Annotated in this window: 42 protein-coding genes (1 of these 42 cut by a window edge); 18 read left to right on the top strand and 24 right to left on the bottom strand. The window is 38.3% G+C overall.

What is annotated here, in order from left to right; all coding sequences use genetic code 11:
• The 5 genes from QOX35_RS02710 to QOX35_RS02690 form a co-directional block, all read right to left on the bottom strand.
• A complete protein-coding gene (locus tag QOX35_RS02710; RefSeq protein ID WP_283685688.1) occupies positions 1-864 on the bottom strand; it encodes a beta-1,6-N-acetylglucosaminyltransferase in 864 nt (287 codons plus the stop codon).
• Positions 865-954: 90 nt separating this feature from the next.
• The gene (locus tag QOX35_RS02705) at positions 955-2,097 is read right to left on the bottom strand and encodes a porin (RefSeq protein ID WP_283685687.1); all 1,143 of its coding nucleotides are present in this window, start codon (positions 2,095-2,097) and stop codon (positions 955-957) included.
• A gap of 98 nt (positions 2,098-2,195) precedes the next feature.
• Positions 2,196-2,849 (bottom strand): SanA/YdcF family protein, encoded by a 654-nt coding sequence (locus QOX35_RS02700; protein WP_283685686.1) that lies wholly within the window; start codon positions 2,847-2,849, stop codon positions 2,196-2,198.
• Entirely contained in the window at positions 2,849-3,715 is an 867-nt protein-coding gene (locus QOX35_RS02695) for a nucleoside phosphorylase (RefSeq protein WP_283685685.1), read from the bottom strand. The genes QOX35_RS02700 and QOX35_RS02695 overlap by 1 nt, the downstream gene beginning before the upstream one ends.
• 253 nt (positions 3,716-3,968) lie before the next feature.
• The gene (locus QOX35_RS02690; protein WP_135106696.1) at positions 3,969-4,316 is read right to left on the bottom strand and encodes an MGMT family protein; all 348 of its coding nucleotides are present in this window, start codon (positions 4,314-4,316) and stop codon (positions 3,969-3,971) included.
• A gap of 141 nt (positions 4,317-4,457) precedes the next feature.
• On the opposite strand from QOX35_RS02690, the gene QOX35_RS02685 reads away from it, so the two are divergent.
• Together QOX35_RS02685 and rlmH are read left to right on the top strand one after the other, a co-directional pair.
• On the top strand, positions 4,458-5,285 hold the full coding sequence (locus QOX35_RS02685) for a sugar phosphate isomerase/epimerase family protein (RefSeq protein WP_283685683.1): 828 nt from the start codon (positions 4,458-4,460) through the stop codon (positions 5,283-5,285).
• Positions 5,286-5,363: 78 nt separating this feature from the next.
• Positions 5,364-5,837: a 23S rRNA (pseudouridine(1915)-N(3))-methyltransferase RlmH gene (rlmH, locus tag QOX35_RS02680; protein ID WP_283685682.1), complete on the top strand. Its 474-nt coding sequence runs from the start codon at positions 5,364-5,366 to the stop codon at positions 5,835-5,837.
• A 4-nt stretch (positions 5,838-5,841) separates the two neighbouring features.
• Here rlmH and QOX35_RS02675 read toward each other — a convergent pair whose 3' ends face one another.
• Both QOX35_RS02675 and ruvB read right to left on the bottom strand, forming a co-directional pair.
• Positions 5,842-7,086, bottom strand: coding sequence for an ABC transporter permease (locus QOX35_RS02675; RefSeq protein WP_283685681.1), 1,245 nt, complete (start codon positions 7,084-7,086; stop codon positions 5,842-5,844).
• 12 nt (positions 7,087-7,098) lie between these two features.
• Complete coding sequence (gene ruvB / locus QOX35_RS02670) at positions 7,099-8,121, bottom strand: Holliday junction branch migration DNA helicase RuvB (protein WP_135106689.1); 1,023 nt, start codon at positions 8,119-8,121, stop codon at positions 7,099-7,101.
• Between the two features lie 150 nt (positions 8,122-8,271).
• On the opposite strand from ruvB, the gene QOX35_RS02665 reads away from it, so the two are divergent.
• Complete coding sequence (locus QOX35_RS02665; RefSeq protein ID WP_283685680.1) at positions 8,272-8,847, top strand: phosphatase PAP2 family protein; 576 nt, start codon at positions 8,272-8,274, stop codon at positions 8,845-8,847.
• Between the two features lie 7 nt (positions 8,848-8,854).
• Here QOX35_RS02665 and QOX35_RS02660 read toward each other — a convergent pair whose 3' ends face one another.
• The 5 genes from QOX35_RS02660 to QOX35_RS02640 form a co-directional block, all read right to left on the bottom strand.
• Positions 8,855-9,598, bottom strand: a complete 744-nt coding sequence (locus QOX35_RS02660; RefSeq protein WP_283685678.1) for a DUF3667 domain-containing protein — start codon at positions 9,596-9,598, stop codon at positions 8,855-8,857.
• Between the two features lie 35 nt (positions 9,599-9,633).
• On the bottom strand, positions 9,634-10,404 hold the full coding sequence (locus tag QOX35_RS02655) for an SDR family NAD(P)-dependent oxidoreductase (protein ID WP_283685677.1): 771 nt from the start codon (positions 10,402-10,404) through the stop codon (positions 9,634-9,636).
• 4 nt (positions 10,405-10,408) lie between these two features.
• The gene (locus QOX35_RS02650; RefSeq protein WP_135106681.1) at positions 10,409-11,281 is read right to left on the bottom strand and encodes a YitT family protein; all 873 of its coding nucleotides are present in this window, start codon (positions 11,279-11,281) and stop codon (positions 10,409-10,411) included.
• A 13-nt stretch (positions 11,282-11,294) separates the two neighbouring features.
• Positions 11,295-14,096, bottom strand: coding sequence for a leucine--tRNA ligase (gene leuS, locus QOX35_RS02645; RefSeq protein WP_283685676.1), 2,802 nt, complete (start codon positions 14,094-14,096; stop codon positions 11,295-11,297).
• Between the two features lie 189 nt (positions 14,097-14,285).
• Positions 14,286-15,413 carry an acyltransferase family protein gene (locus QOX35_RS02640; protein WP_283685675.1) on the bottom strand — a complete coding sequence of 376 codons (1,128 nt, stop codon included), beginning with the start codon at positions 15,411-15,413 and terminating at the stop codon, positions 14,286-14,288.
• A gap of 124 nt (positions 15,414-15,537) precedes the next feature.
• Between QOX35_RS02640 and QOX35_RS02635 the strand changes: the two genes are divergently transcribed.
• Positions 15,538-16,389: an AraC family transcriptional regulator gene (locus QOX35_RS02635; protein ID WP_283685674.1), complete on the top strand. Its 852-nt coding sequence runs from the start codon at positions 15,538-15,540 to the stop codon at positions 16,387-16,389.
• An 86-nt stretch (positions 16,390-16,475) separates the two neighbouring features.
• Here the strand turns inward: QOX35_RS02635 and QOX35_RS02630 are convergent, their stop codons facing one another.
• The gene (locus QOX35_RS02630) at positions 16,476-18,323 is read right to left on the bottom strand and encodes a 4-hydroxy-3-methylbut-2-en-1-yl diphosphate synthase (RefSeq protein WP_283685673.1); all 1,848 of its coding nucleotides are present in this window, start codon (positions 18,321-18,323) and stop codon (positions 16,476-16,478) included.
• Between the two features lie 177 nt (positions 18,324-18,500).
• Between QOX35_RS02630 and QOX35_RS02625 the strand changes: the two genes are divergently transcribed.
• Positions 18,501-20,453 carry a sialate O-acetylesterase gene (locus QOX35_RS02625; RefSeq protein ID WP_283685672.1) on the top strand — a complete coding sequence of 651 codons (1,953 nt, stop codon included), beginning with the start codon at positions 18,501-18,503 and terminating at the stop codon, positions 20,451-20,453.
• 73 nt (positions 20,454-20,526) lie between these two features.
• Here the strand turns inward: QOX35_RS02625 and xerD are convergent, their stop codons facing one another.
• Complete coding sequence (gene xerD, locus QOX35_RS02620) at positions 20,527-21,426, bottom strand: site-specific tyrosine recombinase XerD (RefSeq protein ID WP_283685671.1); 900 nt, start codon at positions 21,424-21,426, stop codon at positions 20,527-20,529.
• 132 nt (positions 21,427-21,558) lie between these two features.
• On the opposite strand from xerD, the gene QOX35_RS02615 reads away from it, so the two are divergent.
• Together QOX35_RS02615 and QOX35_RS02610 are read left to right on the top strand one after the other, a co-directional pair.
• Positions 21,559-21,861, top strand: coding sequence for an FtsB family cell division protein (locus QOX35_RS02615; protein ID WP_135106667.1), 303 nt, complete (start codon positions 21,559-21,561; stop codon positions 21,859-21,861).
• A gap of 16 nt (positions 21,862-21,877) precedes the next feature.
• Positions 21,878-22,234 (top strand): hypothetical protein, encoded by a 357-nt coding sequence (locus tag QOX35_RS02610; RefSeq protein ID WP_135106665.1) that lies wholly within the window; start codon positions 21,878-21,880, stop codon positions 22,232-22,234.
• 107 nt (positions 22,235-22,341) lie between these two features.
• On the opposite strand, the gene QOX35_RS02605 is transcribed toward QOX35_RS02610, so the two are convergent.
• From QOX35_RS02605 to QOX35_RS02580, 6 genes are all read right to left on the bottom strand, one after another.
• Positions 22,342-23,586, bottom strand: a complete 1,245-nt coding sequence (locus QOX35_RS02605; protein ID WP_283685670.1) for a glycoside hydrolase family 5 protein — start codon at positions 23,584-23,586, stop codon at positions 22,342-22,344.
• Positions 23,587-23,676: 90 nt separating this feature from the next.
• Positions 23,677-26,067 (bottom strand): beta-glucosidase BglX, encoded by a 2,391-nt coding sequence (gene bglX / locus QOX35_RS02600; RefSeq protein WP_283685669.1) that lies wholly within the window; start codon positions 26,065-26,067, stop codon positions 23,677-23,679.
• A 5-nt stretch (positions 26,068-26,072) separates the two neighbouring features.
• The gene (locus QOX35_RS02595; RefSeq protein WP_283685667.1) at positions 26,073-27,188 is read right to left on the bottom strand and encodes a family 16 glycosylhydrolase; all 1,116 of its coding nucleotides are present in this window, start codon (positions 27,186-27,188) and stop codon (positions 26,073-26,075) included.
• Between the two features lie 141 nt (positions 27,189-27,329).
• On the bottom strand, positions 27,330-28,175 hold the full coding sequence (locus tag QOX35_RS02590; protein ID WP_283685666.1) for a hypothetical protein: 846 nt from the start codon (positions 28,173-28,175) through the stop codon (positions 27,330-27,332).
• Positions 28,176-28,204: 29 nt separating this feature from the next.
• Positions 28,205-29,950 carry a RagB/SusD family nutrient uptake outer membrane protein gene (locus QOX35_RS02585; protein ID WP_283685665.1) on the bottom strand — a complete coding sequence of 582 codons (1,746 nt, stop codon included), beginning with the start codon at positions 29,948-29,950 and terminating at the stop codon, positions 28,205-28,207.
• Positions 29,951-29,959: 9 nt separating this feature from the next.
• A complete protein-coding gene (locus tag QOX35_RS02580; protein ID WP_283685664.1) occupies positions 29,960-33,220 on the bottom strand; it encodes a SusC/RagA family TonB-linked outer membrane protein in 3,261 nt (1,086 codons plus the stop codon).
• A 1,260-nt stretch (positions 33,221-34,480) separates the two neighbouring features.
• Between QOX35_RS02580 and QOX35_RS02575 the strand changes: the two genes are divergently transcribed.
• From QOX35_RS02575 to QOX35_RS02535, 9 genes are all read left to right on the top strand, one after another.
• Positions 34,481-37,339, top strand: coding sequence for a triple tyrosine motif-containing protein (locus tag QOX35_RS02575; protein ID WP_283685663.1), 2,859 nt, complete (start codon positions 34,481-34,483; stop codon positions 37,337-37,339).
• A 181-nt stretch (positions 37,340-37,520) separates the two neighbouring features.
• A complete protein-coding gene (hutU, locus tag QOX35_RS02570; protein ID WP_283685662.1) occupies positions 37,521-39,509 on the top strand; it encodes a urocanate hydratase in 1,989 nt (662 codons plus the stop codon).
• Positions 39,509-40,321, top strand: a complete 813-nt coding sequence (locus QOX35_RS02565) for a hypothetical protein (protein WP_283685661.1) — start codon at positions 39,509-39,511, stop codon at positions 40,319-40,321. The genes hutU and QOX35_RS02565 overlap by 1 nt, the downstream gene beginning before the upstream one ends.
• A gap of 112 nt (positions 40,322-40,433) precedes the next feature.
• Positions 40,434-41,336, top strand: a complete 903-nt coding sequence (gene ftcD / locus QOX35_RS02560; protein ID WP_283685660.1) for a glutamate formimidoyltransferase — start codon at positions 40,434-40,436, stop codon at positions 41,334-41,336.
• A 94-nt stretch (positions 41,337-41,430) separates the two neighbouring features.
• Complete coding sequence (gene hutI, locus QOX35_RS02555; protein WP_283685659.1) at positions 41,431-42,678, top strand: imidazolonepropionase; 1,248 nt, start codon at positions 41,431-41,433, stop codon at positions 42,676-42,678.
• Positions 42,679-42,914: 236 nt separating this feature from the next.
• A complete protein-coding gene (locus tag QOX35_RS02550) occupies positions 42,915-43,511 on the top strand; it encodes a transglycosylase domain-containing protein (RefSeq protein ID WP_228093942.1) in 597 nt (198 codons plus the stop codon).
• Positions 43,512-43,530: 19 nt separating this feature from the next.
• Positions 43,531-44,154: a cyclodeaminase/cyclohydrolase family protein gene (locus QOX35_RS02545; RefSeq protein ID WP_283685658.1), complete on the top strand. Its 624-nt coding sequence runs from the start codon at positions 43,531-43,533 to the stop codon at positions 44,152-44,154.
• 4 nt (positions 44,155-44,158) lie between these two features.
• The gene (hutH, locus tag QOX35_RS02540; RefSeq protein ID WP_283685657.1) at positions 44,159-45,661 is read left to right on the top strand and encodes a histidine ammonia-lyase; all 1,503 of its coding nucleotides are present in this window, start codon (positions 44,159-44,161) and stop codon (positions 45,659-45,661) included.
• Between the two features lie 191 nt (positions 45,662-45,852).
• Positions 45,853-46,986, top strand: a complete 1,134-nt coding sequence (locus QOX35_RS02535; RefSeq protein WP_283685656.1) for an acyltransferase family protein — start codon at positions 45,853-45,855, stop codon at positions 46,984-46,986.
• A gap of 58 nt (positions 46,987-47,044) precedes the next feature.
• Here QOX35_RS02535 and QOX35_RS02530 read toward each other — a convergent pair whose 3' ends face one another.
• From QOX35_RS02530 to QOX35_RS02515, 4 genes are all read right to left on the bottom strand, one after another.
• Positions 47,045-48,271, bottom strand: coding sequence for a TlpA disulfide reductase family protein (locus QOX35_RS02530; RefSeq protein WP_283685655.1), 1,227 nt, complete (start codon positions 48,269-48,271; stop codon positions 47,045-47,047).
• A gap of 37 nt (positions 48,272-48,308) precedes the next feature.
• Positions 48,309-49,847 (bottom strand): SusD/RagB family nutrient-binding outer membrane lipoprotein, encoded by a 1,539-nt coding sequence (locus QOX35_RS02525; RefSeq protein ID WP_283685654.1) that lies wholly within the window; start codon positions 49,845-49,847, stop codon positions 48,309-48,311.
• Between the two features lie 14 nt (positions 49,848-49,861).
• Entirely contained in the window at positions 49,862-53,059 is a 3,198-nt protein-coding gene (locus QOX35_RS02520; protein WP_283685653.1) for a SusC/RagA family TonB-linked outer membrane protein, read from the bottom strand.
• A 257-nt stretch (positions 53,060-53,316) separates the two neighbouring features.
• A complete protein-coding gene (locus QOX35_RS02515) occupies positions 53,317-53,535 on the bottom strand; it encodes a helix-turn-helix domain-containing protein (protein ID WP_006841523.1) in 219 nt (72 codons plus the stop codon).
• A 254-nt stretch (positions 53,536-53,789) separates the two neighbouring features.
• On the opposite strand from QOX35_RS02515, the gene QOX35_RS02510 reads away from it, so the two are divergent.
• Positions 53,790-56,825: a SusC/RagA family TonB-linked outer membrane protein gene (locus QOX35_RS02510; protein ID WP_283685652.1), complete on the top strand. Its 3,036-nt coding sequence runs from the start codon at positions 53,790-53,792 to the stop codon at positions 56,823-56,825.
• Positions 56,826-56,838: 13 nt separating this feature from the next.
• Positions 56,839-57,671, top strand: partial view of a RagB/SusD family nutrient uptake outer membrane protein gene (locus tag QOX35_RS02505; RefSeq protein WP_283685651.1) — the beginning only. 880 nt of this gene lie beyond the right edge of the window; only the first 833 of its 1,713 coding nucleotides appear in the window; its start codon is at positions 56,839-56,841; the stop codon falls past the right edge of the window.

Here is a 57,671-nt window from a genome sequence, read left to right as displayed (position 1 = left end):
CTAATCTTGTTTCCAAAGTACGGTACGAATCCTCTCTATAATGCTTTCACTATCATCATTAAACTTACGAGCAAAATAAGGGAATCGCCGCCCAAACTCATCATTGAATTCCATGCGAGTTTCTAACAGATCAATATGACGCTGCTCTATTATAGCAGGAGGATTAGGTACATCCCAATCGGTATATGTAAGGTTTGCATGTGTTCTATCTCTATAGCGAGAGTTACCTATAATTGTCTGGAAGAAAGCTTCATCCGGCACTAATGTATGACGGAAAAAGTCAAGATACCTTCTATCATCCTTTACGGTATTCAGAATATATCCCACACATTCACGGGTAAGAGCAAACCACTGTGAACCGGCATATATCTTAAAAGGAGCTTTTCTTTTTATTCTCAACTTTTTAAGCAATACTTCAATTAAGAACTTAGGGTTGTAATGTTTCAGATTGCGCCGATTATAATCGAAGTAATAATACTCGTAACGTTCAGCAGGCTTGTAAGGCACAGGGAGAGGTGCAATATCTATATACTCTTTTCTTTTTTCTAATAGCTTATGCAAGAAAACTTTCGAACGAATAGGATAATCTACACCACTAAGCAATATATAATAGTCGGCATCAGAGGAATGTTGCACTCCAAACTCCAGCAGTGCCAATGTGGCCTCTACCATAGAAACCCCTCCCCAGTTTATATCAATGGAGGTGGGAATAATTGTAGCATTACTCTTTTTAGGAATATAGTCCTGCCCTGTCTTCTTATCTAAATGAATATAGAAAGTACTATCTGCATCATCCAAAGCATCAATCAAGCGATCTAAATGCCTGAAATTATTATGAGCTAATATAAGGTAGCAGATCTTCATCAGACTATATTTTTTTAAGATATCAATACAAATGTACTGAAAAAGGTTATTCCTTTCGAAATAACCTTTTCATATTTCGTGAATGTCTGATCAAAATACAATCTGCATTTGCCCTAATACAGCATTCGAATTTTTCTCACCCCAACTCTTTGAATAATCCGAGTAAGTATAATTTATCTGGAAACGGCATGCTCCGTAAAAATAATAGTTCAAGCCCAGTGTATAATCAATCACCTCCTTGCTTGTGTCTCTATTCTGATTCAGATAATCTACCTTTGCAAAAGCATTGAACTTTTTAGGAACAAAATAATAGAGCCCCATTCCGTGAAGACCTTCTTTGCTGATACCTCCATCATTGCCTCTTATCCATTCGGCACGAGCATACACTCTCTCTGAACGATAATCGGAGCTTGCAATCCAACGATTACGAACATGATCATTTTTTTCTGTTTCTCCAGGTTTTATATACTTAGCTTCTCCAAGATATACTCCTCCACCAATTCTAAAATTCTTTATGGGTTGAAGCATCAAGTTTGCAGCGAAGTCTTTTGAGTTATTATTTTCTGTAGTATTAATACCTGTCCCCTGAAACAAACCAACCTTATATTCGAGTAGGTCGTGCGTCTGCGTTTTTAACAAGTTACCGTATGCCATCACACCTGCATCACGTCCTGTATTATTCTTATTATTTTGTTGTCTCTGTACATCATCGCCCATTCCGATAAGAGCAGAAATAGAACGAGTGTTGAAAACCCCTTCAATATCGGTTAATGATATTTGATTTTCGAGAGAAAGAGGCGTCTTCATCTGTCCTAGCCTGATATTAAACTCTTTAGCCGGAGTCCATTCTCCCCAAAATTCGTACGGCATTGGGTTAACAAACTCTGCCAAAATAAAATATTTCAGATTTTTGGTCAGTTCGCCACGCATCGATAAGAATATTACTCTCGGTTCAAAATCATGCTTAACATTCGCTACGTCGCTATATCTGTACATGAATAATCCATATCCTCCGAAACGCATGTATGGAGTATTAAAAGCCTGCCTGATTTTTTCGGTAGTACCGTTTCCCAATGCACTTTTAGCTGGTGCATTTCCTCGTATCGAGTCGGCTTCACTTTGAGTCAATATATTTTTCTCCACTAATTTTTTTAACAGTTCACTATTTGAGTCCTGAGCATACACAAGGGTACATGCTACACATAAAGAGAGCACGAATAAGAGCTTTTTCATTAATATAATTTATTATTGTTTAAATTAACCTTATTTAAAGAAGCGACAAAATTAGTGTTTCCATCTAATATCAGCAAGACCCTAATTCTTAAAAGATTTCAGATTTTAATCTTTTCTCCCAGATACTTTGGCTCTTTACCTGTAGCGATATCCACAAAGACTTTTACCCTTGCAAACAACTCCCTTATTTTTGTTCTGTATGACGATCGGTTAAGCGATAAATCTTTTGCATTATATCCATAGGCTGTCATCCCGCAATTCTGAGCCAAAAACACAGCCCGTTCGTTATGAAACTCTTGCGACACGACAATAAACGAATCTTGACCAAATATTTCATTCATCCTCACCACCGAATCGAGTGTGCGCAAGCCCGCATAATCGCAATGTATAATACTGTCGGGCACGCCGGCTTCGACAAGAGCGGCACGCATATCGTCTGCCTCATTATAATCTTTGCGGCTATTGTCTCCGCTTACAACAAAGACCTGCACCTTACCGGCATCATATAATTCTTTCGCAGCCTGAATGCGGTAGGTGAAGTATAAATTGGGACGATTGCCTATATTCTTAGCAGCACCCAAAACCAACGCCGCTTTCTGAGGGGGTATGCTATCTACTTCATTATATACAAAACCTTTGGAATCGTGGGGAATCTTCCAGTTAGCAAAAAGGATTGCTAAAACCGCTAAAATCAGTCCGATTGATAATACCCAAAACATCCGCTTGAGCCTCTTTTTTGTTTGTGCCTTCATTAAATACGCTCTAATACCTTCTTTATTAAGTCTTCTATCGAACCCTTGTAATTTGAATTTGATTCTCCTGCCAAACGATTGGCTATTATTGTGCATACAGTCATGGCCTTATGCCCCATCAACCGGCTCATTCCTGCCAACGGTGCGCTTTCCATCTCGTAGTTGGTAATCGAATCTTCACCAAACCTGAACGACTCTATTTTACTATTCAGATCGGGATTAGCCAACGGCATGCGTACATATCGCCCCTGTGGCCCATAGAAACCAATGGCAGATATGGTAACTCCTTTTATCATGTCATGTCCTATACGTTCTACCAATTCCTCATCGGCCTTTACAACATACGGAGCGCAGTGCTGGGGATTCCAGCCAACATATTTCTTAAAGGTATCCTCAAAATCAGCCAATGTCACTTTATCACGATTTGCATAATAGTTGAGTACTCCGTCGAAACCGATCGACTTTGCTGCAACCACATACGAACCGATTGGGCAATGAGGCTGCAACCCTCCTGATGTTCCTACACGCACCATTGTGAGCTGTTTGAAGTCTTTCTTTACTTCACGTGTCTTGAAATCGATATTAGCCAACGCATCCAATTCTGTAATTACAATATCTATATTGTCGGGGCCGATACCATGCGAAAGAGCAGTAATGCGTTTCCCTTTATACGTTCCGGTAATCGTATGAAACTCCCGGCTTTGGATATCACATTCTACACTATCAAAAAAAGATGCGGTAAGGCTCACTCTGTCGGGGTCGCCCATCATTATTATTTTGTCCGATAATTGTTCCGGCTTTAGATGTAAGTGAAAAACACTGCCATCACTGTTTATAATCAGTTCTGAATCGGGAATTATTCTCATATCGTTTATTTGTGTTTATTTACAAAGATATAAATTGTTTTACTTGGTTCTATTCTTTAGTTACTATTCATATAAAAAGTGACAAAACCCGAAAAACACGCAACACTCTATATCAGCACCTTACAGCCAAAAGGTGACAAAAGTGACACTTTTTGAAATGTTTTTTGTTGTTACCTTTTTCTTTGATTTTGTATATCAAAGTCTACTCTATTAGATAATTTTATTCTTAGAAAGCGAATTGCTATAAAGGAAATCATTCGATAGTCAATTCTTGGGTAGGATCCCAGAATACTTTCTTCCAATTGATGATTCTATCATTTACAACACCAACTCCTTCCTCTTCTAAGAGCTTCTGCATTTCGTTCGAGTTTCCGAACGCTTCTTTGGCTGAGAGTACTCCTTGACTATTTACTACCCTATGCGCCGGAATACCGGAAATAACAGAATTGCACTCTCCCATCACCCTACCTACCAAACGTGACATATTGGGATAGCCGATAGCCTTAGCTATTGCGCCATAACTTGTAGCCCGACCATACGGAATACTCCTCACAACATCATACACTCCTCGTCTGAAATCTTCTTTATCCAAATGTGCCATTCTTCTTTTATTACAAGCTCTATTTTATAAAATATAAAGATATAAGCTTTAACTATAAGAATATATTATTCTATGAGAATTGTTATATTTGTACACCGTGATGATCTTAAATAAAAATCTAAATATCTAAAAAAGTAACCCATGAGTAAAACACTAAGATTATTCCTACTTTTAGTGTGCGCGCACACAACAATTCTTTTTGCCAATGAACCCGAGAAAACGCAACGAGATGATGGCGAATTATTTAAGGTAGCCATAGCCGGATATACATTTGTAAATTTCAATCTGGATGAGACCCTCAAAATGATGCAAGAGGTAGATGTACACTATCTTTGTATCAAAGATTTCCATCTTCCGCTGAATAGCACCGACGAAGAAATTGCCGCATTCCATGCTAAACTGGTAAAGTATGATGTTACAGGTTATGCTGTAGGCCCTATCTACATGAAGACCAAAGAAGAAGTGGACAAAGCGTTTGATTATGCCAAACGTGTTGGCGTAAAACTTATCGTAGGTGTTCCCAATCATGAACTACTGCCTTATGTAGACAAGAAAGTAAAAGAATATGATTTCAAATATGCCATTCACCTTCATGGACCTGACATCGAATTATATCCGCATGCAGCTGATATCTATGAACATGTAAAAGACCTAGACCCTCGTATCGGAATGTGTCTCGACATTGGTCATGATGCACGTGCAGGACATGATCCGATTGCCGACCTAAAAAAGTACAGCGACAGAGTGTTCGACATCCATATGAAGAATACAACCGCAGCAACTAAAGCCGGAAAGACAGGTGAAATCGGTCGGGGCATAATAGACATTCCTGCTTTTGTGAGAATGCTTCGCGAAGTGAAATACTCAGGAGCTTGCAGCCTCGAATACGAGCGAAATATGAAAGCCCCTTTAGCGGGAATAGCCGAATCTATAGGTTATTTCAGAGGTGTGATTGATGCAACGAAATAAGGAAAAAACTTATTTTTTATATAACAGGATAGGCAGCAAGAAATTGTTGCCTATTTTTGTAATGAAAAACTAGAAAATATGAAAATCATTCTTCTCGCTATAGGCAAAACCGATGCAGGCTATTTTGTAGAGGCTATCAACGAATACCAGAAAAGGTTAGAGCATTATATCCCTTTCGAAATACAAATTATACCTGATATAAAAAACACCAAAAGCCTTACGATGGAACAGCAAAAAGAGAAGGAAGGTGAGTTGATATTAAAAAACATACAGGCGGGAGATTATCTCGTTCTGCTCGATGATAAGGGAAAAGAATATACCTCGATGCAGTTTGCCTCCTATATAGAAAAGAAAACACATACGGTAAGCAAGCGGCTCATATTTGCCATCGGAGGCCCTTATGGTTTCTCGGAAGCAGTATATCAAAAGGCGAATGAAAGACTAACACTATCACGTATGACTTTTTCGCACCAGATGGTACGTCTTATATTTGTGGAACAGTTGTATAGAGCAATGACAATCTTAAACAACGAACCTTACCATCACGAATAATCTCTTATTCGAAACGAAGTGATTTTGCAGGAGATATTTTTGCTATCAGATAAGAAGGCCCAACCATAGCCAATACCGACAAGGTTAACGTAGCAATGTTGATAAGAATAATGTGTAATATATTTATATCCACCGGCATTTCGGATACATAGTAAGTATTGGGATCTAGCTTTATCAAGCCAAAATACCGTTGAAGCAACAGCACAGTTAGGGCTATAATATTTCCCCACAACATCCCTTTCAGTATCAGGAATGAAGACACATAGAGAAATGTTTTACGAATATTAAAATTTCGTGCACCAAGGGTTTTAAGTATACCAATCATATTGGTGCGCTCCAAGATTATAATAAGCAATCCCGATATCATCGTAAATACGGAAATAGCAAACATCAAGATCATGATTACCCATACATTCATATCCAACAGATCGAGCCAACTGAATATCATCGGATTCATTTCTTTAATAGAGCGGGTCAGAAAGGTATTCCCATCCACATCCCGATAAGTCATCATATCTAAATAGATATTTTGTGTAAGCTGGTCAAGTTGCTCAAAATCGTTTACAAGCAGCTCTATACCGCTTACCTGATCGGGTTGCCACTTATTAAGTCTTTGTATAAGTCGGATATCTGTTATAACAAATAGTTTGTCGTAATCTTCAAAATTGGTACTGTATATCCCCGTGATATTAAACTTACGGGCACTGCGTTCCTGAACAAAATACGAAATAAAACTATCGCCAGTCTTCAGATTAAGTTTATCGGCTATATTCTTCGAGATAATAACCTGATTGGTGATTGTGGTATCATCAGGGTTGATGATCTTACCATCAATCATATTCTTCTTGAAGAAGTCCCAATCGTAGTCTTCCCCTACCCCTTTTAGAATTATCCCCTGAAATGCACTATCTGTTTTTATGATACCCGGTTTTGTGGCATATATCTGTGCATGTGCTATACCTGTCTCATGGCTCAATGTATCTAAAAGACCGGGAGTAACAGCTACCGGCAATGTTTCGTAAGACGTGGTGTTATTCAGATTGGTAATCTGAATATGAGAGCCGAAGCCAACAACCTTGTTCCGCACCTCTTTCTTAAAACCGATAACAATAGACAATGCCAAAATCATAGCTGCCAATCCTATTGCAACACCTGCAATAGCTATTTTAATAGCAGGTGAAGACGCTTTTTTCTCTCCTTCGCCTTTACTAAAATGGATCCGCTTAGCTATAAATAATTCTAAGTTCAATGTTTTATTCTTTTAAAATAGAAATCCTTGCTCGCTTTCTCTTTTCCTTCCCAGATGCTTATAGGCAAGGTCTGTCACTTCACGTCCACGAGGAGTACGTTTCATAAAACCTTCCTTGATAAGGAACGGCTCATATACCTCTTCAATAGTTCCTCCGTCTTCTCCCAGTGCGGTTGCTATTGTGGAGATTCCTACCGGCCCCCCCTTGAATTTATCGATCAGGATAAGCAATATCTTATTATCTATCTCATCCAATCCATACTTATCTATATTCAATGCTTCGAGAGCATAAGAAGCTATATCTTTGTCTATCTTACCCGATCCTTTTACCTGAGCAAAGTCACGCACACGGCGCAGCAAGGCATTCGCAATACGGGGCGTACCACGACTACGTGAAGCAATTTCTATAGCAGAATCTTTCGAAGCAGGTACATTCAAGATATCTGCCGATCGTAAGATGATATGCACAAGGGTATCTATATCGTAATATTCGAGATGCATGTTTATCCCAAAACGGGCACGCAAAGGGCTCGTAAGCAAACCACTACGAGTAGTTGCACCAACAAGGGTAAACGGATTGAGTTCTATCTGTACAGAACGTGCGCTAGGCCCTTTATCTATCATTATATCGATGCGATAGTCTTCCATCGCACTATACAGGTATTCTTCCACAACAGGCGAAAGGCGGTGTATTTCATCTATGAAAAGAACATCGTTCGGTTCCAGCGAAGTAAGCAGTCCGGCTAAGTCTCCGGGCTTATCTAATACAGGGCCTGATGTGATCTTAAACCCTACACCAAGCTCATTGGCTATAATATTCGACAGGGTTGTTTTTCCAAGTCCGGGAGGGCCATGCAACAGAGTATGGTCGAGCGATTCGCCACGCATTTTTGCAGCTGTCACAAAGACTTGTAAATTTTCTACAACTTTACTCTGTCCACGAAAACTCTGGAAGGTGAGAGGGCGCAACGCATTCTCAAACTCCTTCTCATTTTCATTTATATTCTCCCTGTGTATATTAAATGTTCCTTCCATAATGTATGGTTGCAAATTTACATCAATATATTCAATTTACAGACAGATACCGATTGATTTGCAATTACTAAAAATATAAAAGATTTAAATATTCTTCATTTTAATCGTAAAATAATATTTCTTTGTGGTTCATTTTCAAGATATACGCTAATGCTTCGCAAAATTATAGAATGGGATAAAGAACTCTTTTTGTATCTGAACAGTAAACATATGGGTTGGCTCGACCCTGTTATGTTATTTTTCAGTTCGTACCATTTTTGGATAATTATGTGTATCCTGATGGCTGTGTTTATCTATTACAGATTAGAGGTTTGGAAAAAAACGAGTGTTATATTTTTCTTGCTTTCTATCGGTGCAAGTGCATTATTAACCAATATTATTAAGATGATGGTAGAACGTCCACGTCCGATACATAATCAAGATTGGACAGGTGCTATACATGCAATAGAAAGGTACAGTTCGAGTACAAGCTTCTTCTCATCGCATTCTGCAACAACGTTTACGATGGCTACTTTTTTCCTTTTATTATTCCGTAAGACCGGCTCTAAGTATTACGGTTATCTGGCAATAATTTGGGCTACAATTGTCGCATATAGCCGCATCTATCTTGCCAAGCATTATCCTATCGATGTTGCTTGCGGTATATTATTTGGAATCACAATAGGGATTATGGGATACAAGCTCCTTGAATATTATAAAAACAAGAAGAAGGGATTAAACCCTTAAAATATCTCTACCGATGGTTGATAAAAATGAATACAAATGTAACTAAAGAAGAAGCTATCACAACAAACAAAAATGATAAAACCATACTTACCAACGTCTTACATACAGTCTTGATAGGTGAATTCTTTCCAAACAATTGTATATATACCCAAAATTGATATAAATAGCAAAATAAGAAAGTCAGCAATACGCCCCATATGGAAAGGGTGAAATAATAAATAGGATAAGTCAAAATAAGAATTAGTATCTGCATTCCTACTATATATGAGTTTATAACCAAAAACTCCACGAAATTGTAACCTGACTTCTTAAATACTATATAGGATGCTAATGCATAAAATGGAATAAAAGCTAGCATAACAAAAGAATAATGCCCATACATCCAATCGAAAACCAATTGACTGTAATTATTGGCTGCAGCATCTGTCTGGAGATAGGCAAATGAGTTTTCAGGATATACTTTTAGGAAAAAACATATAAATCCGTATATAGTCCCTAAAATAAGAATAAATGAAAACGGTTTGAAATGGGTGATTCTTTTACCCGATAAGTATTCGCGAATAGAGTCACCGGGTCTCGTAATGAGTTCTTTTATTGTGTGTAAAATTCCTCTATCTACATGAAAAATACTATGTTGTATTTCGTGTATAATATAATGGAAATTAATACGTGCAGTAGCTGTTGATTGTCCACAGTTTGAACAATATTTTCCAGAGACAGGAGTACTACAATTTTTACATATATCTGACATATTATTATTTACTCTATTAGATTTAAATTCTGTAATTACAACCATTTCCCAACTTTCCGCTTTTCCAATCCGGAATATATTTTCAGGAAAATAGGGAAAGCTCTTCCAATAGGAAAAAAGAAACGAAACAACAAGGATGGGTAAACATTCTCCTTCCCTTTTTCGATCCCTCTGATAATTTTTTTTGCTACAGTTTGCGAGTTTTGTGTAGGAAATGGCAAAGACGTACTATTTTCTCCGGTTGCCTTATCAAAAAATTCAGTGCGGGTGGCAACTGGATAAACTGCTGTTATCTGTATGTTTTCAGACTGCTCGTACCTATAGGTTTGCACAAAATGGTGCAGTGCGGCTTTTGTAGAACAATACAATGAGTAAGCAGGCAAAGAAACCAAGCCTGCGCCCGATATAGTACAAGCAAATGCAACTCTTTTATTATTGCTGCCAGCGAGGAGTTTCTCCAGTGAATAGATAGGGGAAAATACGTTCAGATTGAAAATATTCTCTATATGCTGCCAATCGGGATTATTTATTTTTTCGAGGTAAGCAAAACCGGCATTAGCGATAAAGACATCAACTCCCCCGTCAAATATTTCCTGAGCATAATTGAACACATTATCAACTCCATCTTTACTGCTTACATCAGCAGCATAAGGGTATACAATTCCTTCTTTTTGAGGGATACGGTCAGCATGACGGGCAACAGCTACAATTTTGACATTCGGATATAAGGCTAAAATATCGAGCATATCTCTCCCTATTCCTGAAGAGGCGCCTGTGAGAATGATATTTTTACCTTTTAAATCCATGATTTTACGTCCTTATTTTATCAAAACCCTCGCCGTAAACTCCCCGAACAGTACTTTGTGAGATAAAAGCTTTCTCGTCAATACTTTTAATCAGGCGGAATATTTCCAGTGCTTCGTTGCGTTTAGCTAAGACAATCAGAACCTTTGTAGGCTTCTTCGTATACCACCCCATACCATCCAAAACGGTACAGCCCCGGTGCAATTCATGATTTATGGCAGTGGCTATAATCTCATATTTCTCGGAGAAAACAAGTATCTGAACCGACTGACGAAATCCGTTGATAACCATATCTATACTATATGTCATCACCCCCATCACAATAAGCCCGTATATAATAGTCTGATAATTCTGGAATACAAAATACGAACAACTGATTATCACAAAGTCGCACAGAAGCATTCCTCGCCCAAAAGCTATATTTTTATACTTATTGATAAGTGCTACAACGATATCTGTGCCTCCCGTACTACCATTCGAACTGAATACCAAACCTATCCCGACTCCGCACATCATCCCTCCGATAACACCTGAAAGAAGCGGCTCATTTTTTACAATGGGTTCGGTTATCATGGATTGACAAATAGTAAGTAGAAAAGTGAGCACAACAACTCCATAGATGGTCTTTATCATAAACTTAAGACCAAGAACCTTAAGAGCCACAAACAACAATCCACAGTTTACAAGAAAATAGGTATACTGCAAAGGAATCTTCGCATTTGTAGCGTATTCCACAAGCAGGGCTATCCCTGTTAACCCTCCGGTAACGATACCTCCGGGTTTTATAAATCCAATAAGCCCTACGGCATACAGAGCCAGTCCAACAAATATAGTTGCGTAATCCTTCCAGTAAAACTCCTTTAAATATCTTTTAGGCATGGATTGTTATTGATTACAATACGACATTTATCATTTTCTTGGGAACAAAGACGACCTTCTTCGGAGTTTTTCCGTCAAGCCATTTCTGAGCCAGCTCATGACTTAACACCGCTTTCTCAACATCAGCTTGTACAGCATCTGCCGAAAACTCAAGTTCGAAACGTACCTTACCGTTAAAAGCGACTCCATATTTGAATGAATCTTCTGCAAGATATTCTTCATTAAAAGCAGGCCATTTTGCATCACAAACAGATGTTGTATTACCCAATGCAGACCAAAGCTCTTCGGAAACGAAAGGGGCAAAAGGAGCAAGCAAGGTAACCAACTCTTGTAAAATCGCTTTTTTACTGCATTTTAAAGAAGTCAATTCATTCACACAAATCATAAATGCTGAAACAGATGTATTGAATGAGAATGATTCGATATCAGCAGACACCTTCTTTATGAGCTTATGCAATGATTTTAGCTCTTCTTTTGTCGGTTCTTCATCGGTAACAACAAACTCTTCACCTTTATAGAAGAGACTCCATACTTTACGTAAGAAGCGGTGAACACCATCTATACCATTCATATCCCAAGGTTTGGACTGCTCCAATGGCCCAAGGAACATTTCGTACATGCGCAGTGTGTCTGCTCCATACTTTTCAGCAACATCGTCAGGATTTACGACATTGTGATATCGTTTACCCATTTTCTCGATATTCCATCCGCAAACATACTTACCATCTTCAAGTATAAATTCGGCAGTCTCGTATTCAGGTCTCCAAGCTTTGAATCTATCTATATCAAGCACATCATTATGCACAATATTTACATCCACATGGATTTCTGAAGTTTCATATTTGTCTTTCAGGTTATAAGATACAAATGTATTTGTTCCATTGATACGATATACTAAGCTGCTACGCCCTTGTATCATACCCTGATTAATCAGTTTTTTGAATGGCTCATCTTCACATGAAACGCCTATGTCGAATAAAAATTTATCCCAGAAACGGCTATATATCAAGTGACCTGTAGCATGCTCTGTACCACCGATATACAAATCAACATTGCGCCAGTATTCATCTTTCTCTTTCGAAACTAGTTCCTGATCATTATACGGATCCATATAATGCAGATAGTACGCCGATGAACCGGCAAATCCCGGCATTGTATTCAGTTCGAGAGGGAATATTGTTTTGTGATCTATTTTAGATGTATCTACAACCTTTTCATTGGCTTCATCCCATGCCCATTTAGTTGCACGACCTAATGGCGGTTCTCCCGATTCGGTAGGCAAATACTTATCTACTTCGGGCAATTCAAGGGGAAGTTTATCCAATGGCAACATGTAAGGAAGCCCCTCTTTATAATATACAGGGAATGGCTCTCCCCAGTAACGTTGGCGGGAGAAGATAGCATCACGAAGACGGTAATTTACTTTTACACGTCCTAGTTTGTTTTCTCTTACATATTCTTTTGTTTTCTCAATCGCTTCCTTAACAGTCATCCCATCCAAGAATCCTGAATTCATCATGATTCCTTCTTTTGCATCAAAACTTTCTTCCGAAACATCACATCCTTCAATCAAAGGTATAATCGGCAAGTTGAAATGTTTAGCAAAAGCATAGTCACGGCTATCGTGTGCAGGAACAGCCATAATTGCACCTGTACCGTAACCGGCAAGTACATAGTCAGAAACCCAGATCGGTATTTCTTTGCCATTAAGAGGATTTATAGCATACGAGCCGGTGAATACACCGGATATTTTTTTATCCATCAGGCGGTCACGCTCAGTCCGACGTTTTGTAGCATCCAAATATTTTTCTATTTCGGCTTTTTGCTCGGCAGTTGTCACCTGAGGAACATATTCGCTTTCGGGAGCAAGTACCATAAATGTAACTCCAAAGATGGTATCGGCACGGGTAGTAAAGATTTCGAATTCAACATCCGAATCTTTTACTTTGAATTTCATTTCTGCACCTTCGCTACGTCCAATCCAGTTGCGTTGTGTTTCTTTGATAGAATCACTCCAATCTATTTTATCCAGACCTTCGAGCAAACGCTGTGCATACGCCGACACACGCAAGCTCCACTGGCGCATCAAGCGTTGTTCTACAGGGTATCCCCCACGCTCCGACAAGCCATTTATAACCTCATCGTTAGCCAATACAGTCCCTAAAGCCTGACACCAGTTTACAGTTGTTTCGCCGCGGTAGGCTATACGGTAGTTAAGCAATATTTCTTGTTTTTGTTTTTCGGAATATGACTTCCACTCGGCAGCGCTAAATTGCAATTCTTCGCTGCAAGCTATATTTAAACCTTCTGTACCAACTTGTTCGAAAGCTGCGATCAGTTCGGCGATCGGGCGTGCCTGGTTCTCATCATAGCAATAGTAGCTATTGAACATTTGGATAAATGCCCATTGCGTCCATTTATAATATCTGGGGTCGCAGGTCTGTATCTCACGGCTCCAATCGTATGAGAAGCCAATCTTATCCAACTGCTCACGATAACGGTTTATATTCTGCGCAGTAGTAATGGCAGGATGCTGTCCTGTCTGTATAGCATATTGTTCGGCAGGAAGCCCGTAAGCATCATAACCCATTGGATGGAGAACATTGAAACCTTTCAGCCTCTTGTAGCGGGAATATATGTCGGATGCGATATATCCGAGCGGATGTCCTACATGCAGCCCTGCTCCTGATGGATAAGGGAACATATCAAGGACATAATATTTAGGTTTGCTTTTATCCTCTTTTACTTTGTAAGTTTTATTATCAATCCAATATTGATGCCAACGTTTTTCTATTTCTTTAAAGTTGTATTCCATAGCCGAATATCTTGCAATTTTTTATTGGCGCAAATATAGTTATTTCTTCAGATTTAAACGAATTAATAACGATGCTTTCAGAGCATAATTTGTTCGAACTGCAAGTCTTAGATAAAGATAAAGCAATTAAACATGCCTATTGGCTATTGTTTAATTGCTTTACGAAGCATGATACTTATTTTGAAATTATTATAAAAACTTCTTGCGCAACCACTCCCGAATAGGCAGATCATAAAACCTCATAGCAAGATACGCTGTAGCAACAGCAGCTATTACAACAAGTAAGCCATAATGCCATGACTGTTCTAAAGTTAGATTGTTATTTGTTACCCATGCCATGTATACATATGCAATAGGGAAATGAGTAATATAAATCGGATATGAGATATCACCGAGGAATTTGCATACTTTAGAAGCCTTATATCCTTGCACTTTGCCTCCTGCTCCTAGCCAAATTATAAAAGGAAACATTATGATAAGACAGAAACATTCGTATAGCCCGTTTAGCCATAGACTATCCGCATCGCCCAGACGTGGCACGGAAAGCAAAACAACCAACAATAGAGCCGCAGATAGAAAAGCATTTTTCGTATAACGAAGTTTACCCATTCTGGCCAACAGAAGCCCTGCTAAGAAAGGGAATGCCAAACGAATAAACCCGATTTTCAATTGAGTAGAATCATCGATAGACCATCCTCCTATAATATCTCCATTGGGATTGGTTAAGGCGTAGTGAATGGTAAATCCGGCAGCAACCACGACTAAAATAGCGAGTACAATTTTTGATATCCGACGCAAAACAAGCGCATAAACAATATTAGCGATATATTCGAAGAAGAGAGACCATGCCGGTCCATTGAGCGGATGCATTTCATTCCAACCTCTTATATCCAAACCTTTTCCTACTGGTATTAGGGTGAAACCAATGAGCATCACTAACAACATCTTCCAAACCGGAACTTCGTTTATTCCACCCCACCCTAATGCCGGCGAACCCTGAAAATAAAACAATAATGCTCCAATAATAGACCCTATAATAATCATAGGTTGCAGACGAATAATACGACGCTTAAAGAAATCTTTCAATGTCATTTTCCCCCAGCGATCGTCATATGCATACCCAAGCACAAAACCCGAAAGTAGGAAAAAGAAATCGACCGCTAAATAACCATGATTGATAATCTGTTTACTATGGTCGCCATGTGAATGAATCTCAAAGACATGAAAAAAAACCACTAACGACGCAGCAACGCCTCTTAAGCCATCAAGTATTTCATAATGGGGCTTGGAGCTTTTAATATCTATTGCTTCTTTCATTTACCTTTACAAATTAAAATTCTATTATAGGCAACAAAAATATACCAAAAACAACATACTCAATTGTTTTATATTTTATTATACTTGTCTTATATTTGCCTTTTATAAACCGAATACATTAAAAATGCTCGAAAAAGTAAAATATGCTCATATACCTGCACAACGTGAATATTCATTTCATTTCGACCATGTAAAAATCAAATGGAATGAACAAATAACACTTCATCAACAAAAAACATGGGAACTCTCTTATGTTATAGTCGGAAGTGGAACGCGCATTATAGGGGATACTATAGAGCCATTTTCAAGAAATGAAATCATACTGATACCACCGAATATCCCTCATTGCTGGTCATTCGACGAATTAGATGCTGATAAAAACGGAGAAATAGAAAACATAACCGTCACTTTCTCCGAACAGTTATTGGAGAAATGTTCTTCTGCTTTTCCAGAACTGGAGACCTATATAAAAAAAAATCAAAAAAATACTGAAGCCCTTTCTTTCAAGGGGGAGACATTAGTTCGATTGCAGAGCATTTTAGTACAAATGGCAAAAGAGACAACAATAGACCGACTGTCTTCTTTCATCAAACTGTTATCAATAATCTCATCTGTAGAAAATACGAGTGCAGTAGGCAGACCCATAGTTGAAGACAAGAAAACAAAGAGGATGCAAAAAATATTGCTTTATGTAATGAATAATTATCAGAATACCATAACATTGGAAGAAATGGCTCAATTGGTGCAGCTTGATAAATCTTCTTTTTGTATTTTCTTTAAAAAAATGACAGGGAAAACATTTTTTTCATACCTGGCAGAATACCGCATCGAGTCTTCGTGCCAAATGCTAACAAAAACAAATATGGCAATTGCCGAAATATGTTTCGCTTCGGGATTCAAAGATATCCCCTATTATAACCGGGTCTTTAAGAAAATCAAAGCAGTTACCCCAACTGAATATAGGGAAAGAATTTAGGTATATGGAATGTGATTTTTATTAATATATTATTCTGTTCAACCAGACAAAACAATAGGCATCACATTCCATATATTCAATATTTTTTAGTTTTCGGGCTCTACCCAATCACCATTCTCTTTTATAAGCTGAACAAGACGTTCTACAGCTTCCGCCGAAGAAATATTTTTCTCTATAAGGTTCTTCTTTTTGTAAAGAGAAATTTTTCCTTTCTCTGCGCCTACATAGCCATAGTCAGCATCAGCCATTTCTCCGGGACCATTGACAATACATCCCATTACGCCAATTTTAAGATGTTTCAGGTGCGAAGTTGCGCCTTTCACCAACGCAACAGTTGTCTGTAGATCAAACAAGGTACGTCCACAGCTCGGACACGAAATATATTCGGTTTTGCTTGTACGCACACGTGAAGCCTGCAAGATACCAAACATATAAGCATCGATATTTTTTAGAGGAATTGCACCTTCGTTCTGCAACATAATACCGTTCCCAAATCCATCGAGATACAATGTCCCGAAGTCTGCTGCGGCCTTTATCTGAATATCTTCCGACTCATTTTCTGTATAGTGGCGATTAAGGACAACAGGCGTATCACAATCGTTATTCATCAATGTATGAATAAAAGCTCGCTGTTCGCCTACTCCGTTAATATGATCGGTAGAAACAATAATAACGATAGACTTATCATTCTTCAGCAAAGCTAAAATATCTTTATCCAACTCAGGATAAGACAAGCGGAGGAATTTGATAGCCGAATTTATTTCGTTAATTTTATTCCAATTCGACTTATCAAACAACGGATAAGTATTTTTCTCACCTTTCCAGCCCTCAACGTCTATAATAGAAGGAATTGCCCGAGGTGCAGCAGCAGGAAGTTCTTTGCCTACATATAAATAGTCGGGCAAGAAGTGACTATTTAGCTCAAAATTACCTTGCGAGCGATCTGAAATGACAACAGGAAGGTTATCACCTCCTATATTTCCTACTACATACGTCTCACGTCTGTCTGTAGAAAAAGGGGAGAACTTATCACTTGCTGTGGCTACTATTTCAGGATGATTTTCTTTTTGCTTAATATATGCTATCAGCTTACGGGCAACCGGCACTTCATACTCAGGGTCTTCACTCAACGACACACGAATCGTGTCTCCGATTCCATCCGACAGGAGTGAACCTATACCAACCGCTGACTTGATGCGCCCGTCTTCACCGTCTCCGGCTTCGGTTACACCCAAATGTAGAGGAAAATTAAGCCCCTCTTTTTCCATACGGGCAATCAGTAGGCGTACTGCCTTTGACATGACCACCGTATTTGATGTCTTCATCGAAATGGCAATATCCTTAAATCCTTCTTCGAGGCAGATATGTAAAAATTCCATACAGGATTCTACCATCCCTTCAGGTGTATCACCATAGCGGCTCATAATACGATCGGAGAGAGAACCATGATTTACCCCGATACGGATAGCCGTCTTGTGTTCTTTACAGATATCGAGTAGGGGAACGAGTTTAGCTCGTATTTTTTCTATTTCCTGAGCATATTCTTCGTCAGTATATTCAAAGGTTTCGAACGTTTTTACCCTGTCTACAAAGTTTCCCGGATTGATACGTACTTTTTCTACAACCTTAGCTGCGGCCTCGGCTGCACGAGGGTTGAAGTGTATATCGGCAATGAGTGGAGTATTATATCCTCGCCCACGAACCACTTCTTTTATATTTTTCAGATTATCGGCTTCACGAACCCCCTGTGCGGTCAGGCGCACATAGTCGGCTCCGGCTTCTACTATTCTTATTACCTGTTCGGCACTTGCTTCTGTATCGTTCGTATTGGTGTTTGTCATCGACTGCACCCTGATAGGGTTATTTCCGCCCAGTGGAGTATTCCCTATTCTGGTTTCGGATGACAGACGTCTTTTATAATTAAAGTAATTCATATGAATTTTATGTTGTTTTTTAGTTGGGATCCGAATATTATAACAAAGATAAACTTTTTTTGTTTCACTGATAATGAATCCCTGTGAGCCTTAATTGGACACGAGAAAAATACTTGTTTCTCATTTGCTTTAAAAATAAATTTTTAATGTTTATTTTTACAGAAAAGATTTAATACCATGACAAAAAGAACATTACTCTTACCCTTTTTCTGCCTTTTGTGCTTTGCTTCAGCACTTCACGCAGAAGTAAAACTAGCTAACATCTTCTCCAACAACATGGTTCTTCAGCGTGACAAACCTATCAAAATATGGGGTTGGGCAGACAAGAATGAAGCTATTGAAGTACACTTTCTGAACCAAACAAAAAAAGTAAAGGCCGACAAAACAGGCGCTTGGGTTGCAACACTCAATCCTGTATCGTATGGCGGTCCTTACACAATGGAAATAAAAGGAAAAAAGAATAGTATTACATTGAATGATATCCTTATCGGTGAAGTATGGCTATGTTCGGGACAATCGAACATGGAAATGGCTGTACACGGATGGGGATCAGTATATAACTATGAGCAGGAAATAAAGGATGCCAATTATCCTCAGATACGTGCATTCAACGTAGTGAAAGATATCAGCATGAAACCCAAAGACAATTTAAGCGGAACATGGCAGGTATGTTCTCCACAAACCGTATCGGAGTTCTCTGCCGTTGCATACTTTTTTGCTCGCAAATTGAATAAAGAATTAAATATCCCTGTAGGCATTATCAACTCCTCATGGGGAGGGACAGATATAGAAACATGGACAAGCAGCGATGCATTTAACAGCCTTCCCGAGAAATTCAGAGAAAGATACAAAGATTTTAAGGTTGACAACTTTGATGAGTTTGCCAAAACCAATGAAGAACACAAAGCCAAATATCTGAATGCACTGAATAACGATCCGGGCATCAGTGAGAAATGGTACGAACCTTCATTCAACACCTCATCATGGAACAAGATGCAATTGCCACAGATGTGGGAAAATGTGATCGGCAATGTTGATGGTATTATATGGTTCAAATATAACATTTCGCTACCAAAAGAAAGTGAAGGAAAAGCTGCAACAATAGATTTAAGCGTGATAGACGATAATGACATTGTATGGATAAATGGTATAAAAATTGGAGAAACAGAAGGTTATGCAGTGAAGAGGAGCTACAAGATACCGGAAAATGTACTGAAAAGTGGAAACAATACCATTGTTGTAAAAATCACCGATAACGGCGGCGGCGGCGGTATATATGGAAAAGCTGAACAAATGTATCTGCAAGTGCAAGGGAAGCAATACCCTTTGGCCGGAGAATGGCAATACAAAGAAGCCGTAACCAACAAAATGTATAAGTTTATCGATATTTCTCCGAATATGTATTATTCGCTGCTATACAACGGCATGATAAACCCTATAACCGGATTGGCGATCAAAGGAGCTATTTGGTATCAGGGAGAAAATAATGCATCGCAAGCTTACAATTACCGTACCCTATTTCCCACAATGATAAACAACTGGCGTACAAAATGGGGCTACGAATTCCCATTCTACTGGGTACAGCTAGCTAGTTATACAGCAAAGGACGACAAGCCGGTGAATAGCGAATGGGCAGAATTGCGCGAAGCCCAGACAATGACACTCTCTCTTCCTCAAACAGGTGAAGCTGTGATTACAGATATAGGCGATGCAGACGATATTCACCCTCGCAACAAACAGGATGTTGGCCTTCGCCTTGCTCTTATCGCACTCAATAAAGATTATGGCAAGAAGGATATCGTATATTCAGGCCCTACCTTTAAGGAAATGAATATTGAAGGTAATAAAGCAGTCATTTCGTACAACAACACAGGCAAAGGGCTATGCGTAAAGAATAAGTACGGATACGTTGAAGGTTTTGCCATTGCAGGAGCAGATCAAAAATTTGAATGGGCAAAGGCTTATATCGACGGAGATAAAGTAGTGGTTTACTCAGAGAAAATAGCTAATCCTGCGGCTGTACGTTATTCTTGGGCGAATAATCCGGATGTGAATCTGTTTAATCAAGAGGGATTGCCTGCCGCACCTTTCAGAACCGATAATTGGAAAGGAATTACACAGCACGATTAAAAAACAGAAAAAATAGAATAGGCTGTCCTAAAAGTAGAAATTACGTTTAGGACAGCCTATTTTATATAAGTCACTATCGTCTATTACGTGGGTGATGCTCTATGATCTCCTGACGCAGATACTCTCTGTCCATATGCGTGTAAATCTCGGTAGTGGTGATCTTTTCGTGTCCGAGCATCAATTGAATGGCTCTGATATTTGCACCACCTTCAAGCAAATGTGTTGCAAACGAATGGCGGAATGTATGCGGACTGATCGTTTTCTTTATACCGGCCTGTATAGCGTATTCTTTAATGAAATGAAAGACCATAATACGGGATATCGCAGTGCCCCTGTTGCTTAGAAAGAGGGCATCCTCCGAACCTTTCTTTACATTTATTTCCTTACGGTATATCAAATATTTTTCTATTTCGTTGATCGCCGTATGCGATATAGGAACAAGACGCTGCCTACTCCCCTTGCCTTGCACCTTAATGAATCCTTCATCAAAAAACAGATCGGAGAATTTGAGTGTAGTAAGTTCAGATATACGCAAGCCACAACTATAAAGGGTTTCTAAGATTGCACGATTGCGTTGTCCTTCTTTTGTTGACAGATCGATTACCGACATTAATTTTTCTATTTCGTCGAGAGCAAGTACGGTTGGCAACTTCAATCCGATCTTCGGACTATCGAGTAATTCGGTCGGATCGTTTTGCATATAGCCATCCAATACTAAGAAATCATAAAAGGACTTTATTCCTGAGATTATCCTTGCTACAGAACGTGCATTTATCCCTATATCATACAATTGGGCTACAAACTGTTGCAGATTATCGAGCGTAACATCTTCTACTTTCAAATTCTCATTTTGCAGAAACCCCGATAGTTTAGCCAAATCAGTCATATATGCATCAATGGAGTTGGGCGATAATGATTTCTCCAACAATAGATAATTCTTGTATTTTCTGACTATATTATCTTCTTTTGCCATCCTGCTATATTGATAAGCCGATATCCATAAAGAATATCTTTTAACCTTATTTCATTTATTTATAACTACAAATATATATCTTTGTAGACGGAGTATAGTACATCCGGATTATCTTAATTGTTTTTAGTTTTTATGAAGATTTTCAAATCTATATTCAACTATCTTATTACCAGATATACAAAAGTACAATTACTTATTATGCTGGTAATCATATTTTTTGCATTCTTCATCAGCGACAGTAATATATTTGCTCGCTTTGGATACGATGCAAAAATAATGGAGTTGAATAGCCAGATAGATTATTACCGTGAAAAAACGGAACAAGATAAGGAAAAATTGAAGTTGCTGGAATCAGATAAAGACCAGATCGAAAAATTTGCACGCGAAAACTACCTGCTTAAAAAAGACGATGAAGATGTCTTTGTGGTAGAATAACATATCTAACTTTGTAATGAAGCAAAATCCTAAGCTTAAAAACATCCTGTTTCAAGTATCAGCTATACTAATTCTCTTAGCTGCAATTATTTATTATTTTCAGCCCGAAATAGCCAAATATATACTGATAGCCGGAGCTGTGGGGTATACAGCTATTACCTTCACAACGCCTTATCCGGGAAAGAGCATTCGCGGAAAGCGACTCTTCAATATAATGGTGTTTGCGGCACTGCTTATGTGTGTATCTGCCTATCTGATGTTTGTAAATATTACAGGATGGGTAGTCACCATACTTATTGCCGCTATACTTACTTTGTATAGTACCATTGCCATGTCGATGGAGTATAGAAAAGAACAAAAAGACGAGAAATAAAAATGAAAGGGATTACTAACACTACTATAACGTAATCCCTTTCCCAATCTCTATTTACAATAAATGCTTAATCACTAAGCGAGGAGATTATATTTTCAAATCCAACATCAGGGCTTCATACCCAATGCGGAAATGTATCCTGCGTTCTTGGTGCAATGTTTAAATTTCATATTTTCCAGTAAATCAGTCATCGCTTTTTTCACTACCTCTTGGTTGGGTCTTGCTGCTCGTATTTTTGCAAAATTACCTCTGTCTTGCTTGGTATACTCAACTATCAAATCCCAATTTTCGGGTTTAGGTATCGTTACCATACAGCTATTAGGAACCATTTTCTTATACGGCCAGTAATGCCATCCTATATTGTTGCGTTCCATCAGGCGAGTCCATCCGGCAATCCATTGATCTGTATTTTCGCCCGTTTCACCCATATATATCGGTAAATTTACGCTATCTCTAAACTGTACAAAATCCTGAATATTAGACTGCAATGTGTCGCACCAATAGCGATGGCAGGTATACATCAGTTTATCATCAAATTTAGAGTCTTTAAACACCTTGAAGTTTCCATTCCACTGTGCTCCGCCAAGCAACACAATATGATTCTTATCTACCATGCGGATAGTATCTACACATCTTTTGTATAGCGGCTCTAACGAATCATTCAGATGAGCATATTCTTCTAGAAAATAATGTGCTATGGGCTCATTCAGCAGATCATAACCCAGTATAATCGTGTCATTCGCATAATGCTCTGCTACTTTTTTCCATATATTACAAAACAATTCTTTGCTCGGCTCACTTTCCATCAGCCAAGGATACCCGTAGCTATCATCAATATTATCACCTGTTTGCCCCCCCGGAGCATCATGCATATCCAGTATAACATACAAACCTTCTTGACGGCACCACTCTACTACCTGATCTATCATTCCAAAACCGTCATGATCAGAAGCCTGTCCCATATAATCCTCATTCGTAAAGAGTTTATAATGAAACGGCATCCTCACTGAATTCATACCGGTTTGTTTGATATATTTTATATCTTCTTCGGTTATATAATTCTTTTTAAACTCATTCCAAAACCAATTTGTAAAATCAGGCCCTACCATTTCACAAAAAGCCTCATTGATCAGGCGATACGAGCTTGCATCCTGAAAGAAAAACATATATCCTTCGGGATTGAGCCAGTTACCCAAATTGATCCCTTGAATAAGAAATTTTTTACCATCGGGCTTTATCAAATTAGGTCCCTCTACACGGATGAAACGATCGGAAGATTGTTTCTCTTCCATCTTCGATTGACAGGATAGAAAGATTATAAGCAAGGGCAATAAGTAAAATAATTTTCTCATAGTTTTTATATTATAATTGCGTTTTGACATAAGAAGAGGCTGTCTTAAAATCAGTAACTATTCTTATATAAGACAGCCTCTTGTTGTACTTTATTCTGTCACAGAGAAAGTACCCTTTAGGGTAGCGTTGCTATGACCGCCTACCCAAACATTAAAATCACCTTTTTCAGCCTTCTTCACTAAATCTCGACCGTAGAATGCTAAATCATCTGTTGTAAGTTTAAATTCAATTGTCTTTGCTTCTCCTGCTTTCAGAGCTACTCGTTGAAAGCCTTTCAATTCTTTCACAGGGCGCACAACCGAGCCTACAATATCCTGTACATACAGTTGGGCAACTTCTGTTCCATCTACACTTCCTGTATTTTTAAGAGTTGCTTTTACTGTCAGTGTACCATTCATAGGAACAGTTGAAGCGGAGAGCGTTATATTTGAATATTCGAATGTCGTATAAGAAAGTCCATATCCGAAAGGAAATAGCGGATCTTTACCCGAATCTAAGTAAAAGGATGTATTACCAAGAGAGGTCTGCCCTGCTTCGAGTGCAATATCATCAAGTGTCATCACCTTCTCAGGAGCCGGACGCCCCGTATTATTATGGTTGTAATACATCGGTATCTGCCCCACCTCACGTACAAACGTAGCTGGAAGCTTTCCACTTGGATTGGCTTTTCCGAATAATAGATCGAGAATAGCAGGCCCCCCCATGGTTCCGGGATGGAAGTTAAATAACACCGCATCGGCATACGGAAGATCCCGCCCTATTGTTAGCGGACGACCTGCCATAATAACTAATACTACAGGTTTACCTGCACTTTTTACCGCCTTCAGCAAATCTGATTGTAATCCTATCAGATTGATATTGGACAAAGAGTGAGCTTCTCCTGAAAGGATGGCTTCTTCTCCCAAGAAAACTACAGCCACATCAGCCGCAGCAGCAGCTTGTTTTGCCTTATCAAAATTAGCAGTACTCTTATCACGGGAATATGCTAATCCTTCCTCGTATACGTAATTAACATCTTTATATTCTCCTTTGAGCGCAGCAACAGGAGTTACCGTGTAATTCTTATCACCATCAAAAACCCATGTTCCCATCTGATCGTGTGGCGCATCTGCCATCGGTCCTATAATAGCCACCTTTTTGCCTCGTGACAATGGTAATATATTATTATCATTCTTCAACAAAATAGCAGACTCTATAGCAGCCTGCCTTGCAGCTTTTAGATGTGCATCAGCATATAAGACAGATTCCTTTTTGGTATCTACATAAGGATTTTCGAATAGCCCCATCCGGAATTTGATACGGAGTATATTACGCACCGCATTATCTATCGTTTCTACCGAAACTTTTCCTTCTTTTACCAATTGCGGCAGATACTGAACATATGAACCACTAACCATTTCCATATCCAAACCCGCATTGGCTGATATTTCAGCTACCTGCTTGCCATCCTTAGCAAATCCGTGAGCGATCATCTCCGTCATGGAGGCCCAATCGGAAACCACAAACCCATCAAACTTCCATTCGTCACGCAAAATCTTTTTCAGTATATAGCTATTCCCCGAAGCAGGAATACCATCATTATCGTTGAATGAAGTCATAAGTGTTGCAGCACCTGCCTTAATTGCCTGTTGGAATGGAGACAGATATACATTATGCAACAAAATCGGAGGTATATTTGTACTGTTATAGTCACGTCCGCCTTCGGCTGCGCCATATCCCACAAAATGTTTTACACATGCAGCTACAGAATTAGGACCATTGAGATTTCCATTTCCCTGAAACCCCTTTACCATAGCAGCACCAAGCACACCTGCCAGATATGGGTCTTCACCCAAACTTTCGGCTATACGCCCCCAACGTGCATCACGAGATATATCAAGCATCGGAGCAAATGTCCATGTCACTCCTGTAGAACGAGCTTCTACGGCAGCAATACGTGCCCCCTCTTCCACTATTTGCGGACTGAAAGAAGCTGCCTGCCCCAATGGAATTGGAAATATTGTTTTAAATCCGTGAATTACATCACGTCCTATAATCAGAGGAATACCCAATCGGCTGTTTTCCATCGCTTCTTTCTGAAGCTTGTTAACCATTTCCGGATCGGTAACATTCAGCAAGGAACCTATTCCACCCGCCTTAACCGGCTGAATGATGCTATTATCTAACATCTGTGCCGCAGCTTGGCGGATTAGAGCAACCTTTTCAGCCTTGGTCATTTGCGAAGGCTTTTTCTGCCCCTGACCACCGGCAATGCCCATCCTTTCGAGGAAGGTATTCATATCATCTTCGCTATATTGAGCGATAGCCTTATCTTCTACAGCGAAGAAGCTAACCTGATTCATTTGCCCTATTTTTTCTTCAAGGGTCATTTTTGAAATAAGGTTTTCAATACGCTTCTCTACATCGTCTTGAGCCAAACATGTTGAATACAAACCAAACAATACGGATATACCTAACAATCCTAATTTTTTAATTATCATATATTTTATTCTTTTTGATATACTCTTACATAATCAATCTCATAAGTAGCCGGCAAAGCAGATTCGTCAACACCCTGAGCTCCTCCCCAGTTGCCTCCCCATGCAAGGTTTAGCTTGAGGTAAAACGGAGCATTAAACGGCCAGGTATCTTTGTTTCCTTTTTTATCATTTTCAAAAGTAAAAACAACTTTACCATCTATATATGTCGTTATTTTATCTGCCGTCCATTCAAGGGCATATACGTGAAACTCAGTCTCAAGATCCGCAACCGCTTTTTCTGCCTCTTTTTGGGTATTTATACTATGGTTATAAGATTTAGTATGAATCGCAGAGTGTGTCACATCTTTTTGATAACCTACATATTCCATAATATCAATTTCGCCATCATCGGGCCAAGCCGTGAAATTTTTTGGCATCATCCAGAAAGCAGGCCAAGTGCCTTTTCCTCCGGGAAGCTTCAGCCGTGCTTCAAAATAGCCATACTGCCAGCTTTTATTTGTATTCACACGAGCAGATAATATCTCTTTTCCAATCTTTTTAGCGATTATTTTCAGTGAACCATCGTATATCATGGCACATGTATCTGTTCCTCTATGGCCTGCAATATAAGTTTGCAACTCATTGTTTACCCAACCCGGAGCAGCCGTTTCATAGAACCATTCGGTTGAATTGGGTAATACTGCTTTTCCTTCATTTGTTCTTGGGTCATTAAATTCATCTTGCCAAACAAGGGTGTATCCCGAAGGAACATAGTTGACCTCTTTTCCTGCCTCTTGCTTGATGATGTATTCTTTTTTGTCAGTACCTCTACTAAAGGTTAAGGTAGCTGTACGTTCTGATGTTGTGTTATTGGTCCTTACATTTACTTTTATAGTTGTAGTTTCATCGGCATAGCCTATCGTAGGTGTGATTGTACACCACGATTGGTTCGACGAAATTGTATAGTACCTGTTTGATTTTATTATTATTTCTTTCTCTCCAACATCACTTGTAAAAGTTAATTGAGTCGGCTCAAATGTTATATCAAACACAGTAACCGGTGTGGGATCTTTCTCTGAATCTCCACAAGCAAAAAGAAATATGGGTATTATTGCTAGTAGTGTAATATAATATCTTATCATTATTATTCGCTTTTTCTAAAAAAATAGGAAGATCTCAGAGTTAGAATATATAAAGAATAAGAAGCCTGCTTTCAAGCTATACCCGAAAACAGGCTTCTATCAACTTATTCTCATTCCACTCTTATCTTAAAAGTCTGAGACTTATTTGTTCTCTTGTGGTTTAAAGACCCATATCCAACCGAACTCATCTTTACCTGGTACATTTTTATAAACTACAGGCACATACAAGATCAATTCATTATCTGTAAGTTTAATAATTTGATATTCTCTGTGAGATCCGGCATCCGGGTCATTTGATCCTAATAAATTAGCATCTCCTGAGATAGAGAATTTTTTAAAGTCTTTACTGAAAGAGAATTCTCCTTTTTTAGGGTTTTTATCATCTTTAGAAGAATATGTTCTAAAATTCAATGCAGCATTCTCAACATCGAATGCCATATAAGCATCCTCTCCAAAAGCAGGACAGCAACGACCTTTATCCCACCACATAGAACCTGACGACTCGGGGGCTGTCATAGCATACCATACACTTGCATCTCTGTTAAACACCCAGTTTTTCCCCTCCATATTTTTTCCCACTAAAGCATAAAAATAATCATGAAGCTTTGTATCAAGCTGCGTTATTTTAACCTTTATTGTTTTCTTGACATACTCTACTTGACCAACGTTACTGCCATCAGATAAATAAGGAGTAGTCACATAAAAAGTTAATGGCACTTCACCTCTAAATGGATATACAATATCATCAACCTGATCTGTAAACACCTTCTTCTCAAGAACATAATCCCAATACCCGGTAACTCCTTTCGTTGCCATTTTTATAGATACTTTGTTGCCTCCAGGAGTAGATTGAGTTGCCTCCAAAACAATATTGTCCGCAGAGAAACTATTCTTTAACTCATCTCTATCTTCAATTGGAGAGCAAGCATATATGAAAATCAACAAAAAAAGTATAGAAGTTGATTTAATTATTTTTGAAATATTCATATTCATCTCTTTTTAAATTGTATTAAAAATCACCATCCTGGATTTTGTGTATAAACCCCGTTAGATAAACGGATTTCAGACTCAGGTAAAGCAACCAGACCTTTAGTTTCAGGACGGTACGACACCTTATATTTTCCTGTACTTCCTGAATTATTTACGTCAATTTGTATACCGAAATAATTCTTATTTTCATTATTTACATCTCCCCAACGAACAAGGTCAAACCAGCGAAGTCCTTCGAATGCAAATTCATATTTACGCTCATTTTTAAGAGCATCTAGAGAATAAGCAACAGGAGGTAAACTCACGCGAGCACGCACCTTGTTTATACCATCAGCTGTTTCAGTAAGTTCAGAGTGCATTAAATAAATGTCTGAAAATCTAAGGTAATAAAAGTCCTGAGCCGCCCATAACTGCATAGGATCACCATTAACCATTTTATAGAGATAGAAGAACAGTCCTTTGACTCCATCTTTTCCATTATGTTGAAGTGTCGTATATTTTCTGTTTACAAGACCTGTTTCCTGATCACCCTTACTGCTCTGCCAATTAGAAGTTCCTTCATCTGCACTTTTCTTTGTCAAATCAATAACAGAAGCTTCTTTTCGCAAATCATCTTTTGTCCATGAATCATAGAAGGCGGTATGTACAGTTCCCCATCCCCATCCTTCTCCGAATGGTACCATAGAATTTCCACGAATACCGAAGAATAAAGGATAGCGATTATTATATTTTTGACCAATAGACCAATTTGCCAAACCAAAACGTAAAGCAAACATTACCTCTTTGTTTCCTGTTCCTATTGTTGATTTTGGGCCATCTTGTCCAACCCATTTCAGCCCAAGTTTATCAGCCCAAGGCAATGGAGGTTTTGCCGGATCATAATTTGCATCAAAATTCTTTGCATTTTCATTTACGTAAGCATACGGCCACAAGTTTCTATAATTTGGAGTTAGTTCATAACCACTATTATCTCTTACATCTTCAAGTTCTTTTACCACTTGAGCTTTTGTCAAACTTCCTTCAGTAAGAGGGATCTCTGTAGTAGCAGTACCTTCAAGATTGGTCATATAACCTGTATAGAAGAGATAGGTTCGAGCTAGATAGGCTTTGGCTACCCAAAGGTTAGCGTGCCCATACTCATCTAACTGAAGATCAGTTCCTTTGATGCGAGGCAAATGCTCGATAGCTTTAAGGAAATTTTCAGCAATAAAAGAAAATGTTTCGGTAAAAGATGCTCGCGGTACTTTACGATCAGCATTTGCAGCAGGAATTATAGGCATACCTCCAAAAAAGCGAGCAGCTCTATACATTAAAAATCCTCTCATAAAGTAAGCTTCTCCTAAAGTATTATTTAGGAATTCATCTGTTTGTTCTTTTGTCTCGAAGTAGGAAGAAAAATCTTTAGTCTGAACAGCTTCAATAATAGCATTCGCTCTATAAACACCATTATATGTTTCAATCCATAAAGAACGATAAGTATCCTCTGCCGGGTCTAAAAATTGATCTACATTTTTTGCACCTACATCATCAGGACCACCACCGCCTAACATACAATCGTCCATTAAGCCGGCAGAACAAAACTCTTCACTAAAAATTCCATCCACATAAAGTGCACTATAAACACCATTCATCGCTTCATCAATATCCTTGGGCGAACTATAAAAACTATCCAAATCTTTTTCATAAAGATTTTTTGTGTCGAGCTCATTTTCGCAACCACTAATCAGAAAAGGTAATAAAGCGTATATGATTGTATATACTATTTTTTTCATATTCAATAATTATAAAGTTATACTAACACCAAACATTACTGTACGAGGAAGCGGGTAAAGACCTAAATCTACACCTCCGGCCCAGCCATAATCATAATATATACCGTTACTTTTTGCATCATTACCGGCCCAACCCCTTTCAGGATCCATCCCGTCATAATTAGTAAATGTATATAAGTTGTTAATAGAGATATAAGCTGAAGCTCTTTTTATAAAATTAGATTTCTTTAACAACTTGTCAAAATTATATCCGATAGTCAAATTACTTACTCTCAAATAATCTGCATCATGCATATATATATCTGATATTAAAGTATAATTTGCATTTGTAGTATACGTCAAACGTGGAAGTCTGTTGGATGTTCCTTCTCCATGCCAACGGTCAAAAATTTGAGTTGTATAGTTTTGCCATGGACTATCAGCAAACGAGCGATAAGATTGCATAACCTGCATACCAAATTTTCCAACCAGGGTTGAGTTTACATAAAAACCTTTATATTCGGCATTTAATTGTATACCCATTTCAAAATCAGGTTGGTACTTACCTATCATCACTTTATCATCTTCATTTATTACCCCATCTCCATTTTGATCAACAAAACGTACATCTCCGGGTTTGCGAGCTATACCATCTTCAATTCCTATTTTTATAGGATTCCCATTTTTATCTACATACGCATCCACTTCTTGTTGATTTTGTAAGATACCGTCAGTTTTATAACCATAATAATATCCCATAGGATACCCAACCTCTATGCGTGAAATATAAGAAGTTCCTTGTGATAATACATCAGTAGGACCCGTCATTATACCTTCTGCATTAGCTATACGAATAATCTTATTCTTGTTATGAGCACCACTTAGCGTAACTCCATATTTAAAATCATTGTAAGAGTCATTCCAGTTTAATGCAATCTCATATCCCGAGTTACGCACATCTCCCCCATTTACAAAAGGAGCACCAGCTCCATATGTACCTAAAATTGGAGGTTTAACGAGCCAATCCTTAGTAGTCTTAACATAGTAATCAAATGTCAACCCTAGTCGAGAGGCCAAAAATCTAGCGTCAAGTCCAACATTGACCTGTTCTGAAGTTTCCCATTTTACATCAGGATTAGGAACATTAGCAGGAAGAGCACCAGCAGATGGAACCTCTTTGTTGGAACCAAAATAATATCCTTGATTCACATACCTGATATTCGAAGAATAAACAAAATTTGGTATACTTTCATTTCCATTTTGCCCCCAGCTAGCTCTTAACTTACCATAATTAAGCCACGTAGATGTTGGTTGCATGAAACTTTCTTCAGTAAAATTCCATCCGGCAGAAATCGATGGAAAATATCCCCAACGGTTACCTTTTGCAAAGTTAGAAGACCCATCGGCACGGAATGTGAAATCTACCATATATCGTTCTTTGAAATTATAATTCAAACGACCAATGTAAGAGAGTAATCCCCCTCCTTGAGCTGCCCAATCAGCTCCTGTTGTAGATATTTGTGACACAGACAAAGGGTTTTCTGCATTATTTAAATATGCATGATCAAATGAGCCCGGATATTTTGAATCAGACTTATGTCCGCTAAGTTCAGAGTTGGTCATTTGATTTTCCCATTCTGTTCCCAATAATCCACTAATTTTGTGATCATTTATTTTTCTTTCATAGGACACGGTATTTGTCCATGTTGTTGTAGCCCCCATATTCATTGATTGGTCAATTCCGTCTGTGGTATTCTCTTGGAACTTACCTAATTTATAAATAGGTGCATATGATCTACTTTTACCGAACCATGAGTTAACACCATAAGAAGATCTCAACTTTAATCCTTCTATTGGCTCAAATAAAGCATAAACATTTCCCACTATTGTATTACCGCTTCCCGAATTGTATTGGTGGCGGAAATACATTCTTGCCAAAGGATTTATAAGGTTAGAAGAAACTCCCTCAAGAGCAGGTCCATAGCCCCATGTTTTCGGCAATATATTCTCATTATCTCTCCAGTATGCAGGTATCAATGGAGTAGAAACTAATGCATCGTGCAAATCATTCCAGTAGATATTACCATTAGCTACAGCTCTGTTTATAGTATTTGTATAAGTTACATTTTCTCCTATCGTTAACATAGGCTTGCTACCTCTTTTCAATACTGTAAACTCAGTATTCATCCTACCTGTAATACGTCTGTAACCTGCATCTGTTACATTTCCGCCAATAATACTTTTTTGATCAAAATATGAAAATCCAAGAGCATACACTACATCTGTACCTGAGCCGGTGATATTGATCGTATGACTCTGAACAGGCGCATCTTTTTGGGATATTTCGTCCACCCAATCAGTACCCTTCCATCCTGACTGTAATTTATCCCAAATATATTGGCCATATTGCTGACCTACTTTTCCCACAAAAGATTCATCCAAATAAAGATTGTCATTAATTATTTTATTTTTCCAATCGAAAAGAGGAAGACCTTCGTTAGAACGAGCCTCATCAATAATATACATATATTCCTGAGCATTCAAAGTTGGCAACTTTTTATATATATTTTGAACTCCGAAATATCCATCATAATTTATTGTAGGAGATGCACCCTTCTCTCCTTTTTTTGTAGTGACTAGGATCACACCATTAGCAGCTCGCGAACCGTAAATAGCAGTAGAGGCCCCATCCTTCAAAACATCAATAGATTGTATATCTGCAGGGTTCAAATAATCTATACCTCCAACAGCAATACCATCCACGATGTAGAGAGGATCAGATTTACCAATGGTACCCATCCCACGAATAGTAACTTTTGTACCCGATCCTGGTGCCCCACTATTACGTGTAATGCTAACACCTGGTGCAACACCCTGAAGAGCCTCCATCGCTGTAGTAGGTTTGACTTCAGCTATTTTATCTCCTTTTATGTTTGTATTTGCTCCCGTTAAAAGAGCTTTCTTCTGTACACCATATCCAACAACAACAACTTCATCAAGTTCTTTTGCGGATTCGATCAGAACAACATTTATTTGTTTCTGATTTCCTACTTTTATTTCCTGACGGATATACCCTACATAGGAAAATACAAGCACATCGTTGCTATTGTCAACTTTGATTGAATATTTTCCGTCAATATCGGTCAATGACCCAACCGCTTTACCCTTAAGGGCAACAGTGGCTCCGATGATCGGTTCTCCTGTATTGTCAGAAACTACTCCTGTAATCTCTTGTGAAAACAATTGAATGTAACAGGATAATGTTAATAATAATAACAAAATTTTTCTCATGCTTAATTAATTTTGCTGAATTCAATTTGCTGATTAATGCTACTAAATTCTGTTTTGTTTATAAATTCTTTGACTGAAGTGAGATGATTCGTATTTTTCTAGAGTCTTGTATATAGACTTATGCTATCGGTAAATAAGTTCTCTAGTAAAATGAGGTAAATTGTATTTATCTTATGATATAATGAAATAAGTTTGTTTGTTTTTCTCACTCTTATGCAATCGGTTAATGTTTTTCATACTAGATTTTCGTTAGCCATGTCTATAAGGTTTTTTGTTTAGTTACAATGAGTTAAATATATAAGAATCATAACCTCTTTATTCTTTCAGTAACAGGGCGGCTTCTTTTCCCTTGAAAACCAAAAGGCTTAAATATTTACGATTCTGTATCATTTGATTATGAAAATTTTAAACTGTTTGAGAACAATTCAGGAAAAAACATCCTTCATATTTGCTAGGTCTCTATAAAGTTTTATATATAAAAATATGTATTCTGGGAATTGGTATTTATAAATAAGGTAATTAGATTAATTGGAAAACGGTATAAAGGATAATCTTCTTCTCTCCTTTTACCACATAGATATTCTTAAATTATTCTACCATGATCAGATTTAGGATTAAGTTAACATGTAAGAGAAATAGGTAACTCTTGTTTTTATTCGTTAACACAAAAATAGGGTTGATGTTTTTGTTTTTACATATTTTCACTACAACAAAAACTCAAAAAAGAACTAAATTAAACACTACATCAGTACTACACATAAAATATAATTATCTATATATAAGATATATATAAAATTTAATAAGATTTGTATAATTTCCACATAGATCAAAAAAGTATATCCAAGTCGTCCGAAAATAATATAAATAATAACTCCTTGCCCAATTTTAAAATCTAAAATAGTAGTAGTATTAGAAATATATTGGTTATTTTTTCTAATCGATTTAAGCTAAATACATAGCACTTTCACTACTACAAATAATATATATAGCACCTGTATATCAAACTATTAAAACAAAAACAAACTTTACACCCATTTTTTATAATTATATTTGTATATTTGATACCAATAGGAATATAAATGTAGAGATCCAGAAGAAAACATTAACTTCATATGATATCAACTGCCCATTTGAAATTTCGATAGTTAACCATATTTTATAAAAAAATATAACAATAAAAATTAAATTCAAATATATAAGAGGATTTATCTAGTAGTAGCGCAACTCGATTGATCATATGATAAACACATCGTTGGGAAGATGAATAAACACATACTATCTTTTATATCTTCAGTAATAATTGGAATATCACTAGTTGTTCCTGCACATTCCACGTCTATCTGGCAGCGTAAAATCACGAATTATGAACGAAGCCAGTACAAAGCCGGATTTCAGAACTGGATGATAACACAATCAGACAAAGGATGGATATATTCGGCAAACTCAAATGGCTTGTTAGAGTTCGATGGAGTAAACTGGACATCATATCCAATAAGAAATAATGTGATACGGATTATTAAAATTATTGATAACAATATATATATTGGTGGGAGTTCCGAATTTGGCCTTTTTAAACCAAATGCAATCGGTCAGCTAACATACCGCTCGCTATCAGACAAAACAAAAAATTGGGGAGGAGAAGTTTGGAATATAGAGGATGGGGGAGATGTGATCTACTTTATAAGTGAACGTTATATCCATATATACCATAAAAAGGCAGGAAATGTCAGCATGATAGATTCCGATACGAAAATAGACTGTTCTCTTTTACATGAAGGAACATTGTATCTGGCAACACCTAATGGAATCTTTTATCTAAACTCGAATAACAAACTAACATTACTGGAAGCATCCGAACTATTGAGTGGGCATAAAATTGTAAGCCTATTATCATACAATAAAGATATATTAGTAACATCGGCGAAGAAAGGTTTATATCTGTTAAATAAAAACAACATACAACAAATTAACTCCATAGCTGATAGCTTCATACAGAAGAATCAATTATTTAGCACAGCCATATCAGGATCAAAAATTGCTATTGGATCAGTCCAAAACGGCGTCATCATATTCGACCTAAAAGATCCGTTCTACAAAGAAGAGTTTAATATTAATAATGGCTTAAAGAATAATACAGTTTTAGGATGTTTTTTTGATAGTAATCAAAACTTATGGCTCGGACTTGATAAAGGGATAAGCTATATAAGCCTCAATTCTCCCATCAGGCCATTATTTGCAACAGTATCACCGATCGGCACAGGATACAGTAGCGCCATGTACAATAATGAACTATATTTTGGGACTAATCAGGCTCTTTATAAGCTGGATAAAGATAATCGGTATCAATTAATAAAAGGCTCGGAAGGGCAAATCTGGTCTACCAACATAATAGATAATACACTCTTTAGTTCGGGGGATAATGGTATAATGGTAATAACCCCCACAGAGACGTACAAAATAGACCTTCTAGGAGCTTGGGAAACTCATGCCCTAAGCGAAGACAAGAATAAGCTTATGGTTGCTACCTATTCGGGATTCTGTATTCTGAAGAGGGAAAATGGACGTTGGATGTTTTCACATAAAATCCCCGAATTTAGAGACTCATTCCGAGGATTTATAGAAGATGACGAGCCCTATAATTTTTGGGTGGCAAATGCGAATGGTACCATGCGCCGACTAACCTTCGATAAAAATTTTGAGAAAATAATCCGATACAAGACCTATACGCTAAATAATAATGCTTTCGATTCCAATATTATTATCAGGAAGATAGAGAACAATCTGGTTATATGTACCCGCAACGGAATACTCCAATATAGCCGGATAACAGACTCGTTCGATCATTATACACAACTCGAGTTGATGCTGGAAGGACCAAAGTATTATGAATTTCTCTATGTAGATAAATACAAAAACATTTGGTTTGTTGCCGATCGCAATCTAAAAGTTTTAGCATATAGCGAAGGTAAATACCAAGAATATATACACAATTGGGGGCTTTCGAACGAACTGATAGACAGCTATGAAAACATAAACATGATCGATCCCGAAACGGCTATTGTAGCCGTTGATAATGCCTTTGCAAGAATAGACATGTCAAGAAAAAATGGGAAATTCTCAACTATAAATACTTACATCCGAGAAATAACTTGTAGTAAAAACGACAGTATCTTAAGCTATGGCAGCAGCGAAAAAAGACTTTCATTGCCATACTCATTAAATTCTATAAAAATAAATTTTGCAGCAACCTTCTACGATCATTCCTCAGATATATTATATAGCTTCAGGCTGAAAGGAATAGATGACGATTGGAGCATCCCCTCGACCAATACTGTTAAAGAATACACAGGTCTCCACGAGGGTAAATATGTTTTCGAGGTAAAAGCATTTATTGATGGCAACCCCGATTCTTCGAGCATTACGTCATTTAGTTTTACAGTCCACCCCCCTTGGTACAGGTCGGTACTAGCTTATTTGCTTTATTCATTAGCTATAGTGATTTTAATACTTATCATCTATAAAAAAACAATCAGTAAGCAAAAGAAAATTATACATCAGAAGGGTGAGGAGCTAATTGCTCAAACCAGACGCTATGAAGAAGAAACAAAGCTGAAAGATGAAGCGATATATGAGCTACAAAACGAGAATCTGAAAAATGAATTGAAATATAAGACGCAAGAGCTGAATGGTTATATGCTGAATGTGATCCGTAAAAATGAGATGCTCGAAAATGTGAAACGAAATGCATTAAATATATCCAAAGCCATTGATGAAGAAAAACAAATAAGCACAATCAAACAAAAGGTGATGAGCCTAATCAGTCAGATCAATACCAATATTGAGCATGACACTGACTTCGAAATATTCCAATCAAACTTTGACCTGATACATCAGGATTTCTTCAAGCTACTTGACGAACGGTTCCCTAATTTGACACGCAATGATAAAATACTGTGTGCATACCTCAATATGAACCTTTCCTCGAAGGAAATAGCACCATTGCTCAACATATCGATACGGGGTGTAGAAGTAAACAGATACAGATTACGAAAGAAAATGGATCTGGATAGAGATGTAAATTTATCAGACTTCCTGCAAAGCTTGAAACAATATGTCTGACATTTTGACAACAACAGGTAGACTAACCGACGCTGAGAATATTCAGTCCCCTTCGATTTTCACTATTTAACTTACAGATATTGATATTTTGTCGTAAAACATATTGAGAAATATACTCAATATATTTTAGGATAAAAATATAAATCTTATCTTCGAGAGATGTAACCAAGAATCAAACATCATGGACATCAGACTTGATAATAGATTACCCGAATATCCGTCTTTTGTTGAAGGGATACGCCGTGCACCCGATAGAGGCTTTAGGCTCAGTGCTGCTCAGACAATAACTGCACTTAAAAATGCTTTGCGATATATTCCCGTCGAATTACATGAAACCTTAGCTCCTGAGTTTCTCAAAGAGCTTAAAACGCGGGGACGCATCTATGGATACCGTTTCCGTCCACAGGGAGACATCTTCCCGAAGTCTATCGACCAATATAAAGGAAACTGTATCGAAGGAAAAGCCTTTCAAGTAATGATAGATAATAACCTTTGCTTCGATATCGCATTATATCCGTACGAGTTGGTTACGTATGGCGAGACAGGGCAAGTTTGTCAAAACTGGATGCAATATCAATTGATAAAAAAGTACCTTGAAGTACTTACGAGAGATCAGACCTTAGTTATTGAGTCCGGACATCCTCTTGGTCTGTTCAAATCGAAGCCTGATGCTCCGCGAGTCATTATCACAAATTCTATGATGGTGGGTATGTTCGACAATCAGGTTGATTGGGAAATTGCGGCACAGATGGGTGTTGCCAACTATGGGCAAATGACAGCCGGAGGATGGATGTATATAGGACCACAAGGTATAGTACATGGTACATTCAATACATTACTAAATGCCGGACGGAAAAAACTAGGCATTCCTCAAGATAAGAACCTGGCAGGCTATCTGTTTGTTTCGTCAGGCCTGGGAGGCATGAGTGGAGCACAACCCAAGGCTGCCGATATAGCGGGTGCTGTTTCTATTGTAGCCGAAGTAGATCTCTCTCGTATCGAAACACGTTTCAGACAGGGATGGGTACATCATATAATATCCGAAGCAAAAGAGGCTTTTGATATGGCTAAACAGGCCCAAAAAGATAAAAAGCCTTGTTCCATAGCTTATCATGGCAATATTATTGATCTGCTGGAGTATGCAGAAATAAATCAAATTCACATAGACCTACTTTCAGACCAGACCTCCTGTCATGCAGTATACGAAGGCGGCTATTGCCCTGTTGGGATATCATTTGAAGAGAGGACAAGATTATTAAAAGAAGATAGGCAAACATTTCACAAGCTAGTAAACGATTCTCTTAAACGTCATTTTGAAGTTATCCGCAAACTAGTTGCTAAAGGCATATATTTCTTTGATTATGGCAATTCTTTCATGAAAGCCATATACGACTCGGGTATAAAAGAAATATCTAAAAATGGTATCGACGAAAAAGATGGCTTTATCTGGCCTTCGTATGTGGAAGATATTATGGGACCCGAATTGTTCGATTATGGATATGGGCCTTTCCGTTGGGTTTGCCTCAGCGGAAAACACGAAGACCTCATCAAAACAGACCATGCGGCAATGGAATGCATCGACCCTACACGAAGGGGACAAGATAAAGACAATTACGAATGGATCCGCGAAGCTGAAAAAAATCAACTTGTAGTTGGTACACAGGCACGTATCTTATATCAAGATGCGCTGGGGAGAATGAATATTGCCTTACGTTTCAACAAACTGGTTAGAGATGGAGAAGTCGGCCCGATAATGTTGGGGCGCGATCATCATGATGTAAGCGGAACAGATTCTCCATTTCGGGAAACAGCAAATATAAAAGATGGCAGCAATGTAATGGCAGACATGGCTGTACAATGTTTTGCCGGAAATGCGGCAAGGGGAATGAGCCTCGTTGCGCTTCACAATGGTGGAGGCGTTGGCATTAGCAAAGCTATTAACGGAGGATTTGGATTAGTTTGCGATGGTAGTGAACGAATTGACGAAATTATACGTTCATCTATGTTATGGGACGTGATGGGAGGAGTAGCACGCCGTTCGTGGGCACGAAACGAACATGCAATCCAAACTTGCGAGTCTTTTAATGAGACTCACAACGATGGTTATCATATCACTATACCCTATATTGCAGACGATGAATTAGTAAAGAATATTATAGAAAATAATTAATGAAGAAACTTATCACAATTATACTTCTGCTTTTATCAGCTAATGTTTTTAGTCAGAATATAGACCTAAAAAAGATAGCCGATCAAATTACCGAAGAAGGAAAATACCTTTACCGTCTCGAAATTACAGCATGGCATGGGACAGATATTTTTACAAAAAGCTTCAAAGAGAAAGAGCGCATCGGTGGATATTTCTCCTATATTGATAATGGAACTGCAAAGTGTTTGTTCTTTTCAAGAAGCGCAAACCCAAAAGTAATTGGAGTCGTTTCGTTCGGAGATATCAAAATAGTAGAAACAGCAACTATAGACTTCAAGGAACGAGACTTCAGGGAAGATGAAAAGCAGCTGTTTACTATACGGCAAAAAGCTTTAGCCGAAATACAGGAAGACAGCGTCTTATTCAAGACATATAGCAATACAAGCTTCAATCTTATCCCCTATATCCGCAACGGAGAAAAGAGAGTATATGTATTAACCGCACCAAAGGTTACAGGAGTAATGCTCTTCGGAAACGATTATCTGCTAACGTTTGACGAACAAAACAATGTGAAAGAGAAAAAAGAAATTCACAGAAATCTAATTCCTATCGACTTTGACGGAGGAAAAGATGCCGTAGTCTCTGTTCACTCTCATGCTCCTGAGACAGGTGACTTTATTACGCCTACTGATATTTGTACGTTGATGCTTTATGCACAGTATGCCGGATGGGACACACATATCGTACTTTCCGACAATTATGTAAGTATCTGGGATTGTGATACCGAAACACTTACCTTGGAGACAAGAGCAGATTATGATAAAACGAAATAAGCAGGATAATAAGTAAAATTAAATCCTGCCTGTCATCCTGAGTTACGAAGGTTCTCCAAAAATATCTGCACGCTATAAAAAAGGTAGTAACAAGTCTTAATAAAATAATATCATGAGTTCAAACAAAATCGTTGAATGCGTACCAAATTTTAGCGAAGGACGCGATCTTGAGAAAGTAGAAAAGATTGTAAATGCTTTCCGTGCCAAGGAAGGAGTTAAGCTGTTAGACTATAGCACAGACAAAGACCACAACCGTATGGTAGTAACCGTTGTGGGCGAACCCGATGCTCTAAAAAAAGCAGTGATAGAAGCTATAGGCATAGCAGTACAAGTAATAGACCTTAACCACCACAAAGGACAACATCCCCGTATGGGCGCTGTTGATGTAGTTCCTTTCATTCCTATCCGCAATGTAAGTATGGAAGAAGCCGTCAATCTCTCGAAAGAAGTAGGACAGGAAGTCGCAGAACGCTATGGATTGCCGGTATTCCTTTACGAAAAAGCAGCATCTGCTCCTCATCGCGAAAATCTGGCTACAATCCGGAAAGGAGAGTTTGAAGGACTGAAAGAAAAGATGACTCTACCCGAATGGAAGCCCGATTTTGGACCCGATCAGCCACACCCAACAGCCGGAGGTGTTGTTATAGGGGCACGCATGCCGTTGGTAGCATACAATGTAAACCTGAATACCAACAAGCTCGAGATAGCGGACGCGATAGCAAAGAAGGTACGATTCTTAGGTGGTGGATTACGCTTCTGTAAGGCTATGGGAGTGGAACTGACAGAAAGAGGAATCGTACAAGTCTCGATGAACCTGACAGATTTTACTAAAACAGCTATCTACCGTGCTCACGAATTGGTAAGAATAGAAGCAAATCGCTACGGAGTATCTGTTGTAGGAGCAGAAATCATCGGTCTTGTTCCGATGGATGCCCTGATAGATACGGCAGCTTACTATCTGGGGCTTGAAGATTTTTCGACAAAGCAGGTATTGGAAACACATTTGATGGAGTAGACTTTCCTTGTCATTCTGACCAAAGGGAAGAATCTTTTGTCTCAATAGAGTCGAGATGTTTCGTTACACTCAATATGACAATAATGGATAACACATGAAAAAAGGAAACATCATTATAAAAAACGCAGCACAATTAGTTACTTGTTCCGGCTTTTCGGCAAAGAAAGGAAGAGAAATGTCTAACCTATCGATCATCGAAAACGGATCAGTCATTATCACAGGAGGTATAATCACATTTGTTGGCAAAAGTGCAAATTGCCCTCCGCTGTCAGATTTTCCCGAACATATAATCATTGATGCTACAGGTAAAGCTGTACTCCCCGGATTTGCGGACTCTCATACACATTTTGTTTTTGGAGGCTATCGCGAGGAGGAATTCTCATGGCGCATGCGGGGCGACAGCTATATGTCTATCATGGAGCGGGGCGGGGGAATACACAATACAATGACAGCGACCCGCAATGCTTCTTTTGAAGAACTGAAAGAGGCCGGACGCAAAAGGCTCGACAAAATGTTCGCTATGGGTGTAACCACTGTAGAAAGTAAGAGCGGTTATGGAATGGACAAAGAGACAGAGCTTAAACAATTGGAAGTGATGAAAGCCCTGAACGAAGAGCATCCTATAGATATCGTAAGCACTTTTATGGGAGCACACGCCACACCACAGGAATATAAAGGCAGAGAAGATGCCTTCTTAGACTACCTGATAAAGGAAGTGATACCTTTAGTAAAGGACAAGAATCTGGCGGAGTGCTGCGACATATTTTGCGAAAAGAATGTATTTGACATACAACAATCACGAAGATACTTAACAGCAGCTAAAAATCTAGGCTTTAAACTAAAAATACATGCAGACGAGATCGTGACACTCGGTGGAGCTGAACTGGCTGTAGAATTAGGTGCATTATCGGCAGACCATCTGCTACAGGCATCAGACAAAGGAATTGCAGATTTAGCAAATAGCAATACTGTTGCGACCTTATTGCCATGCACCGCATTTTCTCTGAAAGAAGATTATGCACGAGGCCGATATATGATAGACTCGGGCTGTGCTGTCGCTTTAGCCACAGACCTCAATCCAGGAAGCAGTTTTACAAATTCCATACCTCTGTTATTTGCTTTGGCATGCATTTATATGCAGCTTTCGCCCGAAGAGGCTGTTACTGCGCTCACTATAAACGGAGCGGCAGCTTTAGGAATAGCAGACAAGATTGGTAGTATTGATGTGGGCAAGCAGGGCGATTTAGTGATATTGGAATATCCTTCTTACAAGTTTCTGCCTTACCATATAGGAATGAATATTGTAGAAAAAACAATTAAAAATGGAGTTATTTTTAATTAACAATTAATTTTCGGGCTTAAATTTATCTATTATAGAGTATTTTATATTAAGTTAGAGGGATAAAAAAGTAACAACCGAAAACATCAAAAAACTGTTACTTTTGTTACTTTTTAACAATTAAGCGTTTTACTATGCAGAAACAATAAAATCTATTATAAAAACTATCTTGGTTCTTGTTTTAATATGTTTTATCATACTGCCGGTAAGAGACATTCCATATACTAATGGAAAAGGAAATGACAAAAAGAAAGAAAAACATATTGCTAATAATTTTTATCTTTCCGATAACTATCATTATTGGTATGTTGTATTTTGTCAAACTGGGAGGATACTTTATTTTAAATAAAGCAGAGACAGGCATATATATAAATGATATTAAGAATAGTCCCGAGCTGCCAAATAGATTCTATGAGATATACAATATAATCTATCCGGATGCTTTAGATAACAACGCTTGGGAGCATTTCTTAAATAAAACGTTAGAGAAGAATGATTCCCCCTGTGCATGTGAGGAAGTGATCTACATAAGCTGGCATCCCCTACACACAAAGACATCTGAAGTAATACTACTCACATCTTTGACAGAAGATTACGCATCACAAAAAGAGTGCTTGAGATATTATGCCTCAAAATTTGTATTCCCTAATAAAATAATAGGGGTGCGGAATGCTGCTGTACAATATTTTCATAAACAAATTTATTTCTTGAGTGATTCAGAGTTTACAGAACTCATATTAATAATGAAAAATCCATTCATTTATAATAAAAAACGCTATCCGAATAGAGTGCGAGCAGACATAAATAATATTCTTAAGAAATTACATAATTCTTAACCTTTTAAATTGTAGTACCATGCTAGTAAACCTATCAGTTAAAGATTTTTTAGCAAAGACAGCAGGAAATGACCCTGTACCCGGAGGAGGTAGCATTGCAGCATTAAATGCAGCAATAGCATCAGCATTGACAGAAATGGTAGCCAATCTTACCATTGGTAAAAAAAAGTATGAAGACAAAGAAGGATTGATGAAAAAAATTGTCGCTATAACAGAAAACTATAGGGCAAGCTTTATGAAAGATATAGATGCCGATTCGGAAGCATACAATAATGTTTTCGCCGCATTCAAACTCCCCAAAGAAACAGACGAAGAGAAAACAGAACGCAACAATCAGATACAGGAAGTAACCAAAATTGCAGCAGAAATACCAATGGAAGTAGCACGCAAAGCCGTGGACATAATGGATGTTATAACACAGGTAGCTGACCAAGGCAATCAGAATGCTATAACGGATGCCTGTGTAGCTATAATGACAGCCCGCACTGCTGCGATAAGTGCTATATTGAATGTAAAAATAAATCTTTCCTCAATCAAAGACATAGAATATGTAGCGCTAATGACACAGGAGGCAAACTACCTGGAGAGCGAAGCCATCATGAAAGAGCAGGAGTTATTGAGTAGAGTAAGTAAAATACTATAAGTTTATGAAGAATGTCTATTATATCGGTTCCGGAGAGTTGGACTTCGAAATCATTGAACAAATAATCAACAAAAACCTCAAACTAGAATTAGCAGCTGAGGCTAAAGAACGTATACAAAAGTGCAGGGATTATCTGGATCAAAAAATAGAGTCGCAAAAAACACCGATGTATGGCATTACCACAGGTTTCGGTTCGCTCTGCAACAAGAACATATCTCCGGATGAACTTACACGCTTGCAGGAGAACCTTGTTAAATCACATGCTTGCAGCGTAGGTGAAGAAATCTCTCCTGTTATTGTCAAGCTGATGATGCTTCTCAAAGCGCACGCCTTATCATTGGGATATAGCGGAGTACAAGTTATTACTGTACAGCGGATAATCGACTTTTTCAATAACGATATTATTCCCATCGTTTGCGATCGTGGTTCACTGGGAGCATCAGGCGATTTAGCTCCACTGGCAAATCTATTCTTACCCCTTATTGGTGTCGGCGATGTTTATTATCAGGGGCGTAAACGTGAAGCGATGAGCGTTCTCGATGAGTTTGGATGGAAGCCAATCCGCCTGATGAGCAAAGAAGGGCTGGCTCTGCTGAATGGAACGCAGTTTATGAGTGCGAATGGCGTATTCGCTATGTTGAGAGCATTCAAACTATCTAAAAAAGCGGACTTAATAGCTGCCCTTTCACTCGAAGCTTTTGACGGTTGCCTCGATCCGTTTTTAGATTGCCTCCACCAGATGCGTCCGCATAAAGGACAAATAGAAACCGCCGATAATTTCAGAAAACTACTTGAGGGAAGTGAGCTTGTCGCCAGAGAAAAAGATCATGTACAAGACCCTTACTCTTTCAGATGTATTCCTCAGGTACATGGAGCAACAAAAGACGCTATAAGATATGTAGCTTCGGTACTGTTGACAGAGATAAACTCAGTAACGGATAATCCGACCATCTTCCCCGACGAGGATAAAATTATATCGGGAGGAAACTTCCACGGACAGCCCCTCGCTATTTCATACGATTTTTTGGCAATTGCCTTAGCCGAATTAGGAAACATTTCGGAAAGACGTGTAGCCCAACTAATTATGGGACTACGAGGACTACCTGAATTTCTCGTGGCTAATCCGGGAGTAAATTCGGGGTTTATGATACCTCAGTATGCTTCGGCTTCGATGGTTAGCCAGAATAAGATGTATTGTTATGCTGCATCGAGCGACTCTATTGTTTCATCCAATGGACAAGAAGACCACGTGAGTATGGGAGCCAATGCTGCGATTAAGATATTCAAAGTAATGGATAACTTAAATCATATACTCGCCATCGAATTGATGAATGCGGCTCAGGGAATAGATTTCCGTCGTCCTGCAAAAACATCACCGATACTCGAAAACTTCCTGAAAGAGTATCGCAAAGAAGTAGCCTTCGTAAACGACGACATCGTTATGTATAAGGAAATACACAAGACTGTAGCTTTTCTGAATAGAATATCACTTGAGTTTATGGACTGAGAATTTGTTGTTTAGTATAAAATTTATAAAAAAATATAGTAAAGTAAATATTTGCATTATAGTACTGTCAAGATCAATAAGTTAAAATAACTTCATAAAAATATCTTTAGTATGTGATTTTTAATTGGAAAGATTGTCTTATTAATATAACATATTACAATCTAATATTTGATACTTAATCTTCTCATACTATGCGCAGATATGACATTGACAGTTTACGAGTAATCGCCTTTGCTCTATTGATTTTCTACCATGTGGGAATGTTTTTCGTTCCGTGGAGTTTTCACATAAAAAACTCGGTGATATATGAAGGAACTGTTTTCCCGATGCTTTTTCTCAACCAATGGCGGTTGGCTTTGCTCTTTGTAATATCAGGAATGGGAACTTACTATGCTCTGACAAAGCGAAGTGCTATCCAGTTTGCGATAGAGCGTCACAAAAGGCTTCTAATTCCACTTATCGTAGGTATGATCTTTGTCGTTCCACCACAAGTTTATTTCGAACGATTAGATAAGGGGCAGTTTAGCGGCAGCTATTTTGATTTCTGGCCTAAAGAAGCATTCATCGGATCATATCCCGAAGGGAATATATCGTGGCATCACCTATGGTTTATACTTTACCTACTGATATTCTCTATGGTAATGCTTCCGGCTTTTCTTTATCTGCGGAAGCATCCCGAAGCATGGCTGATAAGAAAACTGAAAGCCATCGTATCAAAAGCTTTTGGACTCTATATATTCATCATACCACTCTTCTTATGGCAGTTATTTCTAGCACCTTACTTTCCGCAGACAAACGGGCTAATAAATGACTGGTACAATCTTGTTAATTATTGTACATTCTTTTTCTTTGGTTATCTGTTAATTTCATTGAAGGATTCTTTTTGGGATGCAGTAACTAAAAACAGACTGAAATTTCTGATTAGTGGTATCATTGGGTTTCCTCTGTTGATGTGCCTTTGGTATGTGATCGGTGATTTTCCTTTCAAGGGTGAGGTGCAAGCTTTGGTCAAGGTTTTTAATGCCTGGTCATGGATTTTAACGTTGATTGGCTATGCCGCTATATATCTCAACAAACCAAGTAAAATAGTGGCATACGGAAACGAAGCTGTATATCCATTTTATATCCTGCATCAAACAATTATCATTGCTTTGGGATATTATCTGAAGTATGTCGATATAGGGTTCTTTCCTAAGTTCTCAATCATGGTGATAGGAACATTTACTATTACATGGCTGATATACGAATTTGGGATAAGACGCTATTCTATCATAAGGCCTTTGTTTGGGATGAAGTCTAAAAATAAGAACAAGGCTGATATATAAAAAAAACGGCTAAAGGAGTTCAGATTATCTTCCTTTAGCCGATCTTTTATAGTTATTTTTATTTCTCTGTCAGCAAATCGTCTACTACTTTATTGAAGTCTTGTTTAAACTCCTCATAAAACAGTCCGGTAGCAGGACCATTGAATCCGGTGTGTATCTTTCTTACAATTCCTTTCTTATCGATAAAGATAGTAGTAGGATAACCCATTATTTTACTCACCTGCGGAAGAGCCTTAGCAGTAGCATCATCACCCAGCTTGCCTGCAAACAGGATTTCATAATCTACATTGTAACGCTTAACCAAGCGGGAGAGCACAGTCTTTACATATTCCGGATCATCTTTACGCTCAAATGCCAACCCGATGATTTCAACACCTCTCTTACTGTTTTCTTTATACCATGGAGATAGATATTCCATTTCGTCTAAACAATTTGGACACCAACTACCAAGGATAGAAACAATTACCACCTTGTCTTTGTAACGAGGATCGGATAAAGAGACTTTCTGACCTTCTACATTAGGGAATGTGAAATTGAGGCGATCCTCTCCTTTCTTCATATAAGCTAAACTATATGGATCGGCAAGAGCAGCTTCCGCATTGCGTTTACCAACAAGCTTTGTTACACCTCGTGTGGTATAGAATTCCCCTGTAAAACTATCATTTCCTTCAAACTTTCCTTTTATCAGATATGGACTAAGACCCGCAAATGCAGAAAACTGAAAGCCATCGTTTGTCAAAGCTCCTTCGAGATAACGAAGGTCTCCTGCATTGGTCAGAATAGAGCCGGTAAGAATATTTTTATCCTGACTGAAAATCCCTACATTGTGAGCAGTATCTCCTTTTTGTCCTATAAACTGGATATCCCATTTACCGGCAAGGGAAATCTCTGTAGCTTTGTCCGCAACTTCAAAGCGCGGAGCATCACTTTTTTCTGCCGAGAAAGATACACCCTCATCGTTATCTATAAATAGCTTTTTGAATTTCCCTTCAAATTTACCATTGGCTATTTTACCTGTTAATACAGCATCATAAGCCAATATTGGAATAGTTACCGTATCGTTGGAGTAAACCACACCTTTGAGTGGAACACGCTCTGCCCCATTTATCAGATACACGGTTGTTGAGTCTGTTGCAGAACCTTCGACGTCAAACAAGAATGGAAATTTTTGATCTGAAATAGAGAATTCACCTCTCCATTTTCCGTCTGTCAGCTTATGTTCCGATGCCTTATTACAAGACATTAGTACAAATGCAGCAGCCATCATTATTAAATATTTCTTCATATCTTTATTATGCTTTTGTTTGATGTAAAGCTACAAACTACTTTTTAAACACCCACAATTTTGTTTCTATTTTATCATTACCCTGTGCAGACAGAGCTTCTTGATAGTTGCCTTTATTCACATTCTGTTCCTTAGTAGGATAGTATAAACGTCCCGGAACACCCCCATCTCCAAACAACGGATCGAAACGATATGTTACTCCTGCGCCATCTATCGTCCCTTGAAATACAACATCTCCTTCTTTTACCAAGAATGAAGGATAGCCTGTACGGCGATATTCACTCCATGATTCGAGACCTTGCATATAGAGAGCGATATATTTTTGTGTCAAAACATTCTCTTTACTAGCAGCAGGAAGAGACTCCAAATAAGTATTCACATTGTCGGCTGAGACTCCCCACTTTTCGAGAGAAGCCCTAACACCTGATGCATAATCAGCCTGAGACCAAGAATTATATTCTGAGACTAAGAACTTTACTTCGGCATATTCCATCAATACCTCAGCATAGTTTGCCGCATTGATAACTGCTCCCGGCAAACTCACTCCTGTTGCTGCGAATTTACCCGCCTGATCGTTTGCTAAGCCATAAGGAAGTCCTACATAAGTATTAGTAGCTGTTGCCGGCAAGGCATATATCGGTAAACGAGGATCAGAAACGGGCAAAATTGTATTCTTCCCTTGAAGCAGATCCACAAAGATTTTAGATATAGCAAAGTCTTTCCGGTTGGCTGTAACCGTAGCTCTATATAAAGGAGCTTCGTTAGGAGAAGTAGTAGAATACTTGAATGCTGCATTATCAGCATTACTTGTAAACACACCTTTACTCAATGCATCCTGAAAGTGTTCTTGATACAAAGCCTGATTCTTATCTTTTATACGTGTAGAAAAGCGTAGGCGCAGCGAGTTTGCAAACTTTGCCCACTTCTGATTGCTACCTGCATAAATAATATCGGCCTTGCCAAAAGTTGTTTCCGATTGATATTTGATCAATGTATCTCCGGCTGCTTTCAGCTCATTCAATATGTCTGCATAGATTTTCTCCTGCGACGCATACTTAGGGGTTATATTCTCAGGGTTTTGTTGTAGTGCCTGAAAGTCTTCATCTTTATTGCCGTAAGATTGATAAGGGATATTCCCAAACACATCGGTAAGAGCATAGAATGCATACGATTTCAATACACGGCTTATTGCTATCTGAGTAGCATTACGTCCTGCACCATTAGCGGTTGCCACATCTTTTGTTAAAGGATCAGTATTCAACTTTACTACCTCCTCCAGATTGTTTAATGTTTTATATAACCCCTTCCAGTAATCATCAGAATAACTAAAAGGAATATCATAGCGTGACTGGGTAGTATATGTATTCTGAGAAAAATACTGAACAAACAACATGGAACCTCTCAACGATGCCTGTTCGCTACGGAGATTATCAACCAGCAATTTCTCAGCAGAAGTGATTAAAGAGGTGGTTGGCACTGATGTTGGGCGGTTGGGATCTTCATTTATATCATCAACACAAGAGGACAATAAAATTGAAGCGAATAAGCCTAATATATATAGTTTATTAATTTTCATACAGATAGTTTATTTTAAAATTTGAAACCAAGATTTATACCGTAGGTCACAGGAGTAGGTAGGTTACCGCCTTCTATCCCTTGTACATTACCACTACTATTAGTTAGTTCGGGATCGATATCCTTGCTCTTGGTATAAATATTCCATAAGTTGCGGGCATAAGCCGTTACGTTTATACTCTTAACTTTCCATTTTGGAAGATTGAATGTATATCCAAGAGTCAACTCACGAAGCTTAATAAATGTAGCATCAAAAACGGTATATGCTGTTGGCCCGTTATACTGATTCTGTGCCCATGCCTGAGCAGTTACACGCTTGTCGTTTGTAGCCGTATTAGAAACAGTATATGTTCCGTCGGCATTAAATACAACATTACCGGTAACGCCATCAAGTACAATACCATCTTCACGAATATTATTTGCTGCTGTAGATTCTAAGATACCTGAGTACATACCCACTTTGTAAGTCTGAGAGAAGAACTTACCACCAACACGCGAATCGATCAGGAATCCGAATGTAAAGTCTTTGTATCTCAACTGATTCTGGAAACTCCATAAGAAATCAGGCAATACGCTCCCAAGCGAAGCAAACTGATCGGTACGCATATATACGCCATCACTGTTTACTACCTTCTTTCCATCAGGTGCATATACAAAATCATAGCCTTTTATCTGTCCGTAACTCTCGCCTTCTTGTGCGACAAGCGAAACCAAAGTATTACTCAATTGTAATGTATTGACTGCATCAGACAATTTGATAATTTTATTACTGTTTTTTGAGAAGTTTGCAATTGCTGTCCAGTCCCAATCTTTTTGACGGATCGGATTCACGGTCAACGTAGCCTCAATACCCTTGTTGTTTATCTTCCCTGCATTGATCAGTTTATAACTATATCCGAAAGCATCTGATGTAGGTAATTGTATGATCTGATTACGACTATTATTATTGTAATAAGTAACATCCAATCCGATCAGATTATTAAATAATTGCAATTGCAATCCGGCCTCCCAAGATGATGTAATCTCAGGTTTTAGATTAGGATTATTTAATTTATCTGATAAAGTATAAGATATATTTCCATCAAATGCATTCAAAGCCTCATAAGTTTTATACAACTGATAAGGATCAGTATCGTTACCAACTTCTGCCCAGCCTAAGCGGACTTTACCGAATGACAGCCAGTTCTGATCTTTAAATGCCGGAAGCTCTGTGAATACAAAAGATGATGTAAGGGATGGGTACAAGAACGAATTATTATCTGTAGGTAAGGTCGATGACCAGTCGTTACGGATAGTTCCATCTAGGTACAACATACTTTTCCAGCCATACGAAACACTTCCGTATACTGATGATATTGCTTTCTTATAAAGACCTGTAGACGGGTTTATAATGACAGAGGAAGCATTATTCAAGCTATAATATGCCGGAATCATAAGTCCGCCGGATGTTTGTATATCGCTTACACGTCTGTTACGTCTCATATAATTGGCCCCAAGGTTAGCGATTAAAGAGTGATCACCCCAACGGTTATTTGATGTTGCCAAGAATTCATAATTAAACTCATCAAACTTTTGGGAATATTCCTGATACATCGACTGCGAACGAGAGTAATATGCAATACGATCTTGCGAATTGTATTGATACACATCACCATTTATACGTCCTGTCAGACTCAACCATTTAGTCGGGGTAATCACTAAACCTATATTACCATACAACCTGTCTCTGTTCTCTTTCAGATAACTTTCGTAGGCTGACCAATAAGGATTATCTATATATTTTGTTTTCTCGGCAGCTGTTGTATTTTCCCAGCTTGTACGATTCCATGCACGAGGTGTACCATCGGCACGTTTATATTCACTTAATCTTTTATAATCTACCTGTACTTGTCCCCATTGATATGCTTCGAGGATAATATTACGGTTCGAAGCTCCTGTCCACGGACGACCTGTAGATTTATTATTTATATAGTTTACATTTCCGAAAAATGAAACCAGATCTCCTTTTGTACTACCCGATATATTCACTGCATTTCTGCTCAAGGAAGAATTGGGTACTGTACCTTTTACATTCTTATTGGTAAATGATACACGAAATGCACTACATGATGAATTCTTTGAAAACGCTATATTATTTGTATTGGATACTCCTGTACGAAAAAAGTCGGTAACATCATTCTTTGGATAAACCCAAGGCTCAGGATTCAGGTAATCATTGGCATACTCAGGATCGAGATTATACCAGTGCAATACAGGTGTCCCGTCGAGCTTTGGCCCCCAGCTCTCATCAGCCGCGTAATCTACCACATTGTATTCTTTTCCGTCTATGGTTACCTTTTGGAACGAAGTACTATATCCACCACCATATAATTTCTGACGTTTGGGCAGTCTTACTACATTTTCAAGCTCGATACCCGTATTTACCTGAATATCTAAACGATCTGTATTACCGCTACCTTTTTTTGTTGTTATCAGTATCACACCATTTGCAGCACGTGTTCCATAAAGAGCTGCAGCCGAAGGGCCTTTCAATACATTTATATCTGCTATATCGTCCGGATTTATATCCTGTATTGTACTTCCAACATCTTTTCCTGCACTACCATTAATTGTAGAAGAGGTATTCATGTCGGTATTATCGAGAGGTATTCCGTCGATAATATACAATGGCTGATTATTTCCTGTAATCGAATTTATACCACGCAGCGTTACACGAGAAGATCCTCCCATATTTCCTCCACTAGATATAACTTGCAAGCCTGATATTTTTCCAGAAAGAGCACTCAACGCATTGGTTGGTCTTGTCTCGAGAGCTTTCCCGGATACGGCTTGTACGGCATAACCCAAAGCCTTTTTTTCGCGAGGGATATTTAATGAAGTCACTACAACTTCATCCAATTCGGTACTATTTTCTTTCAAAACCACATCTATCGGTTTGTTCGATAATACTTCAACCTGATGTGTTTCAAATCCTAAATATGAGAATATCAGAATTTCGTTTTTTTTCACTGATATGGAGTAATGACCATCTATATCCGTCAGGGTTCCCGACTGAGCATTACCCTTCACTTGTATTGTCACCCCGGGCAGGTCTGTACCTCCAGCATCTGTTACATGTCCTTTTATAGTGTATATGTCGCCTATTTGTGCGGAAACAAATAAAGTAAGAACAGTAAATAATAACAGTAACTTTAATTTTCTAAAATTTAGCATAACCTTTTTATAATTTAACTCAAACAATCTTTATAGATATATTAGATATTTATTTGTTAAAAACAGATAATATCTATCACAAAAGTATAATGAGCAAATTAGGTATGAAATCCCCTTGATGTGGTATATTTATACCTCAAACATGGTATGCTTTTTATGAGTTTGATAAAATGGCCATCCGTATGAAAAAATCGACATTTTCATAAAACACTAACGAGCAACAATATAAAATCGCCCAGAGATTTTAGTTTGTCTGCTTAATCTACATCTACTATTTCAGGCAATTTAACATTTAATGCCTGACCTATCTTATACAATGTTATTATTGTTGGATTTGTACGCCCTTTTTCTATTCGTATCAGATTATTATATTCTATATCCAGCATATCTGCCAAATCCATTATGGATAAGTTTTTACCCTCCCTTATATTCCTGATTTTCAGACCAATTTTCCTTTTGAGGATCTCCTTGTCCATATTTAAACTATCATTAATGATTGTTGTTAAAGAAAATTGTTTAGATTTGCATTTCAACAATCTTTAATGATTGTTTTGTTAAAAGGAGTATGCTGAAAATCCTATTTAACAGAGTAAGCCCAAATATTAAACATTTTTAAGGAGATGCCCGCCATGAAAACATAGTATTCAAAAGCCTAAAACCAAAATCACACCACACCTTAATCAAAATCCCAAAATTTAAAGTCGATTATTAACAATTTTACTTAAAATTGATGAAGACACAACAAAAATTTAATACCCGGCCTATCAGATCATTCAAAATGTTTTCCTTATTAACTTTTACAATAGCAGGAATCACATTATGCCCATACAACCTTCAGGCCTCCGACCGAAACGATACGAATAAAGCCATAGTGCACGAAACAGCACCTTTGCAAAAAGGTAAAACAGTAACAGTAACAGTAAGCGACAATGTTGGCCCTGTAGTTGGCGCCAATGTAGCGGTAAAAGGAACTACAAATGGAAATATCACAGATATCGATGGAATAGCCAGATTGGACAACGTGCCCGAAAATGCTACTTTGCTTATTTCATTTGTAGGATATATATCGAAAGAAATATCCGTAGCCGGGCAAACATCTTTTAACGTACAGCTACAAGAAGACACCAAAACACTGGATGAGGTAGTCGTAATTGGATATGGTACATTAGAGAAGAAGCAAGTAACCAGTTCGGTAACATCCATATCAGCAAAAGACCTGATGACAGGAGTAGGCGGATCGGACGTATCCTCCGCTTTGCAAGGTAGAGTTAGCGGACTTATTATGAACAATATCGGTAGTGCAAATGCAGGAACTACATTCCAGCTGCGAGGGATGACTTCTATAAACTCAGGGAAGTCGCCTCTTATCGTTATCGATGGGTTTCCGGGAGGGGACATACGCTCACTCTCGCAAGACGATATCTTGACTATCGACGTCCTTAAAGATGCCTCTGCCGGAGCTATCTATGGAACACGTGCTGCATCGGGTGTAATACTCATTACCACCAAAAGCGGATCGAATACAAGCGGTAAGGTGAAAATGACCTACTCGACCGAAATGACAAAGAAACAAAATTACGGAGCTCCAGAGATGCTAACAGGAAGAGAATATGCAGAGCATAAGATCGGTACAGATTATGGTACAGATACAAATTGGTGGAAAGAGCTTATCAACGATGATAACTTTTCACAAAAACACCATCTTTCTCTCGAAGCCGGAACAGAGAATGCCCAAATATATTCTTCCTTTTTTTATGAAAAAAATCAGGGAATTTCAATCAAAGATGAACGTCAGGATTATGGAGGAAGATTTAACGCCAACTTTAAAGTTCTTGATGGATGGCTCGAAATCAGACCGAGCGTAGATTATCGTCAGGCGATGCGCAATAACAACTATCCAAACTTCCAGCAGGCGATGCGCAACAACCCAACCAGATCTCCTTACGACCCTGATAGCGAAACAGGATACAATGTATGGGCTAATGAAACACTGGATTATAACGTTTTAGCTGATGCTAACCTAAGTACTTACGAAGGATTGGACAAATGGTTTAAGCCTGAAGCTACTTTCAAATTGAATATAAAACCTATACCCGGCCTGTCATTCCAGCAAGTAATAGGATATGAAAACCGCCAGTGGGAATACCATTTCTACAAATCGCGCTATCACCGAGAAGAGATAGAAGACAGACGAAGAGGAGCCGCAACCCTCACTTTCGACAAAACAGAAAATCTTACTTCCGAAGGTTTCGCAACTTACATCAAAGAATTTGATGGCGGACATGTACTAAATGCTGTGGCCGGGTATTCTTATTTTGAGAAAAACGGTGAAGGATTTAGTGTTTCCAATTACGATTTCGATGTGGATGGGATAAAATTTTGGAATATCGGTGCGGGGTCGTACCTGAGTGACGGCAAAGCCGGAATGAGTTCAGGCAAGGATATCACAGAACGTTTATTCTCTGTATTTGCACGTGCCAATTATTCCTATCAAAACAAGTATCTATTACAGGCTTCACTCAGACATGAAGGTTCATCGAAGTTTGCCGCAGACAACCGCTGGGCTGATTTCTGGTCTTTATCGGGTGGATGGCGCATCTCTGGTGAAAAGTTTATGAAAAATATAAGCTGGATAGATGACCTCAAAGTCCGGGTTGGCTATGGAGTAACAGGAAATAACGACTTCAGCTCCTCTTATATGGCAGATATGCTGGGCTCTGATGCGTACTGGATGCTTCCTGACGGAACATGGGCATACTCATTTGGTAAAACTCAAAATATAAATCCAAATCTGGGATGGGAAGAAAAGAAGGAATGGAATTTCGGTTTGGATTATTCGCTTTTCGATGGTCGCCTATATGGTAAATTCGATTATTACAGACGTAAGATCGACAACCTTATCTACAGTGTTAAAGTTCCTCAACCACCATTCACACAAGGTTCTCAGTACCAAAACATAGGAAGTATGGAGAGTAAAGGATGGGAGTTTGAAATTGGCGGAGACATCATCCGCACTAAAGATTTCACATGGAACAGCAACCTCAATTTAGGTCACAATTCAGGTAAGATTCTTACTCTTTGGGGGAATAATACATATTACAACGGAAATGGTTTTCCTGCCCCGGGTAGCCCGGGAGATGCAGCACGCATAGAAGAAGGTTCTACAATAGGTGCGTTCTATCTTTGGAAGTTTGCAGGATTCGACGATGATGGAAAATTCTTACTCTACAACAAAGAAGGAAAAATAATACCGGCATCCGAAAAAACCGAAAATGATAAACAATACATCGGAAATTATACACCTAAGCTCATCCTGGGATGGAGACACACCTTGCAGTATAAAAATCTCGATATGGGAATCAGTCTGCGAAGCTGGATCGACTTTGATGTATACAATGCCCTAAACATGTACTTCGGAATTCAAGGGCAGGGAAATACGAATGTATTAAAATCAGCATATGGCGAATTCAACCATATTAAAGGGGAAAAACAAATCTGTGATTACTATCTCGAAGACGGTACATTCTTAAAGATAGATGCGATCACACTCGGGTACACCCTTTCTATGAAGAAATATACGAAACTGATAGACCGCCTACGCATATACGGAACCGTAGGTAATGTTTGCACCATTACCGGCTATAGCGGCATGAACCCCCAAGTGAATATCACAGGATGGGAAGGTGGTACGGAAAAATTCTGGTCAAGAGATGATTTTTATCCTACAACCCGCACTTATACATTAGGTCTTCAGTTAAATTTCTAAACATACACAAAAGATGAAAAAGTTTAAAATATATAATTCCGTCTTAATCGGAATTACGATTTGTCTATTCGCAATTACTTCGTGTAGCGTAGAACCTACATTTTATTCACAGGTAGTTCCTGAGACATTCTACACCTCTCAGGAAGCTGTTTGGGAACGTTTCAACCGTCCGTTTACACATTGGCGCTGGTATATTGCCAACAATGAGCCTCGCTGGATGTTGCAAGAATTGGGTACTGATGAATTTTGCTTGCCTACACGTGGTAGCGACTGGTATAATGGAGCCTTGTATCAAAAATTCCATCACCATGAATACACTGAGGACATGGCTTTTATAGAAACAGGATGGACTAACTTTGCTATGGGAGTGGCTCTCGCATGGGATGCTCTCGAAGATTTAGAAAAAGTAAACTTCGATGCTTTGGGATTTGCTGAAGGCACACGAGAATCGATGCTAAATCAGCAAAAGGCACTTGTAGCCTCTTTCTATCTGGATGGTCTGGATTTCTTTGGAGGAGTACCTCTATATACTACTACACAGAGTGAAGTAAAAGGACGTTCTACTGATAAAGAGACTTTCGATTTTATAGAGAAATTACTCAAAGAAGCTATCCCTAATCTTCCTGTAAAAGAAGAGCTTGGCGGATTGGAAAACGGAAGTATCAATCGGGCTGCTGCAGCAGCTTTATTGGCTCGTCTTTATTTTAACGCCAAATCATATATCGGCGAAGAAAAGTATTCAGAAGCAGCAACAATCTGCCAGGATATCATTGACGGAAAATACGGCAAATACAAATTGGATACAGACTGGACAAATATATTCGGATTCGATAACGAAACTAGTCC

It is taken from the genome of Dysgonomonas sp. Marseille-Q5470, assembly GCF_951230145.1.
GTDB lineage: Bacteria > Bacteroidota > Bacteroidia > Bacteroidales > Dysgonomonadaceae > Dysgonomonas.
This window is presented reverse-complemented; position numbering and strand designations above follow the sequence as displayed.

Bases quoted from the DNA above. Each gene is read 5' to 3' on its own strand.
- QOX35_RS02520 (WP_283685653.1), bottom strand. From the start codon at position 53,059: ATGCTAAATTTTAGAAAATTAAAGTTACTGTTATTATTTACTGTTCTT.
- QOX35_RS02530 (WP_283685655.1), bottom strand. From the start codon at position 48,271: ATGAAGAAATATTTAATAATGATGGCTGCTGCATTTGTACTAATGTCT.
- QOX35_RS02625 (WP_283685672.1), top strand. From the start codon at position 18,501: ATGACAAAAAGAACATTACTCTTACCCTTTTTCTGCCTTTTGTGCTTT.
- QOX35_RS02705 (WP_283685687.1), bottom strand. From the start codon at position 2,097: ATGAAAAAGCTCTTATTCGTGCTCTCTTTATGTGTAGCATGTACCCTT.
- QOX35_RS02685 (WP_283685683.1), top strand. From the start codon at position 4,458: ATGAGTAAAACACTAAGATTATTCCTACTTTTAGTGTGCGCGCACACA.
- ruvB (WP_135106689.1), bottom strand. From the start codon at position 8,121: ATGGAAGGAACATTTAATATACACAGGGAGAATATAAATGAAAATGAG.
- hutH (WP_283685657.1), top strand. From the start codon at position 44,159: ATGAAGAATGTCTATTATATCGGTTCCGGAGAGTTGGACTTCGAAATC.
- QOX35_RS02640 (WP_283685675.1), bottom strand. From the start codon at position 15,413: ATGAAAGAAGCAATAGATATTAAAAGCTCCAAGCCCCATTATGAAATA.
- xerD (WP_283685671.1), bottom strand. From the start codon at position 21,426: ATGGCAAAAGAAGATAATATAGTCAGAAAATACAAGAATTATCTATTG.
- QOX35_RS02525 (WP_283685654.1), bottom strand. From the start codon at position 49,847: ATGAAAATTAATAAACTATATATATTAGGCTTATTCGCTTCAATTTTA.
- QOX35_RS02700 (WP_283685686.1), bottom strand. From the start codon at position 2,849: ATGAAGGCACAAACAAAAAAGAGGCTCAAGCGGATGTTTTGGGTATTA.
- leuS (WP_283685676.1), bottom strand. From the start codon at position 14,096: ATGGAATACAACTTTAAAGAAATAGAAAAACGTTGGCATCAATATTGG.
- QOX35_RS02610 (WP_135106665.1), top strand. From the start codon at position 21,878: ATGAAGCAAAATCCTAAGCTTAAAAACATCCTGTTTCAAGTATCAGCT.
- QOX35_RS02580 (WP_283685664.1), bottom strand. From the start codon at position 33,220: ATGAGAAAAATTTTGTTATTATTATTAACATTATCCTGTTACATTCAA.
- QOX35_RS02695 (WP_283685685.1), bottom strand. From the start codon at position 3,715: ATGAGAATAATTCCCGATTCAGAACTGATTATAAACAGTGATGGCAGT.
- rlmH (WP_283685682.1), top strand. From the start codon at position 5,364: ATGAAAATCATTCTTCTCGCTATAGGCAAAACCGATGCAGGCTATTTT.
- QOX35_RS02655 (WP_283685677.1), bottom strand. From the start codon at position 10,404: ATGGATTTAAAAGGTAAAAATATCATTCTCACAGGCGCCTCTTCAGGA.
- QOX35_RS02650 (WP_135106681.1), bottom strand. From the start codon at position 11,281: ATGCCTAAAAGATATTTAAAGGAGTTTTACTGGAAGGATTACGCAACT.
- QOX35_RS02510 (WP_283685652.1), top strand. From the start codon at position 53,790: ATGAAGACACAACAAAAATTTAATACCCGGCCTATCAGATCATTCAAA.
- ftcD (WP_283685660.1), top strand. From the start codon at position 40,434: ATGAGTTCAAACAAAATCGTTGAATGCGTACCAAATTTTAGCGAAGGA.
- QOX35_RS02660 (WP_283685678.1), bottom strand. From the start codon at position 9,598: ATGTCAGATATATGTAAAAATTGTAGTACTCCTGTCTCTGGAAAATAT.
- bglX (WP_283685669.1), bottom strand. From the start codon at position 26,067: ATGATAATTAAAAAATTAGGATTGTTAGGTATATCCGTATTGTTTGGT.
- QOX35_RS02575 (WP_283685663.1), top strand. From the start codon at position 34,481: ATGAATAAACACATACTATCTTTTATATCTTCAGTAATAATTGGAATA.
- hutU (WP_283685662.1), top strand. From the start codon at position 37,521: ATGGACATCAGACTTGATAATAGATTACCCGAATATCCGTCTTTTGTT.
- QOX35_RS02710 (WP_283685688.1), bottom strand. From the start codon at position 864: ATGAAGATCTGCTACCTTATATTAGCTCATAATAATTTCAGGCATTTA.
- QOX35_RS02630 (WP_283685673.1), bottom strand. From the start codon at position 18,323: ATGAATTACTTTAATTATAAAAGACGTCTGTCATCCGAAACCAGAATA.
- QOX35_RS02665 (WP_283685680.1), top strand. From the start codon at position 8,272: ATGCTTCGCAAAATTATAGAATGGGATAAAGAACTCTTTTTGTATCTG.
- QOX35_RS02585 (WP_283685665.1), bottom strand. From the start codon at position 29,950: ATGAAAAAAATAGTATATACAATCATATACGCTTTATTACCTTTTCTG.
- QOX35_RS02690 (WP_135106696.1), bottom strand. From the start codon at position 4,316: ATGGCACATTTGGATAAAGAAGATTTCAGACGAGGAGTGTATGATGTT.
- QOX35_RS02550 (WP_228093942.1), top strand. From the start codon at position 42,915: ATGACAAAAAGAAAGAAAAACATATTGCTAATAATTTTTATCTTTCCG.
- QOX35_RS02515 (WP_006841523.1), bottom strand. From the start codon at position 53,535: ATGGACAAGGAGATCCTCAAAAGGAAAATTGGTCTGAAAATCAGGAAT.
- QOX35_RS02635 (WP_283685674.1), top strand. From the start codon at position 15,538: ATGCTCGAAAAAGTAAAATATGCTCATATACCTGCACAACGTGAATAT.
- QOX35_RS02595 (WP_283685667.1), bottom strand. From the start codon at position 27,188: ATGATAAGATATTATATTACACTACTAGCAATAATACCCATATTTCTT.
- QOX35_RS02565 (WP_283685661.1), top strand. From the start codon at position 39,509: ATGAAGAAACTTATCACAATTATACTTCTGCTTTTATCAGCTAATGTT.
- QOX35_RS02615 (WP_135106667.1), top strand. From the start codon at position 21,559: ATGAAGATTTTCAAATCTATATTCAACTATCTTATTACCAGATATACA.
- QOX35_RS02545 (WP_283685658.1), top strand. From the start codon at position 43,531: ATGCTAGTAAACCTATCAGTTAAAGATTTTTTAGCAAAGACAGCAGGA.
- QOX35_RS02605 (WP_283685670.1), bottom strand. From the start codon at position 23,586: ATGAGAAAATTATTTTACTTATTGCCCTTGCTTATAATCTTTCTATCC.
- hutI (WP_283685659.1), top strand. From the start codon at position 41,431: ATGAAAAAAGGAAACATCATTATAAAAAACGCAGCACAATTAGTTACT.
- QOX35_RS02590 (WP_283685666.1), bottom strand. From the start codon at position 28,175: ATGAATATTTCAAAAATAATTAAATCAACTTCTATACTTTTTTTGTTG.
- QOX35_RS02535 (WP_283685656.1), top strand. From the start codon at position 45,853: ATGCGCAGATATGACATTGACAGTTTACGAGTAATCGCCTTTGCTCTA.